Below are 57671 nucleotides of genomic sequence, written 5' to 3' on the forward strand. Positions count from 1 at the left end.
GCCGGGGTCGAGTGGTCGCGTCCCGATCAACGGGTCCGGCCCCGTCAGAATCTGCTGCCAGGCGTCCAATTCGCCGCGCCGCGCAGGCGCGGCTTCGACCAGCCCGTGCGCCCACCGGCGCATGGAGGTCCCGACCGGTTCGAGCGTCGTCTCGGTGCCGGAAGCTCGTTGTGCCCAGGCCGAGGCGAGGTCCGGGACCAGTACCCGCCAGGACACGCCGTCGATCACCGTGTGGTGCGCGACGACCAGTAGGCGGCCACCGCGGGCACCGTCGGCGATCCAGACCACCTGCAGCACCGCGCCGTCGTACGGGTTCAGCCGGTTCTGCGCCTGCTCGAGTTGCGCAACCACGAACGCCGCGAACTCCGGGGTGCCCGGGGCGGCGGTCGTCGACACTCGGCGGATCAGGTCGACAGCGTCGAGGGAACCCGCCGGCCTGATCTCGAAGTGGTGACCGGTATCGGAGGCCACGAGACGTGCTCTGAGCATGTCGTGTCGATCGATCACCCTTTGGAATGTGGCGGCCAGTTCACCGAGGTCGACGAGATCGGCGGGCGCGGTGAGGAGCGCCGATTGCGACATGCGACCGAAGTCGCCGCCGCGCTCGACCAGCCACTCGACGATCGGGGTGGCGGGGGCCGTACCGACGCCGCCGCCGTCCAATTCTTCGAGAATCACGGCGTCGGCCTCGTCCGTCGCCGTGGCGACGACGGCAAGGCCCGCAACGCTCTTGTGCTCGAACACGTCGCGTGGGGACAAGGCCAGGCCTACGGCTTTCGCCCTGGCCACCAGTTGGATGGACATGATGCTGTCGCCGCCGAGTGCGAAGAACGAATCGTCCACACCGACCGATCCCAATCCGAGAACCTCGGCGAAGATTTCGGCAAGGGTACGTTCGCGGTCCGTGCTCGGTCGTCTACCGGACGAGGCTTCACTGCCGAAGACGGGTTCCGGGAGCGCTTTTCGGTCCAGCTTCCCCACCGGCGTCAACGGCAGCGTGTCCAGCACCACGAGGGCCGACGGAACCATGTACGGAGCCAACCGTTCTCCGGCATGGACGAGCACGGCGGTCGTGTCGACGGTGGCTCCCTCGGCGGAAACCACGTAGCCGACCAGTCGGGTGGGGCCGTTGCCGCCGGTGTGCGCGGTGACCACGGCGCGGGCGATGTCATGGTGCTCGGTCAGAGCTGCCTCGACCTCGCCGAGCTCGATACGGAACCCGCGGATCTTGACCTGGAAGTCGCTGCGGCCCAGATACTCGAGCCGGCCACGAGAATTCCACCGGGCCAGGTCACCGGTGCGATACATCCGTTCCCCGGCGTCGCCGTGCGGGTTCGCGACGAACCGGTCCGCCGTGATCGCGGTGCGCTCGTGGTAGCCGCGCGCGAGACCCGCGCCGGTCACGTACAGTTCGCCGGTCACACCTACGGGGACCGGATGCAGGCGCGAGTCGAGCACCATTTCCCCACACCCGATCGGCGGCCGGCCGATCGTCACAGGCTCCGCCGGGTCCATCGCGTCCGTGACACTCGACACGACAGTGGCCTCCGTGGGGCCGTACGCGTTGAACATCCTGCGGCCCTGCGTCCCCCACTGGCGGACCAGTTCCGGTGGGCACACGTCACCACCCGTGGCGACGCACACCAGATCGTCGAGTTCGTTCGCATCGACAGAGGCCAGTGCCGCAGGGGTGACGAACGCGTGGGTCACTCGTCCCCTGCGCAGCACTGCACCGAGTTCGGTGCCGCCGATCACGGAGGTCGGGGCGATCACCATGCACGCGCCCGCCCCGAAGGCCAACATCAACTCGAGCACGGAGGCATCGAAACTGGGCGACGAGAAGTGCAGGGTTCGCGAGTGCGGTGTCACCGCGAACCGGGTCCGCATGTCCTCGGCGAAGCCGGACAGACCCCGGTTCCCGACCACCACGCCCTTCGGCGTGCCCGTCGAACCCGATGTGTAGATGACGTACGCGGGGTGATCGATGTGCAGTGGCCGGGTCCGGTCGCGGTCGGTGAGCGGTGCATCCGTGTAGGTGTCGAGTTCGCGGGCGAACTCTTCGGTGTCGACGGCAAGTTGTCGTCGGTCGACCGAATCGGGCAGATTCGCCGCGTCGCCGACCCGCGTGAGCACCAGGGCACTACCCGAATCCGTGAGCATGTGCTCGATTCGGTCGGCGGGGTACCCGGGGTCGACCGGCACGTAGGCGCCGCCGGCCTTCGCGACCGCCCACACGGACATGATCGATTCGATCGAACGCCCCAGTGCCAATGCCACGATGCTCTCGGGTCCCACTCCCCGCTCGACCAGTGCGCGTGCGAACTGATTCGAGAGTCGGTCGAGTTCCCCGTAGGTGACCTCGGTTCCTTCGTGGAAGAGCGCGGGTGCGTTCGGATCCACCGCGGCGGCCTCGAGAATCGCGGCGAGCGTAGCAGGGGGCATTCCGGTACCACCGGAAACCGGGGTGAGCGCTCCGCGGTCCGTCTCGGACAGCAGGGCGATGTCGCCGATCGCCGTGTCCGCATTCGTGGACACGGCGTGCGCGATCCGGTCCAGGTATCCGGCGAACGTCGCGATGGTGGCCGGTTCGAAAAGGCTGGTCGCGTAGGTGAAGGACGCCGACATTCCGGCGGGTTCTCCCGACTCGTCGAACTCTTCGGTGAGCGTCAGTTGCAGATCGAAGTTCGAGATGTCCGGGGTCAGATCGATACCGGTCACGGTGAGACCGGGCAGTTCGAGGTGTGGGGGTTCGTTGTTCCGGAATTCGAGCATCACCTGGAACAGCGGCGTGTGCGCCGTCGATCGCTCCGGCGCCACCTCGTCGACGACTCGCTCGAACGGCACATCCGAGTGGTGGAAGGCGTCGAGGTCGGTGTCACGAACCTGAGTGAGCAACTCCGCGAACGACATTCCGGGATCGGTCGCCGCACGCAGCACCAGCGTGTTCACGAACATTCCCACCAGGTCGTCCAAGGCGGTGCGGCCACGTCCTGCGATGGGTGTGCCGATGGCGATGTCGTCGTTGTCCCCCAGGCGTGCGACGAGCGTGGCCAGCACGGCATGGACCGTCATGAACACACTTGCATCGTGCGCACGTGCAGTGGCCGTCAGTGCCCTGTGGACGTTCTCGTCCAACCTGAACTCGTGGCGTGCCCCCTTCATCGACGCCGTACCAGGACGCGGATGGTCGATCGGAATCGACGACAACTCCGGTAGTCCTGCGAGGGTCCCGGACCAGTACCCGAGTTGCGCGGCCAGCACGCTGCCCGGGTCGTCGACGGCACCGAGAGCGTCCCGTTGCCACAGCGAGTAGTCCGCGTACTGCACCGGTAGAGGCGCCCACGCCGGCGGTGTGCCCGCAGCCCGGGCGACGTAGGCCGTCATGACGTCCCTCGCGAGCGGCGTCATCGAGAAGCCGTCGGCGCAGATGTGGTGCACCACTATGCACAACACATGTTCGTCCCGGCCGATTCGCATCAATTCTGCTCGCAGCGGCGGCGCGGCGGTGACATCGAATCCGGCGCCGGCCAGGGCCGCCAACCGGGTCGCCGCGTCGTCCTCGGCCACCGGAACCGGCCGCAGCGGGGGCATCACGTCGTCGGCGCCGAGGATCACCTGGGTGGGTTCACCGTCGTACATGGGGAATTTCGTGCGCAACGATTCGTGGCGTTCGAGGACGTCCCTCATCGCCGAGACGAGCGCATCCACATCCAGGTCACCGCTCAATCGGATGGCCATCGCCACGTTGTACGCGGCCGAGGAGGTATCGAACTGGTTGACGAACCACATGCGCTTCTGCGCGAGAGAGATAGGGATTCGCGCCGGGCGAGGTTGTGGCAGCAGTGCGGGAAGTTCTCCGCCGCCAGGCATCGATTCCGCGGTCGCCGCGAGGGATTCGACGGTCGGCGCGTCGAAGAGTTCCCGCACGCCGATCTGCCTGCCCAGTGCTTCACCGGCCCGCGCGACGAGCCTGGTCGCCACGAGCGAATTGCCACCGAGGTCGAAGAAGTTGTCGTGGACACCGATTCGGGGGACATCGAGCAACTCGGCGAAGATCGAGGCCAAGACCTCTTCCACGGGGTTGCGGGGCGCCACGAACTCGGTGCGGGCAAGCAGCAGGTCCGGTTCCGGCAACGCCTTTCGGTCGAGTTTGCCGGTGGCACCGAGCGGAAACTCGGACAGGATCACGAATTGGCCGGGGACCATGTAGGCGGGCAAGGTGCGCGCAGCGGAGTCCTGCACGACCGACAGGTCGATGTCACGACCACGCTCCGCTACGAGATAGGCAACCAGCCTCTCCCCTGTCGCCTCACGCGAGTGCACGACGACCACCGCCTGCGCGACCGCCTCGTCGCCCAGCAGTGTGGCTTCGATTTCGCCGAGTTCGAGGCGTTGTCCCCTGAGCTTCACCTGGAAGTCCGTGCGCCCGAGGTAGTCGAGGTTCTCGTCGGCGGACCAGCGCACGACGTCGCCTGTGCGGTACATGCGCGCGCCCGCATCGAACGGATTGGCAACGAAGCGGTCGGAGGTGAGGTCACTGCGCCCGACGTATCCGCGCGCGAGTTGCACACCCGCCAGGTACAGCTCGCCGGGAACCCCGACCGGAGCGGGATGCAGCCGGGAATCGAGCACGTACACCTGTGTGTTCCAGACGGGTGCGCCGATCGGAACCGACCACTGCTCCTGCCCCGTGCACTCCCACGACGTGACGTCCACCGCAGCTTCGGTCGGTCCGTACAGGTTGTGGACCTCCGCATCGGCAAAACTCCGGAAAGCGGACAGTGTGGCGGGAGGGAGCGCCTCACCACTGCAGAACACGCGGCGTAGCCCCGCACACTCGGAAGCGTCTGCGCCGGCCACGAACGTAGCGAGCATCGAGGGTACGAAGTGCATCGTCGTGACGGCGTGCTGTGCGACGAGACGAGACAGGTACTGCGGGTCCCGATGGCCGTCGGGTGCGGCCATCACGAGCCGCGCGCCGACCTGCATGGGCCAGAACAGCTCCCACACGGAAACGTCGAAGGTGACCGGTGTCTTCTGGACCACCACGTCGTCGCAGGAGAGCGGGTACCGATCCTGCATCCACAGCAGTCTGTTGACGATCGCTCCGTGCGTGACCGCGACGCCTTTCGGCCGGCCGGTCGAACCCGACGTGTAGATGACATACGCGGTGTTCGCGGCTGCGAGGCCGGCCCGCCGCTCGGCGTCGACGACGGGGCTCTCGCCGCGAGCCGAAAGGTCCAGGGTGTCGATCTCGAGGACGGGAACGGCCGCGTCCACCGTGAACTCGTCCGTCGTCGTCGTGAGAACACACACCGGTGTCGCACTCTCGAGCACGTAGGCGGTGCGGGCGGCGGGATGATCCGGGTCCAACGGCACGTACGCCGCGCCGGCCTTGGTGACCGCATAGATCGCCACCATCAGGTCGACCGAGCGCCGCAGAGCGACCGCGACCCGTGATTCGGGTCCCACTCCCCGCTCGATCAACTCTCTGGCCAATCGGTTGGCCAGCGCATCTAACTCGCGGTAGGACAGCGACTCCTCGTCAGCCACCAGCGCAACAGCATCGGGTGTGGCGGCGACCTGTGCGTCGAACAGATCGACGAGTGTCAGGTCCGGCAGGTGAGCGGATGTCGCATTCCAGTTCCGCACGACACGCTGGTATTCGGGCCCGCTGGTCAGTGGCGCGTCCCCCACTCGCCTGCCGGGGTCCGAGGCGAACAGGTCGAGTAGGCGTTCGAAGCGCATGCCCGTCTGTTCCATTGTCGCCGCGTCGAAGAGTTCAGCGGCGTAGGAGAGTTCGACCTCGAGTGGACCGGTGCCGTCGGCCGTGGTCGCGGGTTCGGTCACGATGACCTGAAGATCGAACTTGGCGGTATCGGTGTCGACTTCGTCTACCTGAACCCCCAATCCGGGCAGTTGGATGCCGGTCTCGGCGGCCCCCTGCAGAACGAGCATGATCTGGAAGAGCGGGGAGTGCGATTCGGTGCGGGCAGGCTGCAATTCGTCCACGAGCAGTTCGAACGGAACGTCGGAGTCCTCGAACGCCGCAAGGTCCGCACTGCGGGTGTCACCGAGCAGGTCGGTGAACGTCCGTGCCGGGTCGACCGTGGTACGAAGCACCACCGTGTTGACGAACATGCCGATCAGATCGTCGAGTTCGCCGCGTCCACGTCCGGAAACGGGTGAACCGATACACACTTCGGTACTCGCCGACGTGCGGCCGACGAGGACGGCCAACGCCGCATGCAGCACCATGAACAGGGTCACGTCGTGAGCGGCCGCAAGTTGCCCGAGGCGCGCGTGCAGATCTGCGCCCAGCGTCAATCGATGTCGACCGCCCCGCATCGACTGGCGTGCGGGTCTCGGCCTGTCGGTCGGAAGGGTAGACGACTCGGGTGCTCCGGTGAGTCTGTCCACCCACCGCCGCGTCTGCAGGGCCAGAACACTGTTCGGGTCGTCGACAGCGCCGAGCAACTCGTTCTGCCACTGAGTGAAGTCGGTGTACTGCACCTCGAGTGGGGTCCAGTCCGGTTCGCGCCCGTCCGCCCTCGCGACATACGCCGTGACGACGTCGCGAGCGAGCGGCCCCATGGACAGGCCGTCCGCAGCGATGTGGTGTGCGACGAGCAACAGAGTGTGATCGTCGACGGCGGTCCGGAAGAGCCGGGTACGCAGTGGCGCGTCGACCGTGACGTCGAACCCCTGCTGTGCGTCGTGTGCCAGCCGCGACGGCACGTCCACCGGATCGATCTCCACGACGGTCGGATCAGGGGCGACCTCGTCGACCGGGCGCACATCCTGGATCGGGCCCGAGGCGGTGTTCGGGTAGACGGTCCGCAGACTCTGCTGGCGTTCGACGACATCGGCAAGTGCTGCGACGAGCACGTCGCGGTCGAGTTCACCCCGCAGGCGAATGGCGATCGGAATGTTGTACGCGGCCGAGCCGGTGTCGAGTTGGTTGACGAACCACATCCGCTGTTGGGCGGCGGATACCGGTACCGGGCCCTCGGATCGACGCGGCGTCAGTGCCGGTACCGGTGTTCGTCGTTCTGCGTCGCCTGCTCGCGCATCGACCCGGCTCGAAAGCTGCGCAACGGTGGGGGCCTCGAAAAGATCGAGCACTCCGATGTCACAACCGAACGCGACATTGATGCGCGACACCACACGGGTGGCGACGAGTGAGTCGCCGCCCAGATCGAAGAAGCTGTCGTCCACCCCGACTCGATCGACGTTCAGCAGGGCGTGGAACACGTCGACGATCCGCGATTCCGTCGGCGTTCCCGCTTCGCGATACACGCTCGAGGAAGCTTCGAAGTCCGGTTCCGGAAGTGCTTTTCGATCGAGTTTTCCGGCCGGGGTGAGCGGCACCTCGTCGAGGATCACGATCCGTGCCGGCACCATGTGGGTGGGAAGCCGGTCGGCGGCGCGAGCCAGGATGTCCGCCTGCTGGACCTCGGCACCCTCGTCGGGCAGTACGTAGCTCACGAGCAAGGTGTCACCGGACGGTGCGACGTGCCCCGTCGTGACCGCGAAACGTATGCCTGGGCAGGAGCGCACCACAGAATCGATCTCGCCGAGTTCGATTCGGAATCCACGAATCTTGATCTGGAAATCGGTGCGCCCCAGATATTCGAGCTCGCCCTGCGCCGTCCAACGCGCCAGGTCGCCGGTGCGGTACAGGCGTGCGCCGGCGGGTCCGTACGGGTCCGCCACGAAGCGTTCTGCTGTAGTGGCGGGTCGGCGGTGGTATCCGCGTGCCAGGCCGGAACCCGCCACGTAGAGCTCTCCTGGCACCCCGGCCGGAACGGGGTGCAGCCGCGAATCCAACACCAGTGCTGCTGTTCCCCGAGGTGGGCGTCCGATCGCAACCGGCCGGCCAGCCACGAGTGGCCCACTCACGGCCGCGACCACGGTCGCTTCCGTGGGACCGTAGGCGTTGAACATTTCCCGCCCCTCGGCCCACTGCGTCACCAGAGCGGGCGGGCACGCCTCACCGCCGGTGATCACGCACCGCACATGGTCCAGGCCCGTCGGATCCACCGATGCCAAAGCAGCGGGAGTCACGAAGGCGTGGGTGACCAGGTGACGGCTCATCACCTCGGCTAGTTCGGTGCCGCCGTACACCGTCGGTGGGACGACGACCATCGTCGCACCTGCACCGAAAGCCAACAGCAGTTCCAGCACGGACGCATCGAAGCTCGGCGACGAGAAGTGCAGCGTGCGGTCTTTCGGCGTCACCCCGAACCTGGCCCGCATGTCCTCGGCGAAGTTGGCGAGGCCGCTGTGGGTGACGATCACGCCCTTGGGCGTGCCGGTCGAACCCGAGGTGTAGATCAGATATGCGGGATCGGCCGTCTCGATCGGTCCGGTCCGGTCCGCCGAGGTGATCTCCGACGAGGCCTGCCGGCCGAGGCGCCGTTCGAGCTCGTCGTCTCCGAGCGACAACCACGGCGTGGTGTCCGGCAGTTGTTGCAGGTGTCGGGCGGTGGTGATTCCGATACGGGCCTGGGAATCGGTCAGCATGTGTGCGATGCGATCCGCTGGATAGCCAGGGTCGACCGGAACGAACGCGGCGCCGGTCTTCGCGACTGCCCAGGTGGCGACGACGGATTCGATCGACCGTGCCACTGCGAGCGCCACCACGGCGCCGGGTCCGGCACCGTCCTCCAGCAGAACCCGCGCGAGACGGTTGGCGCGCTCGTCCAGCTCCTTGTACGTCAGTGTCCGGTCGCCCTCGATCAGCGCCGTGTTCGTGGGGTTCCGGTGTGCCGCATCTGTGAGGATCTCCGTGAGTAGGCGCGGTGCGGTTGCATCGGGCCCGCTTACGGGAGCGAGACCGTCCAACTCGTCGGGAGTGAGCAGCGCGAGGTCGCCGACCGCTACGTCCGGTCGAGTTACCGCATCCGTCAGCAACCGCACGAATCTGTCTGCAACGGACTGGGCAGTAGTGCGGTCGAACACGTCGGTCGCATACGACAGGTGCCCGGACGGACCACGCTCCCCGTCGGCCGAGGAGTGTTCTTCCAGCACCCACTGCAGGTCTGCAGTGGGTGCCCAGGTCTGATGTCCGCCGGTATCGGTTCCGGCACCCGACGCGAGCGTCACCGATGCGCCGACCGGCGCCTCCCCTTCCGTGTCGGCATGATCGAACGCCGCGACCTCGGTACGTCGAACCGTGCCCACGTGTTCCGTGAACGACCGGTCGGTGGCGACACCGGTTCGCAACGCGAGCCCAGCGGACCGTCCCGGCACGGGAGTACCGACCACTACGTCGTCGGTGTCGCCGATCCTCGCGAGCAGGGCAGCGAGGCTCGCGTGATGCACGGTGAAGATGTCGACACCGGATGTGTCCGCCAACTCCGCAGCACGCGCCGCAACCTCGGCGGGCACCTCGAAATCGACTGTGTCGTAAGTGCCCTCACGAACAGCGGGACGCTGCCTGTCCAGCGGCAGTGACATCGAATCCGGCATGCCCGCGAGCGTCCGGGACCAGAAGTCACGAACCTGCTCCTGGCGGCGGAACCCCTCGGCCAGTTGTGCACTCGCCGCATGGATGTCACCGACGAGAACGTCGCGCTCCGCCCGGACGAACTCCTCGACAAGTTCCACGAACCGACCGTGGTGTTCGCCCAGTTCCGCTGTGTCGTACCGATTCGGATTTCCCCGGAAGTCGACGAGAGTGCGCGCGGAACCGCCGCTCTGGTAGATGTTGACCAGAAGATCGTCCACAGGCCCGGACGTCACGATCTCGTACTCACCGACCAGATCACCCAGGATGATCTCCTGGTGGAAGAGCATCACGTTCACCAGTGGCCCGGACAGAGCGTTTGCGGTCCCCGCCAGCCCGGCGTCGCGGCGGATGTCCTCGACACTGCATCGTTGATGGCGCAGCGCACCCATCAGTTCGAGCTGCACTCGGGCGACGAGTTCTCCCACCGAATCTTCTCGGTGCACCTCGATTCGGAGGGGCGCGACGTTCACGAGCATGCCGCCGGATCGTTGCAGCGGAGCTGTCGTGCGCGCGGAGACGGGCAGGTTGACCAGAACGTCGGTCCGACCTGTCATACGCGACATGTAGCAGCCGAACGCCGCGATCAGCACCGCCGCAGACGTGGCCCCCACGCGATCGCCGGAACCATCCAGATTCGCCACCGCGACATCGGAGAGCACGGCGCTCTCCAGATGGCTGTGCGCCGCCGCCGGGGCGTCGACTGTCGCCAGCGTCGAACCGCGTTCGATTCCATGAATGTGCTCCGCCCAGTACTCACGATCGGACGCGAAGCGGGTCGAATCCCGATACTTCTGATCGAGCTCGTACAGGTCACGAAGGTCGAGGGCGCGGCTCGGACCCGCGTCGGTACCGCGTACGGCAGACGTGTACAGCGCGGCGATGCGGTTCAGCATCGTCATACCGCTGTATCCGTCGAGCGCAACGTGATGAATTCTGGTGTACCACCAGTACAGGTCGCCTTCGAGCCGCAGGACGGTCATCTCGACGAGACGATCGCTCGTCAGACGTAGAGGGTGTTCGCAGTCGTCGGCCATCCACGCCCGCGCTGCGGCCTGCGGATCGTCCTCGTCGCGGAAGTCGCGGTACCCGATCGACGGATCGATCGAGGAGTCCACCACCTGATACGGCTCGCCGTCCACGTCGAGCAACCTCAGGAACGGTGACTGGAATTCGTGCGCTGCATCGACGGCCACGCGGCTCAACAACTCGAGGTCGAGGTCACCTCGCAACTCCACGTACTGCGCGATGAACTTCGGCACCGTCGGCGTGAGCTGCTGCGCGAACCACATGCTGCGCTGCACCGACGACAAGGGGAACGCTCCCGCCGGCACCCCGCCGTTCGTATACGAGTCCCGTGAATTACTCATCGTTGTCCCCCATCGGATAGACGAGCAGAAGAGAGCTGGGCGAGCAGGTGTCACCGACCGCCGAGGCAGCTACCTGCCGGCGGTGGGTGCAGAAATGTGGTGTGCGGGAAGCGGTATCAGCGAAGACGTTCGGCCGAGCGGGCCAACTGAACCAGCGAGTCACACATGGGTGCGAGTTCATCGACGTCCGCACCTTCGGCAACCGCGGTCGCCAGGTCCTCGGCTGCGCAGCGGACTTCGAACATGCGATCCATGACCGCAGTCGACTCCTCGCGGGTCAACACGACGGCGTCGGTAGGAATGGACGTGCCCTTCACCTGCGCACGCTGTTCGTAGGCCCGCTGTCGGCAGGACTGCCTGCAGTAGCGCTTGCGGCGGCCCACACCGGTATCGGCGACCTCCCGCCCGCACCAGACACACGACTCGGGTTTGCGTGACGGGCCGACCATGATCGACCACCCTACCGGTCACTTCACATGCACCCGCCGACCGACGGGGCACGTCCCGGTAGGATGGGTAGGTTGCGTCTACGCCGCACGTGGGAACGAATTCCGATTCCACCGCGTTGTAGATGTGTGTGAACGCCTGGTCACCTGTTTCCGGGTGTGTCCATGCGGAGACGTTCGAGGAGAGGAAACCACCATGGCAGATCGCGTACTTCGAGGTAGCCGGCTCGGTGCGGTGAGCTACGAGACCGACCGCGACCATGATCTGGCGCCCCGTCGCATGGCGAAGTACCGCTGCGACAACGGCGAGATCTTCGACATTCCGTTCGCGGACGACGCAGAGATTCCCGGCACCTGGATGTGCCGTAACGGTCTCGAGGGCACCCTCATCGAGGGAACTGCCCCGGAGGCCAAGAAGGTCAAGCCGCCGCGTACCCACTGGGACATGCTGCTCGAGCGTCGCTCGAAGGAGGAGCTCGAGGAGTTGCTGAAGGAGCGCCTCGACCTGCTGAAGGCGAAGCGTCGCGGAGCCTGATTGCGCATGAAGCGTCGCGGAGCCTGACACCGCACCTGAACGAACGCCGTCTCGGAAGATCCGGGGCGGCGTTCGTCGTATCCGGGTCCTTCGTGTCGGGGTCTGCGGATCGAAGGCGTGAGGCGTGTCCGCCTGCAGAGATGTGGATGTGTTGCGCATCGAGCTCATTCACGCGCTCCGATCTACTGATGCACGGGCGAAGGTTCGCAGAAAGAACCGAGAACCGTCACGCCCCGAACACGTAGTCGAAGGAACTACGTGTGATCGCTGCCGCCACCAGATGGTGAGACGTGGATCACATGACGAGCCTCAATCTACTATTCGGAACGGATCCGTCAAGCGGATTGGCGTAGTCCACTTTTTGATCGTCAGCGCAGTTCAGAGCTTTGCTGTGCTTGCACTGTCAATCAATCGTGATACGAAAAGCCGCACCCGCCGGGCGCCCGGGTGGGCGTCCGTTGTCGTATTCCGCGTCTCGGTTCTCATGAAACTTTCATCGACCTTCGTGCCGTCGTCGCCTTTGAATCTGTATCCCCACTCGGCTACACGCTCAAACACCCACGAGCTGGCACCTCGGATATCCACGACGCGTCGTGCGCGGGTCAGAGATCGGACTGGACGGCCGTCTCGTTCGGAGTGCCACTGCGGTTTTCGCGCCCGTCGTTGCGTGAGTCCCGGCGCCGAGCGGCGAACGCCGCCACCAGCGCGCCGATCGCGACGATGCACAGGGCGACCTCCGGAAGCGACCCCAGCCGACTCGCGAGTGTGTGATCGGTCCGAAGGGGAAGCTCCGCGACGAGCGCAGCGGGTACGAACAGCTCTGTGTCCTCGACTGTGGATCCGTCCGGTGCGATGATCGCGCTGACGCCACTGGTCGCCGCCACCACAACCGCGCGACCGTGTTCCACCGCACGGACTTTCGACATCGCCAACTGTTGGTACGTCATCTCGGTGTCGCCGAAGGTCGCATTGTTGGTGGGTACGGCCAGAATCTGCGCGCCCGCGTCGACGGACTGCTGGAACGCACGGTCGAACGCGACTTCGTAGCAGGTGGCGATACCGACCGGTATCCCCGCTGCATGTACGACACCGTCACCGTCACCGGGGACGAAATTGCCGGCGCGGTCGGCGTAGGAAGAGAAGTGACGAAAGAAGTCTCGGTACGGCAGATACTCGCCGAAGGGCTGGATGATCTTCTTGTCGTGTTGCTCGGATGGGCCCTGTGCACCGTCCCACACCAGCACCGAATTGGTGGTCGTGTGACGGCCGCTCGGTAGCACAGTGTCGTTCACGAGAACAGCGCCGACGAGAATCGGAGCGCGGATCGCTTCCGAGGCCCGACTGATGTCACGAGCAGCGTCCTCGTTGCGCAGCGGATCGATGTCGGACGAATTCTCCGGCCACACCACGATGTCGGGGTGTGGGGCGCGGCCTGCTGCGACGTCGTCGGCCAGTTGCAGCGTCCGTGCCACGTGGTTGTCGAGAACCTGCTTTCGCTGCGAGTTGAAGTCCAACCCGAGCTGGGGAACGCTCCCCTGGATCGCCGCAACAGTGGCTGTCTCGTTGCCGTCGTCGAGATCCGCGAGGGTGGGTGCGACGAGCAGCGCAACGATGGAGGCGACCATCGTTGCCGCCAGCGCGCCGACGAGCGGCCGGCCGTAGCGGCGCCGCCTCAACGCCACCGCCGCGTAGGCCAGGCCGGCCCCGGTGAGAGCCACCGCGAAGCTCAGCAGGGGCGCACCCCCGAGCGATGCCAGAGGGAGCAGCCACCCTTCGGACTGCCCGAATGCGAGCCTGCCCCAGGGAAAGCCGCCGAACGGGACCGAGGAGCGCAACCACTCGGTGAGGGACCACACCGCCGCAATCCAGAGCGGCGCACCTGGTAGTCGCGCGACTAGCACCGCGAGCACTCCGAATATCCCGATGTACACCGCCTCGACGGCGGAAAGCGCCAGCCACGGCACCGCACCGACGAACTCCCCTATCCACGGGAGCAGTGGGACGAGGAAGCCGAGGCCGGCGAGATATGCGTAACCGAAGCCTGCTCGTAGTCGCACACCGCCGCGACCGAAGTCGGTGAGGACGAGCGTCAGTACCGCGAGTCCGATCGGGGCGAGAAACCACAGGGGGCGAGGAGGGAAGCCTGCGAAGACGAGCATGCCGGAAGCGATCGCCAATCCCGCACGACCGAGCACGGCAACCGGAAGACCGAATCGCCTATCGCTCATGAACGATCCGTCCTCGGTGCACACTGCGCACACACACCGGTAGTGGTGCGTCTTCGTCCAGGCGTGGCAATGCGGGCACCCGGGAGCGTGGGTCGGTGGACCAGCGCTGCACCGAGTCCTTCGGTGCACTGACCTCGAGTTCACCGACGTCCCACACCGCATACGAGGCAGGCGCACCTGGTTCGAGGGTGCCCGCCAATCCGTCGCGGACTCCCCCGGCGCGCCAGGCACCGCGTGTTGCGGCGGAGAAGGCGGCGCGCGGCGAGACACCGCTTCCCGGGGTCCGGTGCTGGACTGCCGCGCGCACCATCACCCAGGGGTCGACCGGGGTGACAGGGGCGTCCGATCCGAACGCCAGCGAGACGCCGGCTGCGGCAGCGGCAGCGAACGGGTTGAGCGAGACCCCCCGGTCGGGGCCCAATCGAGTGACGTACAGGTTGTCGGTTCCGCCCCACAGCGCGTCGAATCCGGGCTGCATGCTGGCGATCACTCCCCAGCTCGCGAGTTTGCGGATGTCTTCGTCACACATCATCTCGGCGTGCTCGAGTCGATGCCCGCGCGCCGCAAGGGCGGGTCCGCCGAGCTCGTCCGCAACGAGACCGAATCCCGCCACGGCCGCACCGACTGCGGCGTCGCCGATCACGTGGAAGCCGGCCTGAACCCCGGTCAGGGTGCACGCCCGGACGTGCGCGGCGATCTGCTCGGCCGTCAGGTAGCTGTTGCCGGAAGTCGACGGGTCGTCTGCGTACGGCTCGCGCAGCCAGGCGGTGTGGGATCCGATCGATCCGTCGATGAACAGGTCGCCTCCGAGCGCATGCGCCCCTGTCAGTGCCAGGAGGTCCTTCGCCTGTTCGGGAGATTCCGCTGCCTCACCCCAATACCCGCGCACCTCGACCCCGTGATCGTGTGCGAGCAGTTCCCGAAAATCGGTGAGGCCCGAGATGTCCGGGCCGCCGCACTCGTGGACGGCAACGACGCCTCGGGCTGCGATCGAGTCGAGCGCCGCACTCCGTGCGCGTTGACGCTGCCTGGTCGTGAGTAGGTCACGTGCCACCGAACGCACCGCGTGGTGGGCTTCGAAGCTCAGCGTGTCCTGCGGCGAGTATCCGGCGGTCTCGACGAGACCGGGCACCTCATTGCGAAGCGGAGTAGAGCACGACGCCGAGTGGACGTCGATCCGAGACAGGTAGACCTTGCGACCGGGCGCTGCCTCGTCGAGTTCGGCGGTCGTCGGTGCGAGGCCCTCCGGCCAGGCCGACTCGTCCCAGCCGTGGCCCCAGATGACGTCGTCGTCGTGAGTGCGGGCGAACTCGCTCAATCGGTGCAGACACTCACGCCGCGACGGAACTCCGACGAGGTCCAGACCCACGATGTTCAGACCGAGCGACGTGACGTGAACGTGAGTGTCGACGAATCCCGGGGTGACGAAGGCGCCGCCCAGGTCGACGATGTCGGCGTCCGGGTTCAGTGCGCGGCCGGCGCGTTCGTCACCCACCCAGCTCACGATGCCGTCCGTGATCGCCAGCGAGGTGGCGTCCGGGGACGAAGAGCTGTAGATGCGGCCGCCGACGAGCAGTTCAGTACTCACGGACGTCAAGTGTGCCCGTCAGGGTAGAACGGTGCGTCCAGGGGTCGAGGTTTCGTCGTAGTGCTCGTCCACTACCTCGCCGTCGATCACGTCTCCGGAGCCCGAGTGGGCACCGCCGAAGCGGCTTCCGGGCCCGAATCCTCGCGATGCCGCGAACGCCTGGTTGCTCGCGAAGGCCGCCTTGGTGCGTCGCCCGGCCACGAGCACGACCGCGGGACGCAGCACCCGGCGGGTCGGTGGGATGAGGAGTGCGAGTCCGAGAACCGAGGTGACGAGCCCGGGAACGAACATGAATACGGAGCCGAGACCGACGAGCGCGCCGTCCGCGAGTGCGGCACCGGGCGATCCCTGTCCCTGGCCCGCGCGACGCAGGCCGAGCAGCACCCGACGCCACTGCGAGGAGACCAACACCACACCGAGCGCGGTCCCTGCCAGCAGCAGGCACACCGTCCACACGACGCCGATCATGCTGCCCACCCAGATGAGGGCTGCTACCTCGACGATGACGTACAGCAGAAACAGTGCGGCATACATGGCGGCTCCCTTCGGCCTGAACTACGCGTGTGCGATCAGCGCCTTCGAGTGTTCAACGAACGAAATGCCCAGATTTCTCCCGGAACCGTCCATTTCGTGGCGGCCGCCACCGAATCGAAGATCGATCAGGCCGGTATCGAACATCGATCACGGCCGGTGGAGACGTCAGGAACTGGGGTTGACAAGTCCCGTTTCGTACGCGAGTACAACCGCCTGTACGCGATCGCGGAGTCCGAGCTTCGTCAGAATCCGACCGATATGAGTCTTCACCGTCGACTCCGAGAGAAACAGGTTCTGCGCAATCTCGGTGTTCGACAGTCCGGTGGCGACGTTCTCGAGAACTTGGCGCTCCCGGTCGGTCAGTACGTCCAGGACGGCCGGGTCGCGTCTGGGGGTGGCGTCGCCCCCGTCGATGAACCGGCCGAGCAGCCGGCGGGTCACCTTCGGCGAGACCACGGCATCTCCCGCCGCGACGCTCCGGATCGCCGACACCAGGTCTTCCGGGGGCGTGTCCTTGAGGAGAAATCCGCTGGCACCGGCACGAAGAGCACCGAGTGCATGTTCGTCGAGGTCGAACGTGGTCATCACCAGGACCCGACTAGAACTTCCGGACTCGAGGATCTGCGCCGTGGCGCTCACCCCGTCCACTACGGGCATACGCACGTCCATGAGAACGACGTCCGGTTCGAGTTTCCTGGCTGCCGCCACGGCCGCGGCGCCGTCACGCGCCTCACCCACCACGGTGATGTCGTCCTGCGCCTCGAGGACCATGTTCAGACCCATCCGCATGAGTTCCTGGTCGTCGACGAGTAGCACGGTGATCGGCACAACCGACAACCTAGTGGCTCGGCGGTCCCGGACGCTACGCAGTTCTGTCCCCGGTCAGCTGTCGATCTCGAGCGGCAGGGTGGCGCGTACCCGCCAGCTTCCGTCCGACCGCGGCCCGGCCGCCACCGTCCCACCGAGGACCGCGACCCGTTCGCGCATCCCGAGCAGACCGTTCCCGGACCCGGACGAGAACTTCTCGGTCGCCTTCCCGTTGTCGGTGACCTCCACCACGACCGTCTCGTCCGTTCGCTGCACTCGCACCCGGGCCTTGGGGTTCGGGCCTGCGTGTCGCAACACGTTGGTCAGCGACTCCTGGACGAGCCGGTGGACTCCGAGACTCACCGCCGGGCTGATCTCGTCGAGTTCACCCGTCAGCTCCAGTTCGACGCGAAGACCCGCACTGCGCATCATTTCGACGAGACTCGCCAGGCCCGCGGTGCCGTGCTGTGGCAGATCCTCGCCGTCCTCGACCCGCAGCAGGGACACCGTTCGGCGTAGCTCGGCCAGGGCTTCGCGCCCCGTTCCCGAGATGTTGCGGAGCGCCGGCTCGACTGCCTTCGGATTCTTGGCCAGGGCGTAGGTCGCACCGTCCGCCTGCACGATCATCACGCTCACCGCGTGCGCGACCACGTCGTGGAGTTCGCGGGCGATACGCGTTCGCTCCGCGGCGACGGCCTCGTGTGCCCGCCGGTCGCGGTCGTACTCGGCCACCTGCAATCGCGCCGCCACTTCCTCGTCGTAGGCGTGTCGGGCGCCGAGGAACTCGGCGGTGATCCACGACAGCGCGTACATCAGGGCTACCAACAGTGCTCCTTCGAGCACCGGCTGCTTCAGCAACTGTGTCGACGCCGTCGAGTCGATGGCCAACCCGACCAGGTAGATCGCCCCGGCGGTCCTTCCGACGTAGGCCACCAAGGTGTACAGGAGGATCGGGAGCGCGAGCAGTGCCGGGTGCTCGACCGTCAGATCGTCCATCGCCCAGCTCAGTGACGTGAGTGACAGCGACACGGCCAGCACCGCCGCGGCTGCAGTACGCGGAAACCTGCGGCGCCACACGACCGGAGCGCACAGGGCGAGCGCGAAGAACACATACAGCCCGGCTCCGCCAGTCACGAAGTCGTTCGCCAGGAGGACGACCGCTTCGAGACCCAGAAGTACGGCAGCGAGAATCGCGTCCGCCACCATCGGTTCGCCCCGCAGCCACAGACTGAATCTCCGCATGAGTCACAGCGTAAATACCGAGTGCTCGTGTGATTGAGTCTGGACCATGGATTTCGGCGACTGGGCGCTACTTCTGACTGCGGCAACTGCTGCGGGATGGGTCGACGCCGTGGTCGGTGGCGGCGGGCTCATCCTCTTGCCCGCGTTGTTCCTCGTCGCCCCCGGGCTCACCCCCGCGGCCGCGCTGGCCACCAACAAGCTGACCGCGTTCACCGGTACGTCGGCCGCCGTCATCACGTTCGCCCGCAAGGTTCGGCTGAACTGGCGCCTTCTCGCTCCCGCCGGTCTGCTCGCCGCGGTCACGTCGGCTCTGGGCGCTGCCACCGTTTCGCTCATCGACAAGGACATGTTCATCCCCGTGATCATGGTGATCCTGGTGGCCGTGGCTTTGTTCGTGACCCTCCGGCCGCAACTGGGAACATCACTGGCCACGCATCGGCCTTCGGCTCGAAAATTCGCGATAGTGGTGCTGCTCTCGGCGGGTGGACTCGGCTACTACGACGGTCTGTTCGGTCCGGGCACCGGCACATTTCTGATCATCAGTTTCGCCACCTTTCTGGGCACCGAATTCGTACGCAGCGCAGCGATGGCCAAGGTGATCAATCTGGGCTCGAACTTCGGGGCGCTGGTGTTCTTCGCCGCCACCGGCCACGTGTGGTGGACCCTCGGGCTCGCAATGGCGGTGTGCAACGTCGCGGGGGCGGTCACCGGATCGCGCATGGCACTGAGCAAGGGCGCCGGTTTCGTACGCATCACCCTGCTGGTCGTCGTGACGGTGATGGTGGTCCGCCTCGGTTGGCAGCAATTCGGGTGACAACCCGACTAGCGTGAAGCGGGTGACGGCGACCAGACAAATCGACTCCGACTTCCTCGCGCTCCCGTTGCGGCCGCTGGCGAATGCGGCGTTGGACGCGGCGAAACGAGCCGGCGCCACCCATGCCGATGTGCGGGTCCACCGGATCGCCACGTCGTCGATCCGGTTGCGGGACGGAGAGGTGCAAACTGCCGCCGACAGTTCCGAACTCGGATTCGCGGTGCGGGTCGTCGTCGACGGAACGTGGGGCTTCGCCTCGCACGCCGAGCTGACTCCTGTGGCCGCCTCGTCGACCGCGCAGCAGGCAGTCGAGGTGGCCCGTGCGCTGCGCGGACTCAATCGTGAGTATGTCGAGCTGGCCCCGGAACCCGTTCACGTCGACGCGCAGTGGATCTCGCCGTACGACACGGACCCGTTCACGATGAAAGTTTCGGACAAGATCGACGTTCTGGCGGACCGTTCGCGGCGTCTGTTGTCCCGAAGTGGCATCGATCATGTGAGCGCCGAGTGCCTGCAGGTGAAGGAACAGACCTTCTACGCCGATCTCGCCGGGACTTCAGTCACCCAACAACGCGTCCGAGTCCATCCCGAGATCGAGGCCACGTCCGTGGACCGCAGCACCGGCGGTTTCGAGACGATGCGCACCCTCGCCCCGCCGGTCGGGCGAGGCTGGGAGTACGTCGCAAAGGACGATCTGTGGGACTGGACCGACGAACTCGACCGACTCCCCGACCTCCTGGCGGAGAAGGTCGCCGCGCCGACCGTCACGGCCGGACCCACCGATCTCGTCATCGATCCATCCAACCTGTGGCTCACCATCCACGAATCCATCGGGCACGCCACGGAATACGACCGAGCCATCGGCTACGAGGCCGCCTACGCGGGGACCTCTTTCGCGACACCGGATCTGCTGGGTACGTTGCAGTACGGCAGCCCGATCATGCACGTCACAGCCGACCGCACCACGCCGCACGGTCTGGCCACGGTCGGCTACGACGACGAGGGAGTCGAGACCGGCTCGTGGGACCTGATTCGCGACGGTGTCCTGGTCGGCTATCAACTCGACCGCGCATTCGCGCCGCGCCTCGGCCTCGACCGCTCGAACGGCTGCTCGTACGCAGACTCGCCGCACCACGTGCCGATCCAGCGGATGGCGAACGTCTCGCTGCAGCCGGACCCGGACACCGACCGCAGCATCGACGACCTGATCGCCGACGTCGAGGACGGCATCTACGTCGTCGGCGACAAATCCTGGTCCATCGACATGCAGCGCTACAACTTCCAGTTCACCGGCCAACGGTTCCACCGGATCCGCAACGGACAATTGGTCGGCCAACTGCGTGACGTGGCGTATCAGGCCACCACCACCGACTTCTGGGGGTCGATGGCCGCGGTCGGCGGACCGTCCACCTGGCAACTCGGTGGCGCATTCAACTGCGGCAAGGCCCAACCCGGCCAGGTTGCGGCCGTGAGCCACGGGTCCCCCGCTGCCCTGTTCCGAAATGTCAACGTCCTCAACACGCGCACGGAGGGTGGCCGATGATTCCCGCCGAACAGGTCGTGGACCGCGTTCTCGACCTCGCCACGGTCGACGAGACCATCGTCATCGTCACCGACTCCAGCGAGGCGTCGCTGCGTTGGGCAGGAAGTTCCATGACCACCAACGGGATTTCGACCTCCAGGTCGTGGACGGTCGTGTCCATCTCGCGTTCCGGCGGTGCTGCCCGCGTTGGGATCGTCACATCGTCGAGCGTCGATGCCGGCGACATCGCCGCCGTGGTGTCGGCATCGGAGAGCGCTGCCCGCGCCGCACGCCCCGCATCCGATGCGGTGCCGCTCCTGACGGGTGGCCGCTCCCCCGACGACTGGGATCACGACGCGGCCCGGACCGAGATCGGCGTGTTCGAACAGCTCGCGCAGGACCTCAGTCAGGGATTCGACCGCTCGGATCGGTTGTACGGGTTCGCGCACCATCAGCTGCACACGACCTGGTTGGCCTCGTCCACGGGTATCCGTCGGCGCCATGTGCAGCCCACGGGCTCGGTGGAGATCAACGGCAAGCGCGGCGATGCCAGCGCCTGGGTCGGCATGGGCACCACGGACTTCACGGACGTGGCCGCAGTGAAGTTGCTCGAAGACCTCACGCACCGGTTGGACTGGTCGTCGCGCAGCGTCGACCTTCCTGCCGGTCGATACGAGACGATTCTTCCCCCGTCCGCCGTGGCCGATCTGATGATCTACCTGATGTGGACGATGGAGGGGCGCGGCGCCCACGAGGGTCGTTCGGCGCTGTCGCGGGCCGGCGGGACCCGAGTCGGAGAACGCCTCGGCACCCTCCCGTTCACTCTCTACTCCGACCCGACCGTGCGGGGGCTGGAAACCTCACCGTTTCTCGTGACCGGCCACTCGGACGACTCCGTATCGGTGTTCGACAACGGGATGGATCTGGCTCGCACGGAATGGATCCGGGACGGAGCGGTGAACGCGCTGTCGTATCCGCGATCTGCGGCGCAGGAGTTCTCGGGTGTCGCAGCGCCTCCGGGCGACAATCTCGTCCTCGACGGTGAGGGTTCCGTGACGGTCGATCGGATGGTCGCCGAGACGGAACGCGGCCTGCTGCTCACCACCCTCTGGTACATCCGCGAAGTCGACCCGGCGACGCTACTGCTGACGGGACTCACTCGTGACGGTGTGTACCTCGTTGAAAACGGTCAGGTGGTGGGCAGCGTCAACAACTTCCGCTTCAACGAGAGTCCCCTCGACCTCCTCCGCCGCGCCACTCAGGTCGGTGCCACGGAAAGGACGCTCCCCCGCGAGTGGAAAGACTGGTTCACCCTCACCGCGATGCCGTCGCTCCGAATTCCGGACTTCCACATGTCGTCGGTCAGCGAGGCGAGGTAGCGCCGCGGAACCTCTCGAAGCCCAACCTGTGGCACCCTCGGTGTGGGGAAAGTCCACGTGCTTCACGCCGACAGGGAGGGATTTTCATGACGAGCAGTTCAGAAGATTTTCCGGCGACTCCGCCGGTCCGGCGACACGGTAGGGCAAACCGACAGGGGCGCACGCTGTCCTGGACAGCTGCCGGGACCGGGTCCCCAGCGGTGCTCCTGGAGGCGGGTCTGGGATCGAGCAGTAGCTGGTGGGAACCGATCTTCGATCGCATCGCCGAATTCACCACGGTCATCACCTACGACCGAGCGGGATACGGACGGAGCAGTGACGGCGACGCCGCACCCGAAAGTGCCGTGCTCGACCTCGCAGAGGTAGTTCGAAGCGCCAACGCTCCCCAGTCGCTGGTGCTCGTCGGTCACAGCTGGGGCGGGGTGCTCGTCAGGCTCTACGCCGACGATCACGCGGATCGCGTCGAAGCCGCCGTCCTCGTCGACGCGACTCACGAAGGGTTGAGCGTCTTCACCAATCGTCTCGTCGCGGCACTGAGTCGCGCCGCATCCGCGCTACAGGTGCGGGCCGCCCGAAACGGACGACTGCGTAGGACGCTCGAAGCGGGCAGGGGTCCGATGGGATCCGTGATCGCGGGAGTGCCCGAGCCGTTGAGAAGCACTTTGATCGACGAGACATGTACTCCGCGTACTGCGGTTCAGGCGGGCAAGGAAATACGGGCGGTCGCACCGACCCTGAGGTCCATGACCTCTACCTTGCCCGATGTTCCTGTCGTCGCTCTCATCGCCGGCCGAGGTAAAGGCCCGGCCGAGCAGAGAGACCAGACAAAGATGCGCGACGTCTATGAGAAGTGGCTCGGCACGTTGGCAGATGGCCGTTTGATCGTCGCACCGAACAGTGGACACTTCGTCCCGCAACAGGATCCCGACCTTCTTGTCGACACCGTCCACGACTTGGTCGTCGAATCGGGTGGACGTTCAGACCGTTCGGCCGATCAAGGCGAGTCTTCGTCGTCGACCACGTGAACTGCAGCTTCTTCCGCGGACGCCGCGCCGCCGTCGATCCCGATGTCGTCGGCGACGAGGTCCTTCTCCGTGTCCGCGCCCGTTCCTTCGTCCTCGGCGACCAGGCGACCCGATCGTGAATCTCCCACCTCGCTGAAGTCACGAAATTCGGGGGATCCTTCGTATGCGGCCGACACGTCCGGTACTTCCTCCGCCAGACGCTGGTCCAACGACTCCCCCACCCGCTGTTCTGCGTCGGTGGTGCCGAACGAGTCGATCCCCAGTGGTCGTTCCGGGGGCGAATACCCCTCGTCCAGGACGTCGTCCACGCCACGGTCGATCAGCGTGTCCTCCGGCTGAAGCTGATCGTCCTCGTCCAGGTTGTATTCACCCGTGGACCCCTCGGGAGTGGTGTCGCCTTCGCGTGCGCTGTCCGGTGAACTCATGCCTTCACGATGCCACCGGACGCCGCGCAGTGTCACGAAACCAGAGGTCTGTGTCAGGGAAACACGAGGTCGCTGATGCGGAGTACGGTCGGGCCAGCACCTATCACCAGCTGCCAGACGGAACGGAGGCACCATGTCGAACGTATCCACCACGACCCTGGCCGGCCGCACGGTCGCGATCCTGGCCACAGACGGCGTCGAGGAAATCGAGCTCACACAACCCCGCACCGCCGTCGAGAACGCAGGCGCCACGGCTAGGTTGATCTCGCTCGGCAAAAGCGACATCCAGGCGATGAAGTCGGACGTGAACGCCGCCGGGACCTATCAGGTCGACGAACTGGTGGCGGACAGTTCCACCGACAGTTTCGATGCGTTGATACTTCCTGGCGGTACGACCAATCCCGACCAGCTACGACAGGACCCGGATGCCGTGGCATTCGTTCGCGACTTCATGCGTTCCGGCAAACCTGTTGCGGTCATCTGTCACGGGCCGTGGACTCTTGTCGAAGCCGATGTGGTCCGCGGACGCACGTTGACCTCCTACCCGAGTGTGCGAACGGATATCCGCAATGCGGGCGGCACGGTGGTCGACGAGGAAGTAGTCATCGACGGCAACCTGATCTCGAGTCGAAACCCCGATGATCTGCCGGCGTTCTGCAAGGTACTGGTCGACGTCCTCGCTGCGACGAGGACCTGAGCCGAGGGCTCAGCTCACAGGACGGATCGACAGCCCGATCGTGCCGTCCTTGCCGCGACGGAGGATGCTGCCCTTGACGGTGAGCCATCCGAGGATTCCGTACTTGCGGATGATCAGCGCCCGTGCGTGCTCGGTTCCGGTGGCGTCGAGCACATCGGCTTCTGCCTCCACCGGTTCGCCTTTCGGGTTTCCGCGCGCGTCGCATTCGGCGATCGTGACGCTCGGATTTCGGCGAATCCGCTTGACCTTGTACGAATCGGTGACCGTCCACATGAAGAGGCTCTCGCCCTCTGCCGCCGCCCACAACGGTGTTGCGACCGGAGTCCCGTTCTTCCGAAAGGTCGTGAGCAGCACGTACTTCGCGGACGCGGCCTGCTCGAATTCTGTGCTCATCCGGTCATGCTAGACGCAATCACGGCAGCGCACGAGACCACGACAGAAGGGTGACCGGCTCCGACTGCCCGTCCCATCGTCCGTCGATGCGAGGACCCGCAGCGACACCGACCGAACTCGTCGGCCTGCGCACCAACTGCACCGAGCCGTTCTTCTCGTCGACGGCGTCACCGGAGCCCGTCACATGGGCAGTGTTCTTCAGCGGTTTCCGTCCGCTCTCCGTGTGCAGGAACTGGCCCGCTTCGGTACCGCCCGAACCGATCACCGAGGCGACCACCGACACGTACACCGGATCGTGCACAGCGTCGTAGACCCACCGCTCACCCAGAATCGAGTGCTGCATCGTTCCCACGAGATGATCGTCCGCCCCTGTGAGCGGCGCAGCCCGGTACGTGAGCGGGATCTGAAGGACCGAACCGTCACGGTCCCGGATCAGGTGAGTCTCCATCCCGACCTCACCGTCGGGGTCGTCGAACCGGTAACTGGCGATCGCCTCGAGTGCGAGATCACCGGACCCGTCGTACCAGCCCTGGGTCGGCAGCCACGACGCGACGAGATCGAGCTTGGAGGGGTCGAGTTCTGCGTCGTAGATGAGAGCCATGATCCGAGGGTAGGTCAGTCACCCTCTAGTTCGCCCTCGGTCTCGAGATACACCTGACGCAACCCGTCGAGCGTGCTCTGCTCGGGTGCCTCCCACAACTGGCGTTCGGCCGCCTCGAGCAGGCGTTCGGCAATACCGTGCAACGCCCACGGGTTCGACTTCTCCATGAACTCGCGATTGGTCTCGTCCAGCACGTAGGACTCGGCCAGCTTCTCGTACATCCAATCGGCGACGACGTTGGTCGTGGCGTCATAGCCGAACAGGTAGTCGACCGTGGCCGCCATCTCGAACGCGCCCTTGTAGCCGTGCCGTCGCATCGCTGCCAGCCACCGGGGGTTGACGACGCGTGCCCGGAACACGCGGGAGGTCTCTTCCGACAGCGTTCGGGTACGCACGGAATCGGGGCGGGTGCTGTCGCCGATGTAAGCCTCGGGAGACTTTCCGGTGAGCGCGCGGACCGTCGCCACCATGCCGCCGTGGTACTGGAAGTAGTCGTCCGCGTCGGCGATGTCGTGCTCGCGCGTGTCGGTGTTCTTCGCCGCCACCGTGATCCGCTTGTATGCCGAGCGCATGTCGTCCGCTGCGGGAACTCCGTCGAGCCCACGGCCGTACGCGAAGCCTCCCCAGGTGGTGTACACCTCGGCGAGATCCTCGTCGCCGCGCCAGGTCTTCGAATCGATCAGTTGCAGCAGGCCCGCGCCGTAGGTTCCGGGCTTTGAACCGAAGATGCGCGTGGTGGCACGTCGTTCGTCACCATGTTCCGCCAGGTCGGCCTGGGCATGGGCGCGGACGAAGTTCTGATCGGCGGGCTCGTCCAGGGCCGCCACCAGTCGGACGGCGTCGTCGAGCATCGCGAGCACGTGCGGGAACGCGTCTCGGAAGAATCCGCTGATGCGGACGGTGACGTCGATACGCGGGCGGCCGAGTTCCTGGGGTGCGATCACCTCGAGGTTCACCACCCGTCGGCTGGCCTCGTCCCATACCGGGCGAACGCCGAGCAGTGCGAAGACTTCTGCGATGTCGTCGCCGGACGTGCGCATCGCGGACGTGCCCCACACGGACAGACCCACCGATGTCGGCCATTCGCCGTGGTCGCGCCGGTAGCGTTCGAGCAGCGAATCGGCCATCGCCTGCCCGGTCTCCCAGGCGAGCCGCGACGGAACTGCTTTCGGATCGACCGAATAGAAATTGCGGCCGGTCGGCAGGACGTTGATAAGCCCACGCAACGGCGAGCCGCTCGGACCCGCGGCGATGAATCCGCCGTCGAGCGCGTGCAGGACCTGCGCAATCTCGTCGTTCGTCTGCCGCAGACGCGGAACCACCTCGGTGGCCGCAAATTTCAGGATCTTCGCTACCGTCGGATCGTCGGTGAGTGAGTCGGCAGCGTCCGGCTCCCAGTCTTTGTCGAACATTCCCTTCACCAGGCCCAGGGCGGTCGTCTCCACCTCGTCGACGCGGCCCCGTGACTCGTCACCGTCCTCGCTCAGGCCGAGTGCTTCGCGCAGACCCGGAACGCTCTGCTCCCCGCCCCACATCTGGCGCGCACGCAGCATGGCGAGCACCAGTTCGACCTCCGCGTCGCCGACGGGAGCCGCGCCGAGCACGTGCAGGCCGTCTCGGATCTGCACGTCCTTGATCTCGCACAGCCACCCGTCGACGTTCAGGAGCATGTCGTCGAACACGTCTTCGTCGGGGCGCTCGGCGAGCCCGAGATCGTGATCCATCTTCGCGGCACGCATCAGCGTCCAGATCTGTTGGCGGATCGCCGGCAGCTTGGCCGGGTCGAGCGCCGAGATGTTCGCGTGCTCGTCGAGCAGCTGTTCGAGGCGCGAGATGTCGCCGTAGCTCTCCGCACGGGCCATCGGGGGGATGAGGTGATCGACCAGGGTGGCGTGCGCCCGGCGCTTCGCCTGGGTCCCCTCCCCCGGATCGTTGACCAGGAACGGGTAGATCAGGGGCAGGTCGCCGAGCGCCGCGTCGGTTCCGCACGTGGCGGACATGCCGAGTGTCTTGCCCGGCAACCATTCCAGGTTGCCGTGTTTGCCGAGGTGAACCACCGCGTCGGCGCCGAAGCCGCCCTGCTTCGTCTCCGCCGCGATCCAGCGGTAGGCGGCCAGATAGTGGTGACTCGGCGGCAGATCCGGGTCGTGATAGATGGCGACCGGCCGCTCACCGAATCCGCGCGGCGGCTGCACCATCAGAACGAGATTGCCGAACTGCATTGCGGCGATGACGATCTCGCCGTCCTTGTCGCTCGAGCGGTCGACGAACAGGTCGCCGGGTGCGGGCCCCCAGTGCTCTTCGACTCCCTCACGCAATTCCGCGGGAAGCGTCGCGAACCACTCGCGGTAGCGGGCGGCGGAGATGCGAATCGGATTGCCTTCGAGCTGTTCCGCGGTCAACCAATCAGGATCCTGGCCGCCGGCCGCGATGAGGGCGTGAATGAGGGCATCGCCGTCCTTCTCCGCCAGACCGGGTACTGCGTCCGCGCCGTCTTCCGGCCCGATGTCGTAGCCGGCCGCGCGCATCTCGCTCAGTAGTGCGATCGCGCTCGCCGGGGTGTCGAGGCCGACCGCGTTTCCTATCCGGGCGTGCTTGGTCGGGTAGGCCGACAACATGAGTGCAATCCGCCGCTCCGACGCGGGAATCGTGCGCAGCCGGGCATGCCGGACAGCGATTCCGGCGACCCGCGCCGCGCGTTCGGCGTCGGGAACATAGGTCGACAGTCCGTCCTCGTCGATCTCCTTGAACGAGAACGGAACGGTGATGAGGCGACCGTCGAACTCGGGTACGGCCACCTGGGTTGCGACGTCGAGCGGCGAGAGTCCGTCGTCGTTGGCCTCCCAGGTGGCGCGACTGCTCGTCAGACACAGGCCCTGGAGGATCGGAACGTCCAGTGCGGCGAGTTCCGCTACGTCCCAGGCCTCGTCGTCGCCGCCGGCACCAACCGTCGCCGGTTTCGTTCCGCCTGCGGCAAGCACGGTCACGACGAGCGCATCGGCCTGGCTCAGCGTTTCGAGAAGTTCGGGTTCCGCGGTGCGCAGGGATGCGCAGTAGATCGGCATCGGCTCTGCCCCGGCCGCCGCGATCGCCTCGCACAGGGCTTCGATGTAGCGCGTGTTCCCGGCGAGGTGTTGCGCTCGGTAATACAGCACCGCCACCTTCGGCTGTGAGTGGTCTGCGAGTCCCTGGACTCGCCAACCACTCACAGGGGTGAGGTGGCCCCAACTGGGCAGGTGAACAGGCGGCTCGAAGCCGTGCCCTGTCAGCAACACGGTGTCCGACAGGAAGTTGTACAGCTGCGCCAGGTTGTCGGAGCCGCCCTCGGCGAGATAGTTGTGCGCCTCTGCGGCGACACCGAGCGCGACCGTCGAGTGCTCCATCAGTTCGGCGTCCGGTGCATGTTCACCACCGAGCGCCACCACCGGAATTCCGGACGCGACGACGGCGTCGAGTCCCTCTTCCCACGCCCGGCGTCCACCGAGGATGCGGACCACGACGATGTCGACGCCGACGAGCAACGCGGGCAGGTCCTCGTCCACCAGCAAACGCGCCGGATTGGCCCATCGATAGTCGGCACCGCTGGCACGGGCGCTGAGCAGATCGGTGTCGGACGTCGAGAGCAGCAGAATCACGGATGAAGCCTTCCTTGGGGGTGTCGCGCCCCGTGGCATGTGTCGAGTGGCCCGCAGACGAGGGTCTGGCTGCCCGGCAAAGATCTCTCGACCTGCCGGGTACACAGTGGCGCGACCGCACCGGATTCACACCGGTTTCCTCGCCTGCAGTCGCAAGTGGTCGTGATGCTACCGGGGTCGCGCAGTAGCCTGTGACCATGCCCCGATCGCGCCTTCGCCCCGACGCCTGCCCCGGTGCGTTGCAGGTTCATCAGGCGGCGGACGGCAACCTGGCGCGGGTTCGGCTACCCGGCGGCATCCTGACTCCCTCCCAGGTACAGACGCTGGCCGAGTCGGCCACCCGCTGGGGCAACGGCGAACTCGAGCTGACGTCGAGAGGCAACATTCAACTTCGTGCCGTCGCCGACCCCGCCGCGTTTGCGGACCACATCGCGTCCGCTGGACTGTTGCCGTCGCCCAGTCACGAACGGGTCCGGAACATCCTTGCGTCGCCGCTCAGTGGCCGGGTCGGAGGGCAGGCCGATGTTCGCGCTCTGGTCCACAGCCTGGACCGCACGCTGTGCGACACACCTGCACTGTCCGAGCTGCCGGGGCGGGCGCTCTTCACGCTCGACGACGGCCGCGGCGACGTCTCCCCGCTTCGAGGTGACTTCGGTGTGCACGCGATGACCGATACCGAATCGGCATTGATGCTCGCCGGACGAGACAGCGGTGTCCGTATCCGCACGGCGGATGCGGTATCGGTGCTCATCGACTCGGCGCATGCGTTCCAGCAGATTCGCGATTCCGAGTGGCGGTTGGCGGAGGTCCCCGATGGGGCCGACCGTGTTCTCGAGCGGCTCGGCCTGTCTGCCGACGCGGCCCCGATGTCCACGACGCCCGATGCGAAGCCTCCGATCGGGTGGCTCGATCACGAGGACGGGCTCGTCACACTCGGTGGCGGCCTGCCCTTCGGTGTTCTCGATGCCCGGCTCGCCGAATTCCTCGCCGCCGTCGAACGACCGGTGATCGTGACGCCGTGGAAGACGGTACTGCTGTGCGATCTCACCGAGGACATGGCCGAACAGGTCGTTCGAGTACTCGCCCCGATGGGACTGATCTTCGACGAGAAGTCGCCTTGGCTGCGGGTGTCTGCGTGCACTGGTCGTCCGGGCTGCGCGAAGGCACTGGCCGACGTTCGCGCCGATGCCCGCGCCGTGATCGAACAAGCGGTCACCGAGGGCGCCGAGTTGCCCATGGCAGGGGACCAGCACTGGTCCGGTTGTGATCGGTTGTGCGGGCGTCCTCGCTCCGCCGTCGTCGATGTCGTGGCCACCGGCGACGGATATCGGTACAGCAGGCCCTGACCACGGTGCGGGGCTTCCGGCATCCCCCTCTATCGTCTATCCCATGACCGAGTACATCCGTAGCGGCGCAGAGATCTACCGACAGTCGTTCGCCACGATTCGCGGCGAGGCGGATCTCGACCGGTTCCCCGAGTCCGTGTCGCAGGCCGTGGTCCGGATGATTCATGCCAGTGGGCAGGTCGACCTCGTCGACGACATCTCGTTCACACCCGACGTCGTCACCGCTGCGCGGGATGCACTGAAAAGCGGTGCGCCGATCCTCTGCGACGCCAACATGGTGGCGGCAGGCGTCACACGCACACGGCTCCCTGCCGACAACGAAGTGCTGTGCACCCTCCGCGATCCGCGAGTCCCCGCGCTGGCGGAGAAGATGGGGAACACGCGGTCCGCCGCTGCGCTGGAACTGTGGGGAGACAAACTGGGCGGCGCAGTCGTGGCCATCGGAAATGCGCCGACCGCACTGTTCCACCTCCTCGACATGATCGAAGCCGGGGCGCCGCGGCCCGCCGCCGTCGTGGGTGGCCCCGTCGGGTTCATCGGCGCCGCCGAATCGAAGGAGGCACTGATCGTGCATCCCAGCACTCTCGAACACCTGCTGCTTCGTGGCCGACGTGGCGGCAGCGCCATCACCGCCGCCGCAGTCAACGCGATCGCGAGCGAAATCGAATGAGCGGCAAACTGTGGGGTGTCGGGATCGGCCCGGGCGACCCGGAACTGGTCACCGTCAAGGCGGCCCGGGTGATCGGCGAAGCCGACGTGGTTGCGTTCCACAGCGCCCGCCACGGTAAGAGCATCTCTCGCGGCGTCGCCGCGCCGTACATGCGTGAGGGCCAACTCGAAGAACACCTCGTGTACCCGGTCACCACGGAAACCGTGGACCACCCCGGCGGCTATCAGGGTGCGATGGACGAGTTCTACGAGAGCGCTGCAGCCACCCTCGCCGCCCATCTCGACGCCGGGCGTGACGTCGCTCTGCTCGCGGCGGGAGATCCGCTGTTCTACAGCTCGTACATGCACATGCACAAACGCCTGGCACACCGCTTCGACGCCGAAATCGTGCCGGGAGTCACCTCGATCAGCGCCGCCTCCGCCACGATGGGCACGCCGCTCGTCGAGGGCGAAGAGATCCTCACCGTTCTGCCCGGGACGCTTCCGGAAGCCGAGCTCACTCGTCGTCTCCGAGAGACCGATGCCGCCGCGATCCTCAAGCTCGGGCGCACCTACCCACACGTCCGCCGCGCGCTGACCGAATCCGGACGGATCGACGAAGCCCGATACGTCGAACGTGCCAGCACCACGCGAGAACGAGTGGCCGCGGCCGCCGAGGTCTCGGACGACGAGGTTCCGTACTTCGCCATCGCCATCGTCCCCAGCCCGTCGAACAACCCGGATCCGGCCCCCCGGAGCGGCGAGGTGGTCGTGGTCGGCCTCGGCCCGGGAGATCACGGGTGGACGACGTCCGAGGCGTCCCACGAACTCGCACGGGCGACCGACCTCGTGGGATACGGCCCGTACATCGACCGTGTTCCCCACCGCCCCGGTCAGCGCCGACATTCGAGCGACAACCGGGTCGAGACCGAACGCGCCGCCATGGCACTCGATCTCGCGAAGAACGGGGCCCGCGTTGCCGTGGTGTCCTCGGGCGACCCGGGTGTGTTCGCGATGGCATCCGCTGTTCTCGAAGTTGCCTCGGACGATCAGTGGCGTGACGTCCCGGTCCGGGTCGTACCGGGGATGACCGCGGCCAATGCCGTCGCGAGTCGGGTCGGAGCACCGTTGGGACACGACTATGCAGTGATCTCACTGTCCGACCGCCTCAAGCCGTGGGATGTCGTCGCACAGCGAATTTCGGCTGTCGCGGGCGCCGACATGGCGTTCGCCGTCTACAACCCGGCATCCAAGTCCCGCACCTGGCAGGTCGGTGCGATGCGCGATCTCGTTCTCGAGCACCGCTCCCCCGACACCCCTGTGATCATCGGCAGAGACGTGGCCGGCGCCGAGGAAAGCGTCCGGGTGGTCCGACTCGCCGATCTCGACCCGGCCGAAATCGACATGCGGTGCCTGTTGATCGTCGGCTCCTCGACAACCACGGTGCACCGACACGGTGATGCGGCGCGGGTGTTCACGCCGCGCCGCTATCCGAGCTGAGTTACTACGCTTCCTTCATCGAATCGATGACGGCCTGCACCATTGTGACGACGGTGGCTTCGGCCGCCGCCTTCTCGATACCCAGGCCGGACAGCACACCCTCGCCGTCCTCGTGCTCGAGGAGTGCGAGCAGCACGTGCTCGGTCCCGACGTAGTTGTGGCCCAACCTCAGTGCCTCCCTGAAGGTCAACTCCAAGACCTTCTTCGACGCCGCATCGAACGGGATCAGTGCCGGCACGTCTTCGGCGGCAGGAGGCCGCGCTGCGGTCGCCGCGGCCCGCACCGACTCGAGGCTCACGCCGAGTTCGACGATGGCGCGCGCACCCAAGCCGGCGGGATCCTCGAGCAATCCGAGGATCAGGTGCGCGGGGGTGATCGCGTCGTTGCTCGCGCTGCGGGCCTCGTTCTGGGAAACGACCACGACACCCCGCGCCCGCGGTGTGAACCGATTGAAACCCTCGTTCGGATCGAGATCCGATTCACCGGACGGCCCCTTGGGTACGAACCTCTTCTGCGCCGCCTGCTTGCTCACTCCCATGCTCTGCCCGATGTCGGTCCAGGAGGCACCCGAACGCCGCGCTTGGTCCACGAAGTGCCCGATCAGGTGGTCGGCAACATCACCGAGGTGGTCGGCCATCAGCATCGCGTCGGACAGTTGGTCGAGGGCGTCGGGGTGAACCTTCTTGATCGCGTCGATCAGCTCGTCGAGGCGAACGTTGTGGGTCATCTTCACTGAATCATCCATGCGTCAACCATAGGTTGACGCATTCGAGTTCGTCAACCATTGGTTGACGTAGTTTCAGTTCAGTCTCCCGGACCTCAGTTCCGTGACCGCGATCCGGGCCGCCCGTCCGATGGCCGCGTCCACGACAGGAAGCATCGGGTCCGCTCTCGCCGCACGCGTGAACACCGACACCGCGATGGGGACCTCACCCGGAAATGTCACTACCGCGACCTCGTTGCGAATTGCACCGATGGTTCCGGTCTTCCCGGCTACCACCGTGTCCGAATAGGGAAACCCCGATCTGATTCGGTGAGACCACACCTGTGCGGCCATCACCTCGCGAACGAATCGGGCACTCCCCGGCGACAGCACGCGATCCGTCCACACCGCGTCGAGCAGGGCTGTCATCTCTCGGGGAGTCGTGGCACTCGCATAGGACGGATCGTATGCGGACACGGTCCACGCCTCGTCGTTGCTCGCCAGCGCTGCGAACGCCTCTGCCGTGGTGTGCGCCTTCGCGTCTATCACCAGTCTGCGGTGAACATCGGCCGTCCCGCCGACCACTCGGGTCCGCGGCAGTCCGAGCGCACCGAGCAGGGATTCGATGCGCTCCAGCCCGACTCTGCCGAGGACCAGATCGGCAGCGGCGTTGTCGGACACCGTCATCATCGAGACGGCGAGGTCACGCCAACTCAGTGAGACGGGGTCGTGAAACAGCGATACCCCGGTCGGACCAGGGGTGCATGCGGTGGGTTCGAATCGCACCGTGGCACGCGGATCGATGTCCCCCTCGTCGAACGATTCGCACAAGGCGAGAAGCAGCGGAAGCTTGTACACGGACGCCATCACCACGAGATCGTCTGCCCCGAAGGACACTTCGGCACTGTCACCGGAGCCGACACGTCGAGCATGCAGGTGACCGACACAGCCCGCATCGGCGAACACGTCTCGAATTCGCTTCTCGGCGCTCACGCTCATCGGTCGGCTGTCAGCATGACTCGGTCGAGCGCCCGCACCGCAGTGGCAGGTTCGTGGGACGGTCGCCACACGATCCGCATCCGCAGAGCCAACTCCTCTCGAAGCAGCCCGATCCAGGCGACGCCGGGCACCGCGGCAGGACGCACGGCGGTGACGCCGAAGCATTCTCCCGCCGCCACTTGGGCGAGAAGATCACGTCCATCCTTTGCGGTCCGCATCTCGGGGTCGAGCCCTTTGGCGCGCAGGACGTCGATCAGAAGGTCGTGCGCCGGTGGATTGTCGGAACGGGGACGGGATGCGAACGCCAGGCCGCGCACCATGCGCAGATGCGGTCTTTCCGCCGCGGCCACGGGGTGCTCTGCAGGCGCGACCAGCCATCGTCGAAGTGTGAGGACCGGTCCGCAGTCCAGCCCGGTCAGCAGAGCGGGGTGATCGACTACCGCTACGTCGAGGAGCCCACCACCGACCGCATCGACCAGACGATTGGTCGAATCCGTCGTGGTCGACACCTGGGTTGCCGGGCCGGAAGTGCTGTGCCGCAACGCCTTGACACACGCCATTGCGACCTCGTCCGGAACCGTATCGGCCACACCCCATCTGATTCCGGTGTCGCTACCACCTGCCACCCGCCGCGCTTCGTCCTCGAATCTGGCGGCATCCGCCACCAACAGACGCGCGCGAGGGAGAAGTTCGCGTCCCGCGTCGGTGAGAACGGCACCGCGGTGACCGCGATGGACAAGATCGATCCCCACTCGCTGTTCCAGTCGGCGCACCCCCTGAGACAACGGCGGCTGGGTCATACCCAAACTCTCGGCCGCACGGCCAAAATGGCCTTCCTCGGCGACGGCGACGAAGAAACTCAGATGACGGATCAAATCCATGAGACGCCATTCAACCAGTCGCCCGGACAAGATCGAGCCCGTACTCGCCCGGCGAACCTGGGACGATATCGTTTGCGACTGGCGACAGGCCCGTCGTCGTATTTGTGAACCGACGACCGCCGATCCAGATTGTGTCGTATGACCTGGACACGCCGCCCCACCCGTATCGCTGTTGCGCTCGCCGCCGCCTTCCCACTCGTTCTGGGTAGCTGCGCCGACGCAGACAGCCCGACCGCAGACAGCCCGACCGCAGACACCCCGAATGCCGACGTCGAACAGGTGGCTCCGTCGCCCCACACCACCGACGCGCAGGCCGACCTCGACGCCGCGCTCGGCGATCTGGAGAGCAGCACTTCCACCCGCGTCGGAATCGCGGCGGTGAATACGACGACCGGCGAGGCGTACGAGCACCGCGCGGACGAATCTTTCGCGCTGTGTTCGACATTCAAGACCTACGCGGCAGCGGAAGTGCTGCGCCGTGCAGAGTCCGGAACAACCTCCCTCGACAAGCAGGTGACGATCGACCCCGACAAGGTCGTGGAGTACTCCCCCGTGACAGGGCCGGCCGCGGGCACGTCGATGACCCTCGCGCAGATCGCCGAGGCCGCCCTCACTCGTAGTGACAACACAGCGGGCAACTATCTCCTCGAAGAAATCGGAGGTCCGTCGGGAGTCACCGAGATCGCACGCGCGGTGGGCGACGACAGCACCCGACTCGACCGCTGGGAAACCGACCTCAACGAGGCACTGCGCGGTGATCCGAGGGATACATCGACCCCCGGCGAACTGGCCGACGGATATCAGGAACTCCTCCTCGGCGACGGTCTGACCCCTCCCGACCGCACGCGCCTGGTCGACTGGATGAAGGGAAGCACCACGTCGGATCAACGCATTCGGGCGGCACTGCCCGCCGGTTGGACCGCAGCCGACAAGACCGGAGGCGGCAGTTACGGTACGGCCAACGACGCCGGAGTCGTGTGGACACCCGAAGGTGATCCGATCGTCCTGGTGATTCTCACCGACAGCACCACGAACCGTGCCGACGCCCAAGCGGACAATCGGGTGATCGCCGAATCGGCAGCCGGAGTGATCCAGGCCCTCGGATCATGAACCGCCCATCGCGAGTTCGGGCATCATGGTCGGGTGAGCGAAGCCTCGAGCAACACCACAGCCCTGCCCACCCTGCCGCCACTGACCGATCAAGCGGAAAAACTGATCAGTTCGAACGTGCACGAGATCGCGAATCTCACGGCGGATCACCTGCGTGAACATGCGCGAGAGAACGAACGCGGCGACGGCGCACTCCTCGTCGTCAACGCAAACAATGCCGGACCCACCGCTCTGACTCCACTTCTCGAACGTGCCGGTAAGCCCGGATTCGTCGTTGTGGACATGCAGGACGCCGACGGCTTCGCTCCCATCGAATCCGTCGACGTTCCGGATGGCCCGCTCTACACGGTCTCCGGCGTCACCCGCGGCGACGAGATGTCGAACTGGAGTCCGGACGAGGCACTGCCGTCGATCATCGCGGCGGATCGCACACCGCTGACCCTGATCGAGGGGATTCACTGGCTGCTGCAACAACCCGAGGCTCTCGAACGAAACCGCTGCTTCATGACGATCGGCTCACGGCTCGTCAAGCCGAACGGCGCTCTCGACACTCGCACACCGGCGATCTGGATCAGCAACGGCACCGGCCGTGACGGCGCGGCCAATCGCAATGCGCCGAAGGTGGGCTGGTGCTGGGCAGGCAACCGACACACGTGGTTGGGTTTCGCATCCGCCGACGGACGTCGCTGACCCCGCTCCCTACTCCGATGCGGCCGCGATCGCCCGGGCACCTTCCAGGGCGGCTCGGGCGATCATGGTCGACGTACTCTCGTCGACTGTTTCCGCGGCCGGGGTGGACGCTACGTCGGTTTCCGGCGCTGGGGACGCATCCGGTTCCGGAACGGGCGCAGAATCCGATTGCGGAGCCTCTGTGGTCAGGAAGCGGCCACACACCGGCCAGGCGCCTTGCCCTTGGGTCTGCAAGACCTTCTCGGCAACCATGATCTGCTCGGCCTTGCTTGCTTCCGAGGCGAGCCCGGTGCCGCCGTGAGACTTCCAGGTTTCCGGCGTGAACTGAAGACCACCGAAGAACCCGTTACCGGTGTCGGTGGTCCAGTCCCCGCCACTTTCGCATTGCGCGACTTCGTCCCAGTTGTGTGGGGCTGCCGTCGCGGTGCCTGCTCCGAATCCGAGCATCGCGATGCAGAGCGCACCGAACAGGCTTGTCAATGTCACAAGGCGGCCCAGACTGCTCGAGCGGCCGGGTCTTCGATCGGTATCGATCATGCTGGCTCCATCTCTCCGCAGGGGCGGATGTGGTGTGCCGGCAACGTTTCGTTGTCAGCCGACGTAAACGTCGTACGCATGCCGACTATCGAGTGACTGAAGTGAGAATTGTTCGGTTCTGGGGTTCCGTGGCCGTTTCGAGTCCGTGTCGCAACTGTGCCGTTACCGACATTCACACCGTGAGGCGGCTCAGATCGCCGACTCGATCCAGAGAATCGCTTCCTCCACGTCCGACACGGTCGACGCGCCTGAAGGCAGTGGCGGCCGGCGCACGACCAGCACCGGAATCCCGAGTTCGGCGGCCGCATCGAGCTTCGCCGCAGTACCCGCTCCGCCGCTGTCCTTCGTCACGAGGACGTCGATCCGGTGCCGCCGCATCAAGGCCGCTTCCTCGGCGACCGAGAACGGTCCGCGAGCAAGAATCAGCTGCGAATGTGGCGGCATCGGCCCCTCCGGCGGGTCGATCGCACGCACGAGGAACCACATCGTTCGCACCGCGGCAAAAGAGTGCACGCTCTGCCTGCCGATCGTGAGGAACGCACGAGTTCCCAGTTCGGGGAGCAAGGCTGCGGCCGCGTCGACGTCCCGTGCCGTCGACCAGTCCTGGCGGCCCATGCGAGACCATCCGGGGCGCCGCAACACGACGATGGGTACCTCGACCCGTGCTGCGGCCTCGAGTGCGTTTCGGGTGATCTGCGCAGCAAATGGGTGGGTTGCGTCGACGATCCCGTCGACGCTGTGGTCGCTCAGCCATTTCGCCAACCCTTCCGCCCCACCGAATCCGCCGACCCGAACGTCGCCGATCGGCAGCAGCGGATCCCGCACCCGGCCGGCCAGCGACGACACCACCTGGATGTCCGTCGAATGTTCGAGGGCCGTGGCCAACGCGCGCGCTTCCCCGGTGCCGCCGAGCAGAAGGACCCGCTTCACGGTCAGTGGGTGGCGCGAGTGCGGGTGGACGAATACAGGTAGCTGTCCGGAAACCCTTCGGCGGCCAGCACTTTTCCGACGATCACCACCGCTGTCTTGGTGATACCGGCCGTCTTCACCTGATCGGTCAGGGTGGCGAGCGTGCCACGCAGAACGATCTCGTCGGGGCGCGAGGCGAATGCGACGACGGCGGCCGGGCAGTCCGAACCGTAGTGTTCGGTGAGTTCTTCCGTGATCTGCTCGATTCGATGGGCACCGAGATGGACGACCAGAGTGGCGCGGCTGCGCCCCAGCGTGCGCAGATCCTCCCCTTCGGGCATCGCAGTCGACAGGGTCGATACTCGCGTCAACACGATCGTCTGCGAGACCCCTGGCACGGTGAGTTCACGTCCGAGCGAGGCGGCAGCGGCGGTGAATGCCGGTACTCCGGGCACCATCGTGTAGCTCACTCCGGCCGCGTCCAGTCTTCGCATCTGCTCGGCCACGGCGCTGTAGATCGACGGGTCGCCGGAATGGAGGCGCGCGACATCGTGGCCGTTCTCGTGCGCTTCCACCAGCAGTGCGGTGATCTCGTCGAGATTCAGGCGGGCGGTGTCGATCACTTGTGCGCCCGTCGGGCACTCCTGCAGAAGCTCTTCCGGCACCAGGCTGCCCGCGTAGAGGCACACCGGGCTCTGCGCAATGATCCGCTGCGCCCGCACCGTCACCAGGTCGGCGGCTCCCGGTCCGGCGCCGATGAAGTACACCGTCATGGTCGCTCCTCTTCCACTCGTTGCGTTGCGGCGTGCTTGGTCACGGACCACTGGACGACCGGTAGTTGCGGCCGCCACGACGTGAAGTCGCCCAACGGTTCACCTCGATAGACCTGAAACTTGCGCAGTTGCCCTCCGTGCGATGCGTACCAGCCCAGCAGCATCGCCTCGGATTCGGCGGTCACCGAATTGACGACCAGCCGGCCGCCCACCGGAAGGCGCGTCCAGCAGCGATCGAGTAGCCCGGCCTGAGTGATGCCGCCGCCGACGAAAATCGCATCCGGCACGGCGTGTGCCGAAGCGAGCGCATCGAAAGCGCCCGGCGCCTCGCCCGCCAGCACCAGACCTGGAGTCCCCAGCCCGTAGGCATTGGAACGGATCTGCTCGGCCCGGGTCTCGATTCGTTCGAACGAGACGGCGCGGCACCGTGGATGCGTACGCATCCACTCGATGCCGACCGTGCCGGAACCGCCACCGACGTCCCACAGCAACTCTCCCGGCGCAGGCGCCAAGGCGCACAGAGTCAGCGCGCGAATCTCCTGCTTGGTCATCTGACCGTCGCCGACATACGCGCCGTCGGGTAGCCCGGGCAGCCGCCCGAGCCTGGCGCTCGGTCGGTCGCCGAGACACTCGACCGCAATCACGTTGAGCGCGCTGCTCGATTCACTGTTCCACTCTCGCGCGAGCGCCTCGGAGCGCGACTCACGGTCGGCCCCCAGGTCGGACAACACGGTCACACGCGAACCGCCGAATCCGTGACTCGTCAACAGCTTCACGAGCGCGTCGGGGGTCTGCTCATCGCGGCCGAGGACCAGCATCCGTGCCCCGTCGTACAGCTCGGGCAGCACGGTCTCGACGTCCCTGTTGACCACGCTGACCACCGTGGTCTCGTGGGAGGGCCACCCCATCCGGGCGCACGCGAGCGACACGGACGACGGGTGTGCGACGACGCGAACGTTCTGCGCCCCCAGGAGTTCGACGAGCGTCACGCCGATTCCGTGGAACATCGGGTCACCGCTCGCGAGCACGCACACCGACTGTCCCTCGTGCTCCTGAAGCAGGCCGGGTAACGCCGGAATCAACGGTGACGGCCAGGCAATACGCAGGGCATCCGAAGTCGGAACGAGGTCGAGCTGCCGGCGCGAACCCAGCAGGACTTGCGCGGCGTCGATCTCGCGTCGCGCGGTGAGAGACAGTCCTTCCCGGCCGTCCGCGCCGATGCCGACGACCACGATCGGGTTCATCGCGGCATCCGTCGCCAGACTGCCTGGGGCACCAGATGCATGACGAAGAACGCCGGGCGCAGAGCGCGGGGCACCGTGACGCGGGCCGCGCCGCGCTTCAAACCGTTCACGACAGCGTCCGCCACCTGACCCGGGGTGCTGGACATCGGTGCGGCGGCCATTCCTTCGGTCATGCGTCCGATCACGAAGCCTGGGCGCACGAGCATCAGCGATACCCCGGTGCCGTGCAGCGCGTCTCCGAGACCGCTGGCGAACCCGTCGAGGCCGGCCTTGGCGGATCCGTACACGTAGTTGGCCCTGCGCACCCGCACCCCTGCAATCGACGAGAACACCACGATCGTGCCTCGCCCCTGTGCGCGCAACAGGTTCGACAGGTGGGTGAGAACGCCTACCTGCGCGACGAAGTCGGTGTGGATCACGTCCACGGCGTGCTGCGCATCCCGTTCGGCGCGCTCCTGATCCCCGAGCAGCCCGAAAGCGAGCACGGTCACCGACGGGGCGCCGAACTCCCGAGTCACCGAGTGCAGCAGCGGTTCGTGGCTGTTCAGATCGTTCGCGTCGAACTCCACGCACGCGACGGTTTCGGCGCCGGCCTCCGACACCATGCGGCGCTCGGCTTCGAGGTCGCCGCTCCGGCGAGCAGCCAGGACGACGGTGCGTCCAGGCGCAAGCCGGGCGGCGATCTCCACACCGATCTCGCTCCGTCCGCCCAGTACCAGCACGGTGCCGCCGTCGGGCAAGCCTTTGCCCTTGCTCGATCCCAAGTTCACCCCACCAGTGTCCTGGATTACCGTCTGAGCATGCACCGCACCCCCGCAACACCCCTGGTACTGACCGATGCCGCGCAAGAGTTCCTCGCCGAGTATCACCTCGGCACGCTGACCACCCTGCGCAAGAACGGCACGCCGCACGTGGTCGCGGTCGGGTTCACCTGGGACAGCGAGAGCGGTGTCGCACGGGTGATCACGTCCGCCGGGAAGCAGAAGGCGATCAACGCCGAGCGGGGCGGCTACGCGGCGGTCAGTCAGGTGGACGGTCGCAGGTGGTTGACGCTGGAAGGTCCCAGCCGGGTACTGACCGATCCGGAATCCGTGGCAGAGGCCGAGAAACGTTACGAGGCGCGCTACCGCCCACCCCGCATCAATCCCCACCGCGTCGTGGTCGAGATCGCGGTGAACCGAGTACTCGGGGCGGCCCCGCTGCGCGGGTGATCGATCAGCCGAGAACGGTCAGTCCGTGCGGACGAACGTTCACCGGCTCGCACCCGTCCGCGGTGACGACCACGATGTCCTCGATACGCGCACCCCATTCGCCACGGAAGTAGATCCCTGGCTCCACGCTGAACGCCATGCCCTCGGCAACCGGTACCGAGTTGCCCTCGACGATGTAGGGCTCCTCGTGCACGGACAGGCCGATACCGTGCCCGGTCCGGTGTACGAATGCATCCGCAAGCCCCTGTGCCGCCAGCACACTGCGCGCCGCAGCATCGATGGCCTCCGCACTGACCGCCGGCGCGATCAGATCGACCGCAGCCCGCTGCGCTTCTTCCAGCACCGCGTACTTCGCCGCGATCTCCGGTTGCGGCTCACCCATGCTGTACGTCCTGGTGGAGTCGGAGTTGTAGCCGGGTTCGACGGGACCACCGATGTCGATCACGACGATGTCGCCCTGCGCAATCACTCGATCGGACACTTCGTGGTGCGGATCTGCGCCGTGCGGCCCGGAGCCGACGATCACGAAGGCCGCCTCGGTGTGTCCCTCCGCCAGAATCGCGGCGGTGATGTCGTCTGCTACCTGGGCTTCGGTCCGTCCGACCTGGAGAAATTCGCCCATCCGGGCATGTACCCGATCGATGGCCTGCCCGGCACGGCGAAGCGCTTCGATCTCCTCGTCGTCCTTGATCATTCGGAGCTCGCGCAGCACGTCGGTGGCCAAGACGGGAAGGGCACCGACGCCGGCCGCGACGGGAATCAGATGCAGGGCCGGCATCGCATCGGTGACGGCGACGCGCGCCGGGTGCGGCAGCCCCTGCGCCACGATCGCGTACGGATCGACGCCGTCGACCCAGTCGCGGATCTCGAGACCGAGTTCGTCCGCCGCCGAATCCTTCAGTGCCGCAAGCTCGAGACGCGGAACCACCACCGAGGCAGGCTCCCCGTTCGCGGGCACGACGAGACAGGTCAAGCGTTCGAAGGACTGAGCGTTCGAACCCAACAGGTACTGGAGGTCGGGCCCCGGCGTGATCAGCAGCGCATCGAGTCCCGCTTCTCGTGCCGCCGCCGCCGACCGCGCGAGACGGTCCGCGTAGACCGAGGAAGAAAATCGAGTGCTGGCTCCGGCATGAGTGCTCATGGCCCCCACGTTAGTGCCGTTTGGCAGTATGAGTCCCATGAGTGGACCCTTGCTCGTCCTCGACGGTGCCAGCCTGTGGTTTCGGGCCTATTACGCGCTGCCCGAATCCGTTACCGCACCCGATGGACGCCCCGTCAACGCCGTCCGGGGTTTCACCGACATGGTGGCAGCCCTGGTCACGCGTCACCGGCCCTCTCGGCTCGCCGTGTGCCTCGACCTGGATTGGCGCCCCCAGTTTCGGGTGGATGCGATCCCCACGTACAAGGCGCACCGAGTGGCCGAGGAGTCGGGCGGGGCATACGAGGAAGTCCCCGACACGCTCACACCGCAGGTCGACATGATCATGGACGTCCTGGACGCATTCGGGATCTCGACGGCCGGTGCCGAGGGCCTCGAGGCCGACGACGTCCTCGGCACACTGGCGGCCCGCGAGACCACAGACCCCGTGGTCGTGGTCAGCGGTGACCGCGACCTGCTGCAGGTGGTGTCCGACGATCCGGTGGAGGTTCGAGTGCTGTACGTGGGGCGTGGACTCGCGAAGGCGGAGTTCCTCGGCCCGGCGGAGGTCGCCGAAAAGTACGGGGTGCCCGGCCACCGGGCGGGTCCGGCCTACGCAGAGTTGGCAGCGCTGCGCGGCGACGCCTCGGACGGACTTCCGGGGGTGCGTGGAGTCGGTGAGAAGACTGCGTCGACCCTGCTGGGGAGATTCGGCTCGCTCGAAGCTTTGCGCGCAGCTGTCCTCGATCCGGAATCGGACCTTGCGAAAGGTGTGCGCGCCAAGTTGATTGCGGCCGCTGACTACCTCGACGTGGCACTTCCGGTGGTCCGGGTGGTGACCGACGCGGACGTGTCGATGTCCCGGTCGGATGCTCTCCCCGCCGCGCCGGCCGATCCGGACCGTCTGAACGCGCTGGCGGACGAACTCGGAATCCGCAGTGCGGTCGGGCGCCTCGAGGAGGCGCTCGCCGCAACTGCGAACTCCGGAGAGTAGCTGGGGGCTAGCTCGGTCGACTGACCTCGTAGGTGCCGTCGTCGTCGGTGAAGGTCAAGGTCACCGTCTTCGGCTCGCCGTCGACCGTCAGGTCACAGTCGAAACTGGCGTCCTTCTTCACTTCCTGGCCGGCGGGGCAGGTGACGCCCTCGACATCGGAGGCTCCGTAGGACTCGGTGACGATCTTCTGCACGCCGTCCTGTGCAGCGCTCTGGTCGAGTGTGTTCTTACCGAGGGCACGCGCAGCGAGCACTCCACCGACTACAGCGATGATCAGCACGAGCACGCCGATACCGATGAAGATCGGCGCCTTGGACTTTCCCGATCCGCCCTGACCGGGCTGACCCCACTGCGGCTGACCGGGCTGCTGGCCCCATTGCGGCTGACCTGGCTGCGGCTGGCCCCACTGCTGCTGACCCGGTTGAGGTTGACCGGGCTGCTGACCAGCCCACTGCGGCTGGCCTTGTGGCTGGCCGGCCCATTGCGGAGGAGCGGTCTGCCCCCACTGCGGCTGACCCTGCTGAGGTCCGGGCTGAACCTGCGGACCGCCTGGCTGGGGTTGCTGGCCGGGTCCGGGCTGACCCCACGGCTGCTGACCGTACTGCTGTTGGCCGGGCTGACCGTACTGCTGCCCCTGCGGACCGACCTGCGGTGCGCCGTACCCCCCGTTGGGGTCAGGATTGCCCTGCCCCTGCGCCCACTGACCATTCGGGTCGTTCGGTCCATAAGGGCCGCTCATCTTCGCCTCCCGCTCACAATTCCTCGTCGTGCCTGGTCGCTGTCTGGTCTTCACTCACCGTAGCGCTCGCTGCCCGCCGGCCGGGCGATCATCCCGCGTCCACACCTACGACACCCCTGCGGATCGCGCCCACTGCTCGGCCTGCTGCCTTCCCCACCTCCGGATCAGGAGACGTCGAGCGTACCTGTTCGAGCAGGTCGATCACCTGTCGGCACCACCGTACGAAATCGCCTGCCGACAACGCTCTCCCCTGATCACCCGCCGCGACGAGCGCCTCCACCAACGAGTTCTCGCTCGCCCACTGATGGATCGCGGACACGAAACCGAAGTCCGGCTCCCTGGTGGGTGGGAGCTTGTGCCTGATCTCGTCCGAGCGCAGATCACGCCACACCCGGAGAGTGTCGTCCAGTCCGTGGCGCAGCGCCCCGGTGGCGTTGTAGTCGGCGGTGTCGCCTTCGCGTCGCGACTCGTACACAACGGACGAGACCACCGCAGCCAATTCCGGCGCGCTCAGCCCCTTCCACACACCTTGCCGAAGGCACTCGGCGACCAAAAGATCACTCTCGCAATAGATTCTGCTGAGACGGACACCGTCGTCGGTCGCCGCCGGGTGATCACCCGAGGAGATGTAGCGACGTTCGGTCAGGAGAGCGAGGATTCGGTCGAAGGTGCGTGCCAGCGAGTTCTTGGTCGCCGCAACCTTCTGACGCATGGAGTCGGTTTCGCGGGCCAGACGATTGTGGCGTTCTCCGATGCGTGCGAGTTGCTCGCGATCCGGCCAACTGTGACACGGGTGTTGACGAATCTCCTTGCGCAGCCTGACGACCTCGGCGTCGGACGCCGCCCCTGCTTTGTTGCGCTTCTTCCGGCCGGGGACCACGATTCCGGTGCTTCGCAGCGCCGATGCCAGGTCGCGACGAGCCCGAGTGGTGTGATGATCGAGGCGTTTGGGCAGACGCAGGGCACCCAGCACTCGCGGCGGCTCCGGAAAATCGGCGCTGGACACGCGGCCGGACCACTTGTCGGCAGTCAACACGACCGGCCGCGGATCGTCGGTGTCGTGATCCGGCTCGAGCACCACGGCCAGTCCGGAGTGACGACCCACCATGATTCCCACGATGTTTCCACGACGCAGCGAGGCAAGTGCCTCGGTGGAGGCCTCGCGCCGCGCCGCCTTGTTCCCCTGTTCCAGGGACTTCTCGCGCCGCGTCAGGTCTTCCTTCAGTTTCACGTACTCGAGATACTCGCTGTTCTCGCCGCCGAGACGCTCACGCAACTGAGCCAGCGCGACCTCGTTCTTCTCGATACCCCGAATCATGCCGACCACGGATCGATCCGCTTGGAACTGGGCGAACGACCGCTCCAGCAACGACCGTGATTCCGGAACTCCCATCCGGTCGACCAGGTTGATCGTCATGTTGTACGCCGGCTTGAACGAGCTACGCAGCGGGAACGTACGAGTCGATGCGAGGCCCGCCACGTCCACCGGTTCGACGCCCGGTTGCCACAGAACGACCGCGTGACCCTCGACGTCGATTCCGCGTCGTCCGGCCCGCCCCGTCAGCTGCGTGTACTCCCCCGGCGTCAGCTCGGCATGCGTCTCACCGTTGTACTTGACCAGACGTTCGAGGACCACGGTGCGCGCGGGCATGTTGATTCCCAACGCAAGAGTCTCCGTCGCGAACACGGCTCGAACCAGGCCCTTGACGAACAGCTCCTCGACGGTCTGCCGGAATACCGGGAGCATGCCGGCGTGGTGTGCGGCCAGTCCTCGCTCGAGGGCTTTCCGCCACTCCCAATAGCCCAGGACCTCGAGGTCGGCGCGCGGCAGGTCCGACGTGTGCTTGTCGATGATCTCCCGAATCTCGACGACCTGCTCGTCCGTTGTGAGCTCGAGACGCGACCGCAGGCACTGCCCGAGTGCGGCGTCGCATCCGGCCCGGCTGAAAACGAAGGTGATCGCCGGTAACAGCCCTTCCTCGTCGAGGCGCGCGATCACCTCGGGGCGTGGGAGTGGCCTGAACGTACTGCGTCCGATACCTCCGCCGCGGGCGCCGCCGCGCTGCGGACCACGTCCCCGACCGTGGCCGTGGCCGCGGGGTTCCCACCGATCCTCGCGTTCCTGGGCCTGCCGCTGCTTCACATAGCGGACCAGGTCCTGATCGACGACGAGGTTCTTCTTCGCGCTGTCCGATCCGAGCGCACGCACGTCGAAGAGGTCGAAGAGTCGACGTCCCACCAGGATGTGCTGCCACAGCGGGATGGGGCGGGTCTCGTCCACCACGACGGTGGTATCGCCGCGCACCGTCTCCATCCAGGCACCGAACTCCTCCGCGTTGCTGACGGTCGCCGAGAGGCTGACGAGTCGCACGTCGTCGGACAGATGCAGAATCACTTCCTCCCACACGGCGCCGCGAAAGCGATCGGCGAGAAAGTGCACCTCGTCCATCACCACGTGTGACAGGCCCCGCAGGGCAGGCGAGTCCGCGTACAGCATGTTTCGCAGCACTTCGGTCGTCATCACGACAACGGGCGCGTCCGAGTTGATGCTGGAATCGCCGGTGAGGAGGCCCACGGAATCGGCACCGTATCGCTGAGCCAGCTCGGCGTACTTCTGATTGCTCAGCGCCTTGATCGGCGTCGTGTAGAAGCACTTGCGGCCGGATTCGAGTGCGAGATGCACCGCGAACTCGCCGACGACGGTCTTGCCGGCGCCCGTGGGTGCGCAGACCAGTACGCCGTGTCCGTATTCGAGCGCACGACATGCCTCGATCTGGAAAGGGTCCAGGTCGAAACCCAATTGCGAACCGAAGGCATCCAGTTGCGATCCGACCGTATTTCCCTCAGGTGTCACAGCCACACCGTCAGGTTGTCACAACGTGTCGGAGAAGTCCTGTCCCGGCCCGGTGTTGTCCGGGCGTGGCGCCTCCTCCGGTGACGTGTTCCTTCCACGTCGACCGAACCGGCCTCCCGAAGTGGCCTTCGCCGGGTCCGGGGCATCGAGCGATTCGTCCAGATCGGAAGGCCCGGAGATGCTGGAGGCCTCTTCGTCGTCCAGTTCGCTCCAGTCGTCCACACCGCGCGCCTTCCTCCGGTCGTTGAGGCGGGATATCTGAACGGCGAGTTCGAACAGAACGGTCAGCGCCAGTGCCAACGCCAACATCGAGAACGGGTCCTGACCAGGAGTGGCGATCGCAGCGAACACGAAGAGTCCGAAGATCAGGCCGCGCCGCCACGCCTTCAACTTCGCGTAGGGCAGCACACCGACGAAGTTCAACGCGACGATCAACAGGGGTATCTCGAAGCTCACTCCGAAAATGATCAACAGGTTGATGATGAACCCGAAATACTCGGCACCGCCCAGAGCGGTGATCTGCACGTTGTCACCGATGGTGAGCAAGAAGTGCAGTGCCTTCGCCACGACCACGTAGGCCAGGACCGCACCGGCGACGAACAGGAGCGCGGCAGACGCGACGAAGCCGACCGCATAGCGGCGCTCGTTCTTGTAGAGACCGGGGGTGATGAAACCCCACAGCTGATACAGCCAGATCGGGCACGCCAGGACTATTCCTGCGGTGATCGCGACTTTGAATCGCAACATGAACTGCTCGAACGGGCCGGTGGCGAGCAAGCGGCACGTGCCGTCCGAGCTCAGATCCGCGCGGCTGGAATCGGGCAACGAACAGTAGGGCCCACGGAGCAGTTCACCGAGACTTTCGATCCCGAGAATCGTGTGCGCGTACCAGAAGAAACCCACGCCGGTGGTCACCAGGATCGCCAGAAGCGACAGCAGAAGTCGCGTCCTCAGTTCGTAGAGATGGTCGATCAGCGACATGGTGCCGTCGGGATTGGTCCGTCGTTTGCTGTGACGGGGATCGAACGGAATGCGCACGTGTGGGCCCTGGTTCTCGATCAGCAGCAGAGGTTGGTTTGCTCAGCGCACTCCCGGGGTGAAACGTGCTCACCCCGGGAGTGCGGCTGCGAGGAGCTAGGCCGACTTCGGTTCGGTGTGCTGGGTGGGAGTGGCGCCCTGCGCGGTCTGCGTGCTCTGCCCGGAAGGAAGTTCTGCAGACTGCGCGGTGGTGTCGGTGCTCTCCTTGGCCGGCGCGTCGTCGTTCTGCATCTCCTTGACCTCGCTCTTGAAGATGCGCAGCGAGCGTCCGAGTCCGCGTGCCGCATCGGGCAGCTTCTTCGAACCGAACAGGATCAGAACGACCACCGCGACGATGGCCCAGTGCCAGGGGCTCATGGCTCCCATGATGAAACCTCCAAAAGATCAGTTGCCTGCGATGCTACCGGACACCCGTGGCGCCTCGCTGTCCGAATCGGGCTGCTTCGGCTGCCGTTAACCTGCTGGTTTCCTGTGCGCCCGCTGGGAGCGTAGGTCGGCAAGCAACGACTCGCCCGACCAGTATCCGTCCGCACCCGCCTCTGCTCGGCGTATCAGTTCGACCAGTCGCGCGTTGACTGGCGCAGATGTGCCGTCACGATCGGCCAGCGCCACGATCTCACCGCTGATCCAGTCGACCTCGGTACGCCTACCTGCTCGGAGGTCGTCCCACATCGACGATCGGGCCAGTGGGTCGATCGCCAGCATCTTGCTGCCGAGCACACGGAAAAGGCCATCCGGGACCGCGAGGAGCCTCGGGATCCAATGGGCGGGCAGCGGCGTGAGCCGGGCGGGTGCGATGCCGGCACGGCCGAGCAGACCGAGGGCCTCGGTCTGCGCCAGCGCAAGAGCCTGCCGATACGGCCTGCGTGCCAACTCGTCCCGCAGTGGAAGTCCCGAGAGTGCGTTGATCGGGTTGTTCAGGTTGAGCAGGAGTTTCGCCCACTGCACCTGTAAGAAGTCGGGCCGCTCCCGAATCGGCAATCCGGCCGCGGCGAACACGTTCGCAACGTGCCCGAGCGCCGGTTCCGACGGGGCCTCGAGTACACCCGACGACCCTTGGTGGAACGTTCCGTCGCCTCGCCTGATCACGTTGAACGGCACCATCAGAGCCGACACCGTCCGGCCTACCAGCACCTCGCGCAGAACATCGGCGTTTCCGATCCCGTTCTGCGCACTGAGCACGACAGCGCCCGGTCCGAGCCAGGGAGACAGCGCTTCAGCAGCCGCGCGAGTGTCCGCAGACTTCACGGCCACGATCACGACGTCGGCCGCCGCCAGAACGTCCGGGCACTCGTCCACGTCGGTGCGGAACTCGAACTCGTCGGGGCCGACACGCTGGTCTCCCCCGTGCAGGTCGGTCAGGCGCAACCCGTGCACCGACAATTCACGCCCGAGGGTGTCCCTGCCGATCAGCGTCAGGTCGGCACCGACCGCCGCCAAGCGACCACCCAGATAGCAACCGATGCTGCCCGCACCGAACACGACGATCCGCAACTGGTCGTTCACCTCAGCTCGCCGTCGCGTCGTACATCGACAGAGCGAGTTCGGCGCGGGACCGAACCTCGTCCACGAGTTCACGCGGCTCGATCGGGGTGATTCCGGCACCGAATCCGAGCACCATCCGCGCCATCCAGTCCAAGGTCGCGTAATTCATCGTGGCTTCCACCGCACCGTCGGCCGTGACCTCGACGACCTCCATCGGGTAGTAGTCGACGACCCACGCACTGTCTGCCGCAATCCGCAGACGAGCCCGCGGCAACGAAGAGTCACCGCTGAACAGTTCGAGGTTCGAATCGTCGTCGTATGCCTGCTGAGGTGGCCTGGACGGCTCGGCCAGAGCGATGGCGGCGTCGATGCGGTCGAGTCGGAACAGCCGCACACCTTCTGCCTGCCGACACCAGGCCTGGAGGTAGCTGTGCCCGTCCACCAGGACCAGACGAACCGGATCCACGGTTCGCTCACTCACCCGGTCCCTGGACGCGGAGTAATAGGTGATCTGCAAAGCGACCCCATCGTGGAGTGCCGAACGCACGGTGGCAGCGGTGGGACTCTCGGCCACTTCCCGCGCCGACGCGCCTCCGTCCTGCCCGCCGTCGTCGCCAGCAGCGGCAGAGCCGGCTGCGTCCTCGATCCGTGCGATGGCGCGGAGAGCGGCCGAGGGATCGACGGTGCCCGGCATCTCGACGAGGGAACGCAGCGCGATCAGGAGCGCGGTGGCCTCGGTCGAGGTCAGGCGCAGCGGACGGTCGATGCCGGCAGAGAAGGTGACCTCGATGCTTTCCTCCGAGAAGGAGAGATCGATGAGATCACCGGGGCCGTATCCGGGAAGTCCACAGACCCACAGCTGGTTGAGGTCGGTCATCAGTTGCGATTTCGTCACGCCGAGTTCGGCTGCTGCTTCGTCGGCACTCATGCCCGGGTTCGCAATGAAGTACGGAACCAGGTTGAGAAGCCGTGCCAAGCGGGAAGAAAGTTTGTTGCTCGACGTCCTCGTCACCGGCCGACCCCTTCGATCGTGTCGGCGAACCCTGCCGACGCTCTCAGCTTGCCCAGTACGTCCTGACGCAGTTCCGGCGGCTCGAGAACCAGTGCATCGACGCCGTGACCGGCGACGAGGCGAGCGATCCAGTCCCGCGAGCGCACCGGGATGGACAGAACCGTGCCGGGTCGCCCGCCGAATTCACGTCGACCGGTCTCTGTCCCCAATCGGCGCAACTCGTATGCGCGTTCCTGCGCCACCCACACGGTGGCAGTCCCCGTCACCGCGCCCGAACCCGTGACCCGATCGACGATCTCCCGGAGGTCGACGCCCGCCGGCTTGTGCACCGCCCCGGACGGACCGTATTCGGTGACGTCGTCACCGATGCGCGACAGCCGAAACGTCCGAACGGCGTCGCGGTCCACGTCGTGCCCCACGAGATACCAGCGCCCGTGAGTAGTCACGACACCCCACGGCTGCACCGATCGCTGCGTGAACGGCTCGTTCAACGCGCTTCGATGCGGAAACCGCACGGCGCGGCCGGCATCGATGGCGGCCAGCAACTTGCCGAGCGCCGGTTCCGAGCCACGGGTTCGGGCGGGCACTGCCGTGACGGGAGCGCTCGACGATTCCGAATCCACCTGCACCCCCGCCGCGCGCAACTTGAGCAGTGCCCCCTGCGCCACTGCGATGAGCTCCGGTGACTCCCACAACTGGACGGCCACGGCCACCGCGGCTGATTCCTCACTACTCAGTTCGATGTCGGGCAGCTCGTACGCGTCCCGATTGATCCGATACCCCTCGACGGTCGAGTACCGCGAGGCCTGCCCCGTCTCGAGCGGCACACCGAGGTCACGCAACTCGTTCTTGTCACGCTCGAACATCCGGCTGAACGCCTCGTAACTCGTCGAGTCGTCGTATCCGGCGACGCTCTCGCGAATCTTCTCGGCAGTCAGAAACTGTCTGGTGGACAGCAGGCAGATGACCAGGTTCATCAACCGCTCGATCTTGGAAGTCGCCACGTCCGGCAGCCTAGTGGTTACTACATCGACGCGATGAGCCGCTCGACACGTTCGTCGACGGAACGGAACGGATCCTTGCACAGCACGGTTCGCTGAGCCTGGTCGTTCAGCTTCAGGTGCACCCAGTCCACCGTGAAGTCGCGCCCGGCCTCCTGCGCGGCCGAAATGAACTCACCTCGCAGCTTCGCCCGGGTGGTCTGTGGCGGAGTCTCGACGGCCTCGTCGATGGATTCGTCCTCGGTGATCCGCTTGACCAGGCCCTTTCGTTGCAACACGTCGAACACACCTCTACCGCGCTTGATGTCGTGATAGGCGAGGTCGAGTTGGGCGATCTTGGGGTCTGCCAGGTCGAAACCGTGCTTGTCCTGGTACCGCTGGAAGAGCTTCCGCTTGATGACCCAGTCCACCTCCGTGTCGACCTTCGCGAAATCCTGTGCCTCGACCGCGTCCAGCATGCGGCCCCACAGATCGACGACCTGCTCGATCTGTGCGTCCGGTTCCCGGTTCTGCAGGTGCTCGACGGCCCGCGCGTGATACTCACGCTGGATGTCGAGGGCACTCGCCTGCTTGCCGCCGGCGAGCCGCACCTGCCGGCGACCGGTCACATCGTGACTCACCTCGCGGATCGCCCGAATCGGATTGTCGAGCGCGAAATCCCGGAACGAGACCCCGGCCTCGATCATCTCGAGGACGAGCGCCGCGGTGCCGACCTTCAGCATGGTGGTGGGTTCCGCCATGTTCGAGTCCCCGACGATCACGTGCAGGCGCCGGTACTTCTCCGCGTCTGCGTGCGGCTCGTCCCGAGTGTTGATGATGGGCCGCGACCGTGTCGTCGCGGAGGACACGCCTTCCCAGATGTGCTCTGCACGCTGCGACAGGCAGAACGTCGCAGCCTTGGGGGTCTGCAACACCTTTCCTGCGCCGCAGATCAACTGGCGGGTGACCAGGAACGGCAGAAGAACGTCCGAGATGCGCGAGAACTCACCCGCACGGGCAACGAGAAAGTTCTCGTGGCAGCCGTACGAATTGCCGGCGGAATCGGTGTTGTTCTTGAACAGGTAGATGTCGCCGCCGATACCTTCCTCGGCCAGGCGCTGTTCCGCGTCGACCAGAAGATCTTCGAGCACGCGTTCACCGGCGCGGTCGTGATTGACCAGCTGCACGAGGCTGTCGCATTCGGCCGTTGCGTACTCGGGGTGTGATCCCACGTCCAGATACAGACGAGCGCCGTTCCGAAGGAACACGTTGGAACTGCGGCCCCACGACACGACACGTCGGAACAGGTATCGCGCGACCTCGTCCGGACTCAGTCGCCTGTGTCCGTGAAAGGTGCAGGTGACACCGAATTCCGTTTCGATACCCATAATTCGTCTCTGCACACCTCGACAGTACAACGGGTGCGCCACGAGACGAGTGATTAACGCCTGCAACGGCTACGGCGCACGCTTTGCCTACGCTGGTCGGTATGCACCGCCCGATTCGCAGGCTGCGATACGTCGATTCCCACCTCATGGATCGGGGCGCTGCACTTCGGCCGTCCGGTGCCGATCGACTGTTTCGATCACTCAGCAAGGTGGCCGACCACGGTCTGCTCTGGTGGGCGATCGCCGCCCTCCTCGCAGCCCTCGGTGAGCGCCCGCGTCGAGGTGCCGTCCGAGGACTGCTCTCGCTGGTCGGCGCGAGCACGGTCGCCAACGTCGCGATGAAGCCGGCGTTTCCGCGTCGCAGGCCACCGCCACGAGACTGGTCCAATCCGCACCGAGGCGTGCCGATTCCGAAGTCCTCGTCGTTTCCCTCCGGCCATGCCGCCTCTGCCGCCGCCTTCGTGACCGGGGTGGCGACCGAGGCACCTGTCGCAGGAGCGCTGCTGGCGCCTGTTGCCGCTGCGGTCGCCTACTCCCGGGTTCACAACGGCGTTCACTGGCCCTCCGACGTATGCGCCGGCGCTGCGGTCGGTTGCGCCATCGCCATCGGTACCCGCAGCTGGTGGGCCGTTCGACCCGAAGACCACGCTGCGGAAGGAACGCCGGCCGACGCGCCACCACTCGCGCAGGGCGAGGGCCTGCTCGTGCTCGTCAACGACTCCGCCGGGACCGAGTTCGCCGACCCGGTCGCCGAGATCGTCGAGGCGCTGCCGTCCGCTCACCTGCACGAATTGAGCCCGGACGAGGACTTCGGACCACAGATCGACCTGGCCGTCACCGAACACCGCCCCATCGCCCTCGGGGTGTGCGGTGGTGACGGCACCGTCGCAGCCGTGGCGGACGTCGCGATTCGGCACGGTCTCCCGCTGGCCGCATTTCCGGGCGGCACACTCAACCATTTCGTCCGTGACCTCGGCAGCGCCGATACGGCAGACATCGCCCACGCGGTGACCACCGGATCCGCCGCACGTATCGACTGCGCGGACGTCGATCTCGGGGACGGAAGGATTCCGTTCCTCAACACGGCGAGCCTCGGCGGCTATCCCGATGCCGTGCGGCTGCGCGAGAAGTGGGAGCCGAGGTTCGGAAAGTGGCCGTCGGCCGCAGCCGCCATGATTCGAGTCCTAGCCGATGCCGAGCCCGTAGAAGCAACGATCGACGGGCGACGACTGCCCCTGTGGATGCTCTTCGTCGGCAACGGTCGCTACTCCCCCGCCGACCAGGTGCCCATGTCGCGCCCACAGATCACGGGCGGGCTGCTCGATGTTCGATACGTGCACGCATCGAAACGTGGTTCACGTCTTCGACTACTGCTTTCTGCAGCTACCGGCAGATTGGCAAGGTCTCCGGTGTACGAGCGGGTACGCATTCCGGCCTTGACCGTGCGCGTGCACGGTCAACCCGTCGCACTGGCGTGTGACGGTGAGGTGGTCGGAGATTCGACTTCGTTCACGTTCGCCTCCGAGCCGGCGTCTATCACCGTGTACCGGTGATCGACGCACTACTCGGAGTCCTCGCCCTTGTCCTTCGGCCCGGGTGACTTCTCGCCCTTCGCGCCGGACTCGGTAGCCGGCAACAACGCCTCGAGCTTGGCACCGGCGATACGGCGAAAAGTCCGTCGTGGACGGGATTGTTCGAGCACAGCCACTTCGAGACCCGACACGCCCAGAGTGCGGCGCTCACCTTCCACGCCACCCTGCTGAAGTGCCCGAACCGCCACCCCCACAGCTGATTCCAGATCGAGGTCCTGACGGTACGAATCCTTCATGGCCGCCAAGATCGGTTCGGTGGTACCACCCATCACCACGTAACCCTGCTCGTCGACGATCGACCCGTCATAGGTGATGCGATAGAGCTGGGCCGGTGTCGACGAGCCGGAACGACCCACCTCCGCGACGCAGATCTCGACCTCGTACGGCTTGGGCTGCTCGGTGAAGAACGTGCCGAGTGTCTGCGCGTACGCGTTGGCCAGTGACCGCCCCGTCACGTCGCGGCGGTCGTAGGAGTACCCCCGCATGTCGGCATGCTGGATCCCGGCACGGCGCAAGTTCTCGAACTCGTTGTACTTGCCCACCGCGGCGAACCCGAGTCGGTCGTACAGTTCGCTCACCTTGTGAAGCGCGGTCGACGGGTTCTCCGCCACGAACAGCACGCCGCCGTCGTAGGTGAGCACGACGACGCTGCGCCCGCGCGCAATACCCTTGCGTGCCAACTCCGAACGGTCACGCATGATCTGTTCGGCAGATGCGTAGTAAGGCATCGTCATGTCGTTGCACCCCCTTCGGCTGCGCGAGCGTCGACGATGCTCCGCGCGACGGCCGATGTACGTTCCTGAGCAACCTCGAGGGCGCCGTTCTCGTCGATGATCACTGCTGTCGGGTAGATGCCGCGGGTGACGTCGGGGCCGCCGGTCGCCGAATCGTCGTCCGCAGCGTCGTACAGGGATTCGATGGCGACGCGAAGTGCTGTGTCCTCGTCACTTCCCGACGAGTACAGCTTCTTGAGAGCCGACTTCGCGAAAAGCGAACCGGAGCCGACCGCGTGATAGCCGGCCCGCTCTTCGTAGCGGCCACCCACGACGTCGTACGACACGATCCGTCCGGCTCGGGACGGGTCGTCCGCCTCGAGATCGAAACCCACGAGGAGCGGAACCACGGCCAGACCCTGCATAGCGGCGCCGAGGTTGCCGCGCACCATCGACGACAGCCGGTTCGCTTTGCCGTCGAACGTCAGCGGAACGCCTTCGATCTTTTCGTAGTGCTCGAGTTCCACGGCGAAGAGCCGTACCAGTTCGATCGCGATTCCGGCCGTTCCCGCGATTCCGGCGGCCGAGTACTCGTCGGTCACGTAGACCTTGTCGACGTCTCGACTGGCGATGAGATTGCCCTGCGTGGCCCGTCGATCGCCGGCGATCAGCACACCGCCACCGAAAGTGAGCGCGACGATCGTGGTTCCGTGCGGTGCAATGTCGGTGTCCATACCGTCACCACCTCGGGTCGAGGACGACCGCAGACCTGCTCGATTCTCCGGCAGCAGTTCCGGTGCGTACCCGCGCAGGTATTCGCTGAAGGAGGACAGATTCGATCCGAACCCGTCCCCCAGACCTGCGACGCCCGCACGCAGCGCCGGACGATCGGCCGTCACTCGCCGCCCTTCTGGACGTAGGCACGAACGAAGTCCTCGGCGTTCTCTTCGAGCACGTCGTCGATCTCGTCGAGCAGATCGTCCGTGTCGTCGGCCAGCTTCTCTCGCCGTTCCTGGCCCGCCGCTCCATCGCTGCCGGGGATGTCGTCGTCTTCGCCGCCGCCCGCACGCGTGGTGTGCTCTTGCGCCATCGCCGACCTCCTTGTGTGAAGGACACTCGCTGTCGAGCGTCCTGTGCTGCCAAGCAGTCCGAACTCGAGGATCCCGCTCGGACCTTCACCCTACCGACGGCACGGCCGGTACGGGTGTCGACTGCGCGGTGTGTTCCGATTCGGAGTCAGTTCTTGAGTTGATCGACCAGCTCTGCGGCCGACTCCACCGAATCCAACAGCGCCCCCACGTGCGACTTACTGCCGCGCAACGGTTCGAGAGTCGGTATCCGCACCAGGGAGTCGCCACCCAGATCGAAGATCACCGAATCCCAACTCGCGGCCGCGATGTCCGCTCCGAAGCGGCGCAGGCATTCACCGCGGAAGTAGGCGCGGGTGTCCTCGGGTGGCGCCGACACCGCATCGAGCACCTGCTGTTCGCTCACCAGACGTTCCATCGAGCCACGGGCGACGAGTCTGTTGTACAAACCCTTGTCCAGTCGCACATCCGAATACTGAAGGTCGATCAGGTGCAGACGTGGCGCCGACCAGGCCAGACCTTCTCGACTGCGGAAGCCCTCGAGAAGCCTGAGCTTGGCAGGCCAATCCAGGATGTGTGCACACTCCATCGGGTCACGTTCGAGGAGATCGAGGACATGCGCCCACTTCTCGAGGATGTCCTGCGCGCGCTCGTCGAAGTCCGTCTCGGACGAGATGTAGTCGGACACCCGCTCGTGGTAGATCCGTTGCAGCGCCAGACCGGTCAGCTCACGGCCGTCCGCAAGCGCCACTGTGGCACGCAAAGTCGGATCGTGGCTGATGTGGTGGACAGCCGTCACCGGGCGAGCCAACTGCAGATCGGTCAAGTCGACGCCGGCCTCGATCAGATCGAGAACGAGCGAGGTCGTGCCCACCTTCAGATAGGTCGACATCTCGGCCAGGTTCGCGTCCCCCACGATGACGTGCAGTCGCCGATATTTGTCGGCGTCCGCGTGCGGTTCGTCGCGGGTGTTGATGATGCCGCGCTTGAGCGTCGTCTCGAGACCCACCTCCACCTCGATGTAGTCGGCGCGTTGCGACAACTGGAAGCCGGCGTCGTCGCCGGACTGGCCCAGTCCGACACGTCCGGAGCCGCAAATCACCTGCCGGGAGGCGAAGAAGGGGGTCAGTCCGTTGATGACCGCGGAGAAGGGGGTGTCCCGCGACATCAGATAGTTCTCGTGGGTGCCGTACGACGCGCCTTTGCCGTCCACATTGTTCTTGTACAGCTGCAGTTTCGGCGCCCCCGGAACACTCGATGCATGGCGAGCGGCCGCCTCCATCACGCGCTCACCGGCCTTGTCCCAGATCACCGCATCGAGCGGGTCGGTGACCTCGGGCGCGGAGT

46 protein-coding genes (2 of these 46 cut by a window edge) are annotated in these 57671 nt (G+C 66.1%); 14 read left to right on the plus strand and 32 right to left on the minus strand.

The features are described 5' to 3' along the window. Together ACZI8R_RS02675 and ACZI8R_RS02680 are read right to left on the minus strand one after the other, a co-directional pair. Nucleotides 1-10881, minus strand: partial view of a non-ribosomal peptide synthase/polyketide synthase gene (locus tag ACZI8R_RS02675; RefSeq protein ID WP_463377996.1) — the beginning only. The gene continues 15777 nt to the left of window position 1, outside the view; the window shows 10881 of its 26658 coding nt (coding positions 1-10881); the start codon lies at nt 10879-10881; the stop codon falls past the left edge of the window. Between the two features lie 116 nt (nt 10882-10997). Then, entirely contained in the window at nt 10998-11330 is a 333-nt protein-coding gene (locus tag ACZI8R_RS02680; protein WP_463377997.1) for a hypothetical protein, read from the minus strand. A 193-nt stretch (nt 11331-11523) separates the two neighbouring features. Here ACZI8R_RS02680 and ACZI8R_RS02685 point away from each other — a divergent pair, with 193 nt between their 5' ends. Further along, nucleotides 11524-11862 (plus strand): RNA polymerase-binding protein RbpA, encoded by a 339-nt coding sequence (locus ACZI8R_RS02685; protein ID WP_463377998.1) that lies wholly within the window; start codon nt 11524-11526, stop codon nt 11860-11862. Nucleotides 11863-12464: 602 nt separating this feature from the next. Here the strand turns inward: ACZI8R_RS02685 and lnt are convergent. The 5 genes from lnt to ACZI8R_RS02710 form a co-directional block, all read right to left on the minus strand. Further along, nucleotides 12465-14090, minus strand: a complete 1626-nt coding sequence (gene lnt / locus ACZI8R_RS02690) for an apolipoprotein N-acyltransferase (RefSeq protein WP_463377999.1) — start codon at nt 14088-14090, stop codon at nt 12465-12467. Beyond that, nucleotides 14080-15678, minus strand: a complete 1599-nt coding sequence (locus ACZI8R_RS02695; RefSeq protein WP_463378000.1) for an amidohydrolase — start codon at nt 15676-15678, stop codon at nt 14080-14082. The genes lnt and ACZI8R_RS02695 overlap by 11 nt, the downstream gene beginning before the upstream one ends. 18 nt (nt 15679-15696) lie before the next feature. After that, nucleotides 15697-16212 (minus strand): FxsA family protein, encoded by a 516-nt coding sequence (locus ACZI8R_RS02700; RefSeq protein ID WP_463378001.1) that lies wholly within the window; start codon nt 16210-16212, stop codon nt 15697-15699. A gap of 165 nt (nt 16213-16377) precedes the next feature. Continuing rightward, the gene (locus ACZI8R_RS02705; RefSeq protein ID WP_463378002.1) at nt 16378-17040 is read right to left on the minus strand and encodes a response regulator; all 663 of its coding nucleotides are present in this window, start codon (nt 17038-17040) and stop codon (nt 16378-16380) included. Nucleotides 17041-17094: 54 nt separating this feature from the next. Continuing rightward, nucleotides 17095-18261 (minus strand): sensor histidine kinase, encoded by a 1167-nt coding sequence (locus tag ACZI8R_RS02710; protein ID WP_463378003.1) that lies wholly within the window; start codon nt 18259-18261, stop codon nt 17095-17097. Nucleotides 18262-18307: 46 nt separating this feature from the next. Between ACZI8R_RS02710 and ACZI8R_RS02715 the strand changes: the two genes are divergently transcribed. The 4 genes from ACZI8R_RS02715 (at nt 18308) to ACZI8R_RS02730 (ending at nt 23001) form a co-directional block, all read left to right on the plus strand. Continuing rightward, the gene (locus ACZI8R_RS02715) at nt 18308-19075 is read left to right on the plus strand and encodes a TSUP family transporter (RefSeq protein WP_463378004.1); all 768 of its coding nucleotides are present in this window, start codon (nt 18308-18310) and stop codon (nt 19073-19075) included. A gap of 22 nt (nt 19076-19097) precedes the next feature. Next, nucleotides 19098-20618, plus strand: coding sequence for a TldD/PmbA family protein (locus ACZI8R_RS02720; protein ID WP_463378005.1), 1521 nt, complete (start codon nt 19098-19100; stop codon nt 20616-20618). Next, nucleotides 20615-21976: a metallopeptidase TldD-related protein gene (locus tag ACZI8R_RS02725; RefSeq protein ID WP_463378006.1), complete on the plus strand. Its 1362-nt coding sequence runs from the start codon at nt 20615-20617 to the stop codon at nt 21974-21976. The genes ACZI8R_RS02720 and ACZI8R_RS02725 overlap by 4 nt, the downstream gene beginning before the upstream one ends. A gap of 86 nt (nt 21977-22062) precedes the next feature. Then, entirely contained in the window at nt 22063-23001 is a 939-nt protein-coding gene (locus tag ACZI8R_RS02730) for an alpha/beta fold hydrolase (protein WP_463378007.1), read from the plus strand. Here the strand turns inward: ACZI8R_RS02730 and ACZI8R_RS02735 are convergent. Then, on the minus strand, nt 22971-23426 hold the full coding sequence (locus ACZI8R_RS02735) for a DUF5709 domain-containing protein (protein WP_463378008.1): 456 nt from the start codon (nt 23424-23426) through the stop codon (nt 22971-22973). The two genes, ACZI8R_RS02730 and ACZI8R_RS02735, sit on opposite strands and share 31 nt — an antisense overlap. Nucleotides 23427-23559: 133 nt before the next feature. Between ACZI8R_RS02735 and ACZI8R_RS02740 the strand changes: the two genes are divergently transcribed. Further along, nucleotides 23560-24123: a type 1 glutamine amidotransferase domain-containing protein gene (locus tag ACZI8R_RS02740; protein WP_463378009.1), complete on the plus strand. Its 564-nt coding sequence runs from the start codon at nt 23560-23562 to the stop codon at nt 24121-24123. Between the two features lie 9 nt (nt 24124-24132). On the opposite strand, the gene ACZI8R_RS02745 is transcribed toward ACZI8R_RS02740, so the two are convergent. From ACZI8R_RS02745 to ACZI8R_RS02755, 3 genes are read right to left on the minus strand one after another with little or no spacing between them, the layout of a single operon-like run. Further along, nucleotides 24133-24516 carry a PPOX class F420-dependent oxidoreductase gene (locus ACZI8R_RS02745; RefSeq protein WP_463378010.1) on the minus strand — a complete coding sequence of 128 codons (384 nt, stop codon included), beginning with the start codon at nt 24514-24516 and terminating at the stop codon, nt 24133-24135. 19 nt (nt 24517-24535) lie between these two features. After that, complete coding sequence (locus ACZI8R_RS02750) at nt 24536-25117, minus strand: CG0192-related protein (protein ID WP_463378011.1); 582 nt, start codon at nt 25115-25117, stop codon at nt 24536-24538. 14 nt (nt 25118-25131) lie between these two features. After that, complete coding sequence (locus tag ACZI8R_RS02755; protein ID WP_463378012.1) at nt 25132-28752, minus strand: cobaltochelatase subunit CobN; 3621 nt, start codon at nt 28750-28752, stop codon at nt 25132-25134. A 197-nt stretch (nt 28753-28949) separates the two neighbouring features. On the opposite strand from ACZI8R_RS02755, the gene cobG reads away from it, so the two are divergent. The 3 genes from cobG to ACZI8R_RS02770 are packed head-to-tail and all read left to right on the plus strand — an operon-like array spanning nt 28950 to nt 32246. After that, nucleotides 28950-30098 (plus strand): precorrin-3B synthase, encoded by a 1149-nt coding sequence (gene cobG, locus ACZI8R_RS02760; protein ID WP_463378013.1) that lies wholly within the window; start codon nt 28950-28952, stop codon nt 30096-30098. Nucleotides 30099-30141: 43 nt separating this feature from the next. Further along, entirely contained in the window at nt 30142-30768 is a 627-nt protein-coding gene (locus tag ACZI8R_RS02765) for a precorrin-8X methylmutase (RefSeq protein WP_463378014.1), read from the plus strand. Then, nucleotides 30765-32246: a precorrin-2 C(20)-methyltransferase gene (locus ACZI8R_RS02770; protein ID WP_463378015.1), complete on the plus strand. Its 1482-nt coding sequence runs from the start codon at nt 30765-30767 to the stop codon at nt 32244-32246. Before ACZI8R_RS02765 ends, ACZI8R_RS02770 begins: the two co-directional genes overlap by 4 nt. Before the next feature lie 4 nt (nt 32247-32250). On the opposite strand, the gene ACZI8R_RS02775 is transcribed toward ACZI8R_RS02770, so the two are convergent. The 3 genes from ACZI8R_RS02775 to ACZI8R_RS02785 are packed head-to-tail and all read right to left on the minus strand — an operon-like array spanning nt 32251 to nt 34829. Further along, nucleotides 32251-32991 carry a Clp protease N-terminal domain-containing protein gene (locus ACZI8R_RS02775; RefSeq protein ID WP_463378016.1) on the minus strand — a complete coding sequence of 247 codons (741 nt, stop codon included), beginning with the start codon at nt 32989-32991 and terminating at the stop codon, nt 32251-32253. Nucleotides 32992-33045: 54 nt separating this feature from the next. Next, the gene (locus ACZI8R_RS02780) at nt 33046-33948 is read right to left on the minus strand and encodes a serine hydrolase (RefSeq protein ID WP_463378017.1); all 903 of its coding nucleotides are present in this window, start codon (nt 33946-33948) and stop codon (nt 33046-33048) included. After that, the gene (locus ACZI8R_RS02785; protein ID WP_463378018.1) at nt 33945-34829 is read right to left on the minus strand and encodes a LysR family transcriptional regulator; all 885 of its coding nucleotides are present in this window, start codon (nt 34827-34829) and stop codon (nt 33945-33947) included. Before ACZI8R_RS02785 ends, ACZI8R_RS02780 begins: the two co-directional genes overlap by 4 nt. A gap of 138 nt (nt 34830-34967) precedes the next feature. Between ACZI8R_RS02785 and bla the strand changes: the two genes are divergently transcribed. Both bla and ACZI8R_RS02795 read left to right on the plus strand, forming a co-directional pair. Further along, entirely contained in the window at nt 34968-35939 is a 972-nt protein-coding gene (bla, locus tag ACZI8R_RS02790) for a class A beta-lactamase (protein WP_463378019.1), read from the plus strand. Nucleotides 35940-35972: 33 nt separating this feature from the next. Next, entirely contained in the window at nt 35973-36629 is a 657-nt protein-coding gene (locus tag ACZI8R_RS02795) for a DUF5701 family protein (RefSeq protein ID WP_463378020.1), read from the plus strand. A 9-nt stretch (nt 36630-36638) separates the two neighbouring features. Here the strand turns inward: ACZI8R_RS02795 and ACZI8R_RS02800 are convergent, their stop codons facing one another. From ACZI8R_RS02800 to ACZI8R_RS02820, 5 genes are all read right to left on the minus strand, one after another. Beyond that, nucleotides 36639-37166 (minus strand): transglycosylase family protein, encoded by a 528-nt coding sequence (locus ACZI8R_RS02800; RefSeq protein ID WP_463378021.1) that lies wholly within the window; start codon nt 37164-37166, stop codon nt 36639-36641. A gap of 189 nt (nt 37167-37355) precedes the next feature. Further along, nucleotides 37356-38096, minus strand: coding sequence for a cobalt-precorrin-6A reductase (locus ACZI8R_RS02805; protein WP_463378022.1), 741 nt, complete (start codon nt 38094-38096; stop codon nt 37356-37358). A gap of 2 nt (nt 38097-38098) precedes the next feature. Next, nucleotides 38099-38848, minus strand: coding sequence for a precorrin-4 C(11)-methyltransferase (gene cobM, locus ACZI8R_RS02810; protein ID WP_463378023.1), 750 nt, complete (start codon nt 38846-38848; stop codon nt 38099-38101). Beyond that, a complete protein-coding gene (cbiE, locus tag ACZI8R_RS02815; RefSeq protein ID WP_463378024.1) occupies nt 38845-40092 on the minus strand; it encodes a precorrin-6y C5,15-methyltransferase (decarboxylating) subunit CbiE in 1248 nt (415 codons plus the stop codon). Before cbiE ends, cobM begins: the two co-directional genes overlap by 4 nt. Continuing rightward, complete coding sequence (locus tag ACZI8R_RS02820) at nt 40089-40862, minus strand: SDR family NAD(P)-dependent oxidoreductase (RefSeq protein ID WP_463378025.1); 774 nt, start codon at nt 40860-40862, stop codon at nt 40089-40091. The genes cbiE and ACZI8R_RS02820 overlap by 4 nt, the downstream gene beginning before the upstream one ends. 30 nt (nt 40863-40892) lie before the next feature. On the opposite strand from ACZI8R_RS02820, the gene ACZI8R_RS02825 reads away from it, so the two are divergent. Continuing rightward, the gene (locus tag ACZI8R_RS02825) at nt 40893-41303 is read left to right on the plus strand and encodes a PPOX class F420-dependent oxidoreductase (protein ID WP_463378026.1); all 411 of its coding nucleotides are present in this window, start codon (nt 40893-40895) and stop codon (nt 41301-41303) included. A 4-nt stretch (nt 41304-41307) separates the two neighbouring features. On the opposite strand, the gene ACZI8R_RS02830 is transcribed toward ACZI8R_RS02825, so the two are convergent. Continuing rightward, nucleotides 41308-42444, minus strand: a complete 1137-nt coding sequence (locus tag ACZI8R_RS02830; protein ID WP_463378027.1) for a M24 family metallopeptidase — start codon at nt 42442-42444, stop codon at nt 41308-41310. A gap of 37 nt (nt 42445-42481) precedes the next feature. Here ACZI8R_RS02830 and ACZI8R_RS02835 point away from each other — a divergent pair, with 37 nt between their 5' ends. Beyond that, nucleotides 42482-43435 carry a 5'-3' exonuclease gene (locus tag ACZI8R_RS02835; protein WP_463378028.1) on the plus strand — a complete coding sequence of 318 codons (954 nt, stop codon included), beginning with the start codon at nt 42482-42484 and terminating at the stop codon, nt 43433-43435. 7 nt (nt 43436-43442) lie between these two features. Here ACZI8R_RS02835 and ACZI8R_RS02840 read toward each other — a convergent pair whose 3' ends face one another. The 8 genes from ACZI8R_RS02840 to pafA all read right to left on the minus strand — a co-directional run bounded on the left by ACZI8R_RS02840 (nt 43443) and on the right by pafA (nt 52946). After that, a complete protein-coding gene (locus ACZI8R_RS02840; protein ID WP_463378029.1) occupies nt 43443-44174 on the minus strand; it encodes a DUF4333 domain-containing protein in 732 nt (243 codons plus the stop codon). A gap of 88 nt (nt 44175-44262) precedes the next feature. Continuing rightward, nucleotides 44263-47028 carry a DEAD/DEAH box helicase gene (locus tag ACZI8R_RS02845; protein WP_463378205.1) on the minus strand — a complete coding sequence of 922 codons (2766 nt, stop codon included), beginning with the start codon at nt 47026-47028 and terminating at the stop codon, nt 44263-44265. Nucleotides 47029-47046: 18 nt separating this feature from the next. Continuing rightward, the gene (gene tatC / locus ACZI8R_RS02850; RefSeq protein WP_463378030.1) at nt 47047-48066 is read right to left on the minus strand and encodes a twin-arginine translocase subunit TatC; all 1020 of its coding nucleotides are present in this window, start codon (nt 48064-48066) and stop codon (nt 47047-47049) included. A gap of 96 nt (nt 48067-48162) precedes the next feature. Then, a complete protein-coding gene (tatA, locus tag ACZI8R_RS02855; RefSeq protein ID WP_463378031.1) occupies nt 48163-48432 on the minus strand; it encodes a Sec-independent protein translocase subunit TatA in 270 nt (89 codons plus the stop codon). A gap of 87 nt (nt 48433-48519) precedes the next feature. Beyond that, entirely contained in the window at nt 48520-49572 is a 1053-nt protein-coding gene (locus tag ACZI8R_RS02860; RefSeq protein WP_463378032.1) for a 2-dehydropantoate 2-reductase, read from the minus strand. 1 nt (nt 49573) lies between these two features. After that, a complete protein-coding gene (locus ACZI8R_RS02865) occupies nt 49574-50563 on the minus strand; it encodes a helix-turn-helix transcriptional regulator (protein WP_463378033.1) in 990 nt (329 codons plus the stop codon). After that, nucleotides 50560-51567, minus strand: coding sequence for a helix-turn-helix transcriptional regulator (locus ACZI8R_RS02870; protein WP_463378034.1), 1008 nt, complete (start codon nt 51565-51567; stop codon nt 50560-50562). The genes ACZI8R_RS02865 and ACZI8R_RS02870 overlap by 4 nt, the downstream gene beginning before the upstream one ends. A gap of 20 nt (nt 51568-51587) precedes the next feature. Beyond that, nucleotides 51588-52946 carry a Pup--protein ligase gene (gene pafA / locus ACZI8R_RS02875; protein WP_463378035.1) on the minus strand — a complete coding sequence of 453 codons (1359 nt, stop codon included), beginning with the start codon at nt 52944-52946 and terminating at the stop codon, nt 51588-51590. An 86-nt stretch (nt 52947-53032) separates the two neighbouring features. On the opposite strand from pafA, the gene ACZI8R_RS02880 reads away from it, so the two are divergent. After that, nucleotides 53033-54484: a bifunctional phosphatase PAP2/diacylglycerol kinase family protein gene (locus tag ACZI8R_RS02880; protein WP_463378036.1), complete on the plus strand. Its 1452-nt coding sequence runs from the start codon at nt 53033-53035 to the stop codon at nt 54482-54484. A gap of 8 nt (nt 54485-54492) precedes the next feature. On the opposite strand, the gene prcA is transcribed toward ACZI8R_RS02880, so the two are convergent. From prcA to dop, 4 genes are all read right to left on the minus strand, one after another. Then, a complete protein-coding gene (gene prcA, locus ACZI8R_RS02885) occupies nt 54493-55257 on the minus strand; it encodes a proteasome subunit alpha (protein WP_463378037.1) in 765 nt (254 codons plus the stop codon). Next, nucleotides 55254-56135, minus strand: coding sequence for a proteasome subunit beta (gene prcB, locus ACZI8R_RS02890; RefSeq protein ID WP_463378038.1), 882 nt, complete (start codon nt 56133-56135; stop codon nt 55254-55256). Before prcB ends, prcA begins: the two co-directional genes overlap by 4 nt. After that, on the minus strand, nt 56132-56326 hold the full coding sequence (locus tag ACZI8R_RS02895; RefSeq protein ID WP_378576102.1) for a ubiquitin-like protein Pup: 195 nt from the start codon (nt 56324-56326) through the stop codon (nt 56132-56134). Before ACZI8R_RS02895 ends, prcB begins: the two co-directional genes overlap by 4 nt. Before the next feature lie 146 nt (nt 56327-56472). Beyond that, nucleotides 56473-57671: the 3' portion of a depupylase/deamidase Dop gene (gene dop / locus ACZI8R_RS02900; protein WP_463378039.1), read on the minus strand. Its footprint extends 301 nt past the window's final position; the window shows 1199 of its 1500 coding nt (coding positions 302-1500); its start codon lies beyond the right edge, outside the window — the gene reads right to left on this strand; it ends in the stop codon at nt 56473-56475.

The organism is Rhodococcus huquni (assembly GCF_055231055.1).

What these genes read in the sequence shown, in the direction of transcription:
- ACZI8R_RS02680 (WP_463377997.1), bottom strand. Translation starts at nt 11,330, where the DNA reads ATGGTCGGCCCGTCACGCAAACCCGAGTCGTGTGTCTGGTGCGGGCGG.
- ACZI8R_RS02685 (WP_463377998.1), top strand. Translation starts at nt 11,524, where the DNA reads ATGGCAGATCGCGTACTTCGAGGTAGCCGGCTCGGTGCGGTGAGCTAC.
- lnt (WP_463377999.1), bottom strand. Translation starts at nt 14,090, where the DNA reads ATGAGCGATAGGCGATTCGGTCTTCCGGTTGCCGTGCTCGGTCGTGCG.
- ACZI8R_RS02700 (WP_463378001.1), bottom strand. Translation starts at nt 16,212, where the DNA reads ATGTATGCCGCACTGTTTCTGCTGTACGTCATCGTCGAGGTAGCAGCC.
- ACZI8R_RS02710 (WP_463378003.1), bottom strand. Translation starts at nt 18,261, where the DNA reads ATGCGGAGATTCAGTCTGTGGCTGCGGGGCGAACCGATGGTGGCGGAC.
- ACZI8R_RS02715 (WP_463378004.1), top strand. Translation starts at nt 18,308, where the DNA reads ATGGATTTCGGCGACTGGGCGCTACTTCTGACTGCGGCAACTGCTGCG.
- ACZI8R_RS02725 (WP_463378006.1), top strand. Translation starts at nt 20,615, where the DNA reads ATGATTCCCGCCGAACAGGTCGTGGACCGCGTTCTCGACCTCGCCACG.
- ACZI8R_RS02730 (WP_463378007.1), top strand. Translation starts at nt 22,063, where the DNA reads ATGACGAGCAGTTCAGAAGATTTTCCGGCGACTCCGCCGGTCCGGCGA.
- ACZI8R_RS02735 (WP_463378008.1), bottom strand. Translation starts at nt 23,426, where the DNA reads ATGAGTTCACCGGACAGCGCACGCGAAGGCGACACCACTCCCGAGGGG.
- ACZI8R_RS02740 (WP_463378009.1), top strand. Translation starts at nt 23,560, where the DNA reads ATGTCGAACGTATCCACCACGACCCTGGCCGGCCGCACGGTCGCGATC.
- ACZI8R_RS02745 (WP_463378010.1), bottom strand. Translation starts at nt 24,516, where the DNA reads ATGAGCACAGAATTCGAGCAGGCCGCGTCCGCGAAGTACGTGCTGCTC.
- ACZI8R_RS02750 (WP_463378011.1), bottom strand. Translation starts at nt 25,117, where the DNA reads ATGGCTCTCATCTACGACGCAGAACTCGACCCCTCCAAGCTCGATCTC.
- cobG (WP_463378013.1), top strand. Translation starts at nt 28,950, where the DNA reads ATGCCCCGATCGCGCCTTCGCCCCGACGCCTGCCCCGGTGCGTTGCAG.
- ACZI8R_RS02765 (WP_463378014.1), top strand. Translation starts at nt 30,142, where the DNA reads ATGACCGAGTACATCCGTAGCGGCGCAGAGATCTACCGACAGTCGTTC.
- ACZI8R_RS02770 (WP_463378015.1), top strand. Translation starts at nt 30,765, where the DNA reads ATGAGCGGCAAACTGTGGGGTGTCGGGATCGGCCCGGGCGACCCGGAA.
- ACZI8R_RS02775 (WP_463378016.1), bottom strand. Translation starts at nt 32,991, where the DNA reads ATGGATGATTCAGTGAAGATGACCCACAACGTTCGCCTCGACGAGCTG.
- ACZI8R_RS02780 (WP_463378017.1), bottom strand. Translation starts at nt 33,948, where the DNA reads ATGAGCGTGAGCGCCGAGAAGCGAATTCGAGACGTGTTCGCCGATGCG.
- ACZI8R_RS02785 (WP_463378018.1), bottom strand. Translation starts at nt 34,829, where the DNA reads ATGGATTTGATCCGTCATCTGAGTTTCTTCGTCGCCGTCGCCGAGGAA.
- bla (WP_463378019.1), top strand. Translation starts at nt 34,968, where the DNA reads ATGACCTGGACACGCCGCCCCACCCGTATCGCTGTTGCGCTCGCCGCC.
- ACZI8R_RS02800 (WP_463378021.1), bottom strand. Translation starts at nt 37,166, where the DNA reads ATGATCGATACCGATCGAAGACCCGGCCGCTCGAGCAGTCTGGGCCGC.
- cobM (WP_463378023.1), bottom strand. Translation starts at nt 38,848, where the DNA reads ATGACGGTGTACTTCATCGGCGCCGGACCGGGAGCCGCCGACCTGGTG.
- cbiE (WP_463378024.1), bottom strand. Translation starts at nt 40,092, where the DNA reads ATGAACCCGATCGTGGTCGTCGGCATCGGCGCGGACGGCCGGGAAGGA.
- ACZI8R_RS02825 (WP_463378026.1), top strand. Translation starts at nt 40,893, where the DNA reads ATGCACCGCACCCCCGCAACACCCCTGGTACTGACCGATGCCGCGCAA.
- ACZI8R_RS02830 (WP_463378027.1), bottom strand. Translation starts at nt 42,444, where the DNA reads ATGAGCACTCATGCCGGAGCCAGCACTCGATTTTCTTCCTCGGTCTAC.
- ACZI8R_RS02835 (WP_463378028.1), top strand. Translation starts at nt 42,482, where the DNA reads ATGAGTGGACCCTTGCTCGTCCTCGACGGTGCCAGCCTGTGGTTTCGG.
- ACZI8R_RS02840 (WP_463378029.1), bottom strand. Translation starts at nt 44,174, where the DNA reads ATGAGCGGCCCTTATGGACCGAACGACCCGAATGGTCAGTGGGCGCAG.
- tatA (WP_463378031.1), bottom strand. Translation starts at nt 48,432, where the DNA reads ATGGGAGCCATGAGCCCCTGGCACTGGGCCATCGTCGCGGTGGTCGTT.
- ACZI8R_RS02880 (WP_463378036.1), top strand. Translation starts at nt 53,033, where the DNA reads ATGCACCGCCCGATTCGCAGGCTGCGATACGTCGATTCCCACCTCATG.
- prcA (WP_463378037.1), bottom strand. Translation starts at nt 55,257, where the DNA reads ATGACGATGCCTTACTACGCATCTGCCGAACAGATCATGCGTGACCGT.
- ACZI8R_RS02895 (WP_378576102.1), bottom strand. Translation starts at nt 56,326, where the DNA reads ATGGCGCAAGAGCACACCACGCGTGCGGGCGGCGGCGAAGACGACGAC.